Origin of the sequence: Halorubrum miltondacostae, from assembly GCF_041379815.1 — an archaeon.
Taxonomy (GTDB): Archaea; Halobacteriota; Halobacteria; order Halobacteriales; family Haloferacaceae; genus Halorubrum; species Halorubrum miltondacostae.
In genome coordinates this window covers 57,159-113,539 of sequence record NZ_JBEDNY010000004.1, presented here as the reverse complement: position 1 = coordinate 113,539, position 56,381 = coordinate 57,159, and the positions used below count along the sequence as shown (strand labels likewise).

53 protein-coding genes and 1 other RNA gene (2 of these 54 cut by a window edge) are annotated in these 56,381 nt (G+C 69.8%); 36 read left to right on the top strand and 18 right to left on the bottom strand.

Annotated features, from left to right (window positions below; translation table 11 throughout):
• From ABNG04_RS12670 to ABNG04_RS12620, 11 genes are all read left to right on the top strand, one after another.
• Window positions 1-334: the 3' end of an NADH-quinone oxidoreductase subunit B gene (locus tag ABNG04_RS12670; protein ID WP_371162772.1), read on the top strand. The gene continues 365 nt to the left of window position 1, outside the view; the window shows 334 of its 699 coding nt (coding positions 366-699); its start codon lies beyond the left edge, outside the window; the stop codon is at window positions 332-334.
• The gene (locus ABNG04_RS12665) at window positions 331-1,992 is read left to right on the top strand and encodes an NADH-quinone oxidoreductase subunit D (RefSeq protein WP_371162771.1); all 1,662 of its coding nucleotides are present in this window, start codon (window positions 331-333) and stop codon (window positions 1,990-1,992) included. The genes ABNG04_RS12670 and ABNG04_RS12665 overlap by 4 nt, the downstream gene beginning before the upstream one ends.
• Window positions 1,992-3,065, top strand: coding sequence for a complex I subunit 1/NuoH family protein (locus tag ABNG04_RS12660; protein WP_371162770.1), 1,074 nt, complete (start codon window positions 1,992-1,994; stop codon window positions 3,063-3,065). Before ABNG04_RS12665 ends, ABNG04_RS12660 begins: the two co-directional genes overlap by 1 nt.
• Window position 3,066: 1 nt before the next feature.
• Window positions 3,067-3,528: a NuoI/complex I 23 kDa subunit family protein gene (locus tag ABNG04_RS12655; RefSeq protein WP_049931224.1), complete on the top strand. Its 462-nt coding sequence runs from the start codon at window positions 3,067-3,069 to the stop codon at window positions 3,526-3,528.
• A gap of 49 nt (window positions 3,529-3,577) precedes the next feature.
• On the top strand, window positions 3,578-3,844 hold the full coding sequence (locus tag ABNG04_RS12650) for an NADH-quinone oxidoreductase subunit J (RefSeq protein ID WP_297887648.1): 267 nt from the start codon (window positions 3,578-3,580) through the stop codon (window positions 3,842-3,844).
• Window positions 3,841-4,200, top strand: coding sequence for a hypothetical protein (locus ABNG04_RS12645; protein ID WP_371162769.1), 360 nt, complete (start codon window positions 3,841-3,843; stop codon window positions 4,198-4,200). The genes ABNG04_RS12650 and ABNG04_RS12645 overlap by 4 nt, the downstream gene beginning before the upstream one ends.
• Window positions 4,197-4,517: an NADH-quinone oxidoreductase subunit NuoK gene (gene nuoK / locus ABNG04_RS12640; RefSeq protein WP_006113013.1), complete on the top strand. Its 321-nt coding sequence runs from the start codon at window positions 4,197-4,199 to the stop codon at window positions 4,515-4,517. The genes ABNG04_RS12645 and nuoK overlap by 4 nt, the downstream gene beginning before the upstream one ends.
• 1 nt (window position 4,518) lies before the next feature.
• Entirely contained in the window at window positions 4,519-6,567 is a 2,049-nt protein-coding gene (nuoL, locus tag ABNG04_RS12635) for an NADH-quinone oxidoreductase subunit L (RefSeq protein ID WP_371162768.1), read from the top strand.
• 14 nt (window positions 6,568-6,581) lie between these two features.
• Window positions 6,582-8,096: a complex I subunit 4 family protein gene (locus ABNG04_RS12630; protein WP_371162908.1), complete on the top strand. Its 1,515-nt coding sequence runs from the start codon at window positions 6,582-6,584 to the stop codon at window positions 8,094-8,096.
• On the top strand, window positions 8,089-9,591 hold the full coding sequence (locus ABNG04_RS12625; protein ID WP_371162767.1) for an NADH-quinone oxidoreductase subunit N: 1,503 nt from the start codon (window positions 8,089-8,091) through the stop codon (window positions 9,589-9,591). Before ABNG04_RS12630 ends, ABNG04_RS12625 begins: the two co-directional genes overlap by 8 nt.
• 91 nt (window positions 9,592-9,682) lie before the next feature.
• Window positions 9,683-10,012 (top strand): hypothetical protein, encoded by a 330-nt coding sequence (locus ABNG04_RS12620; RefSeq protein ID WP_371162766.1) that lies wholly within the window; start codon window positions 9,683-9,685, stop codon window positions 10,010-10,012.
• Here ABNG04_RS12620 and ABNG04_RS12615 read toward each other — a convergent pair whose 3' ends face one another.
• From ABNG04_RS12615 to ABNG04_RS12605, 3 genes are read right to left on the bottom strand one after another with little or no spacing between them, the layout of a single operon-like run.
• Entirely contained in the window at window positions 10,013-10,243 is a 231-nt protein-coding gene (locus tag ABNG04_RS12615) for an H/ACA ribonucleoprotein complex subunit GAR1 (RefSeq protein ID WP_371162765.1), read from the bottom strand. It abuts the gene before it with no gap.
• A 2-nt stretch (window positions 10,244-10,245) separates the two neighbouring features.
• Window positions 10,246-10,524 carry a signal recognition particle subunit SRP19 gene (srp19, locus tag ABNG04_RS12610; RefSeq protein ID WP_297887630.1) on the bottom strand — a complete coding sequence of 93 codons (279 nt, stop codon included), beginning with the start codon at window positions 10,522-10,524 and terminating at the stop codon, window positions 10,246-10,248.
• A gap of 60 nt (window positions 10,525-10,584) precedes the next feature.
• Window positions 10,585-12,444: a PAS domain-containing sensor histidine kinase gene (locus ABNG04_RS12605; RefSeq protein ID WP_371162764.1), complete on the bottom strand. Its 1,860-nt coding sequence runs from the start codon at window positions 12,442-12,444 to the stop codon at window positions 10,585-10,587.
• Window positions 12,445-12,667: 223 nt separating this feature from the next.
• Here ABNG04_RS12605 and alaS point away from each other — a divergent pair, with 223 nt between their 5' ends.
• The 5 genes from alaS to citZ all read left to right on the top strand — a co-directional run bounded on the left by alaS (window position 12,668) and on the right by citZ (window position 20,342).
• Window positions 12,668-15,448: an alanine--tRNA ligase gene (alaS, locus tag ABNG04_RS12600; RefSeq protein ID WP_371162763.1), complete on the top strand. Its 2,781-nt coding sequence runs from the start codon at window positions 12,668-12,670 to the stop codon at window positions 15,446-15,448.
• 19 nt (window positions 15,449-15,467) lie between these two features.
• On the top strand, window positions 15,468-16,271 hold the full coding sequence (locus tag ABNG04_RS12595; protein WP_371162762.1) for an alpha/beta fold hydrolase: 804 nt from the start codon (window positions 15,468-15,470) through the stop codon (window positions 16,269-16,271).
• 97 nt (window positions 16,272-16,368) lie between these two features.
• Window positions 16,369-17,082: a type 1 glutamine amidotransferase gene (locus ABNG04_RS12590; RefSeq protein WP_371162761.1), complete on the top strand. Its 714-nt coding sequence runs from the start codon at window positions 16,369-16,371 to the stop codon at window positions 17,080-17,082.
• Window positions 17,083-17,160: 78 nt separating this feature from the next.
• On the top strand, window positions 17,161-19,050 hold the full coding sequence (locus ABNG04_RS12585) for a PINc/VapC family ATPase (RefSeq protein WP_371162760.1): 1,890 nt from the start codon (window positions 17,161-17,163) through the stop codon (window positions 19,048-19,050).
• Window positions 19,051-19,196: 146 nt separating this feature from the next.
• On the top strand, window positions 19,197-20,342 hold the full coding sequence (gene citZ, locus ABNG04_RS12580; RefSeq protein ID WP_371162759.1) for a citrate synthase: 1,146 nt from the start codon (window positions 19,197-19,199) through the stop codon (window positions 20,340-20,342).
• A 39-nt stretch (window positions 20,343-20,381) separates the two neighbouring features.
• On the opposite strand, the gene ABNG04_RS12575 is transcribed toward citZ, so the two are convergent.
• From ABNG04_RS12575 to ABNG04_RS12560, 4 genes are all read right to left on the bottom strand, one after another.
• Window positions 20,382-21,545: an acyl-CoA dehydrogenase family protein gene (locus tag ABNG04_RS12575; RefSeq protein WP_371162758.1), complete on the bottom strand. Its 1,164-nt coding sequence runs from the start codon at window positions 21,543-21,545 to the stop codon at window positions 20,382-20,384.
• Between the two features lie 66 nt (window positions 21,546-21,611).
• The gene (locus tag ABNG04_RS12570; RefSeq protein ID WP_371162757.1) at window positions 21,612-22,847 is read right to left on the bottom strand and encodes a digeranylgeranylglycerophospholipid reductase; all 1,236 of its coding nucleotides are present in this window, start codon (window positions 22,845-22,847) and stop codon (window positions 21,612-21,614) included.
• Window positions 22,848-23,040: 193 nt separating this feature from the next.
• Window positions 23,041-23,904 (bottom strand): 2-oxoacid:ferredoxin oxidoreductase subunit beta, encoded by an 864-nt coding sequence (locus tag ABNG04_RS12565; RefSeq protein ID WP_371162756.1) that lies wholly within the window; start codon window positions 23,902-23,904, stop codon window positions 23,041-23,043.
• Window positions 23,905-23,907: 3 nt separating this feature from the next.
• A complete protein-coding gene (locus tag ABNG04_RS12560; protein WP_371162755.1) occupies window positions 23,908-25,665 on the bottom strand; it encodes a 2-oxoacid:acceptor oxidoreductase subunit alpha in 1,758 nt (585 codons plus the stop codon).
• 349 nt (window positions 25,666-26,014) lie between these two features.
• Here ABNG04_RS12560 and ABNG04_RS12555 point away from each other — a divergent pair, with 349 nt between their 5' ends.
• The gene (locus ABNG04_RS12555; RefSeq protein ID WP_371162754.1) at window positions 26,015-26,659 is read left to right on the top strand and encodes an FAD-dependent oxidoreductase; all 645 of its coding nucleotides are present in this window, start codon (window positions 26,015-26,017) and stop codon (window positions 26,657-26,659) included.
• Window positions 26,660-26,779: 120 nt separating this feature from the next.
• Window positions 26,780-27,805, top strand: coding sequence for an aldo/keto reductase (locus ABNG04_RS12550; protein WP_371162753.1), 1,026 nt, complete (start codon window positions 26,780-26,782; stop codon window positions 27,803-27,805).
• 27 nt (window positions 27,806-27,832) lie between these two features.
• On the opposite strand, the gene ABNG04_RS12545 is transcribed toward ABNG04_RS12550, so the two are convergent.
• On the bottom strand, window positions 27,833-28,291 hold the full coding sequence (locus ABNG04_RS12545) for a DUF7992 family protein (RefSeq protein ID WP_371162752.1): 459 nt from the start codon (window positions 28,289-28,291) through the stop codon (window positions 27,833-27,835).
• Window positions 28,292-28,416: 125 nt separating this feature from the next.
• Between ABNG04_RS12545 and ABNG04_RS12540 the strand changes: the two genes are divergently transcribed.
• Window positions 28,417-28,830 (top strand): DUF7548 family protein, encoded by a 414-nt coding sequence (locus ABNG04_RS12540; protein WP_371162751.1) that lies wholly within the window; start codon window positions 28,417-28,419, stop codon window positions 28,828-28,830.
• Window positions 28,831-28,913: 83 nt separating this feature from the next.
• An RNA gene (ffs, locus tag ABNG04_RS12535) (signal recognition particle sRNA) lies at window positions 28,914-29,225 on the top strand.
• A gap of 199 nt (window positions 29,226-29,424) precedes the next feature.
• Here ffs and ABNG04_RS12530 read toward each other — a convergent pair.
• The gene (locus tag ABNG04_RS12530) at window positions 29,425-30,009 is read right to left on the bottom strand and encodes a GNAT family N-acetyltransferase (RefSeq protein ID WP_371162750.1); all 585 of its coding nucleotides are present in this window, start codon (window positions 30,007-30,009) and stop codon (window positions 29,425-29,427) included.
• 128 nt (window positions 30,010-30,137) lie between these two features.
• Here ABNG04_RS12530 and ligA point away from each other — a divergent pair, with 128 nt between their 5' ends.
• The 8 genes from ligA to ABNG04_RS12490 all read left to right on the top strand — a co-directional run bounded on the left by ligA (window position 30,138) and on the right by ABNG04_RS12490 (window position 39,579).
• A complete protein-coding gene (gene ligA / locus ABNG04_RS12525) occupies window positions 30,138-32,030 on the top strand; it encodes an ATP-dependent DNA ligase LigA (RefSeq protein WP_371162749.1) in 1,893 nt (630 codons plus the stop codon).
• A 48-nt stretch (window positions 32,031-32,078) separates the two neighbouring features.
• Window positions 32,079-32,930: a hypothetical protein gene (locus ABNG04_RS12520; protein WP_371162748.1), complete on the top strand. Its 852-nt coding sequence runs from the start codon at window positions 32,079-32,081 to the stop codon at window positions 32,928-32,930.
• Window positions 32,931-32,965: 35 nt separating this feature from the next.
• Window positions 32,966-33,700 (top strand): MBL fold metallo-hydrolase, encoded by a 735-nt coding sequence (locus tag ABNG04_RS12515; RefSeq protein ID WP_371162747.1) that lies wholly within the window; start codon window positions 32,966-32,968, stop codon window positions 33,698-33,700.
• Window positions 33,701-33,784: 84 nt separating this feature from the next.
• Window positions 33,785-35,383 carry a glutamate-cysteine ligase family protein gene (locus tag ABNG04_RS12510; RefSeq protein WP_371162746.1) on the top strand — a complete coding sequence of 533 codons (1,599 nt, stop codon included), beginning with the start codon at window positions 33,785-33,787 and terminating at the stop codon, window positions 35,381-35,383.
• A gap of 88 nt (window positions 35,384-35,471) precedes the next feature.
• Window positions 35,472-35,876, top strand: coding sequence for a cytidine deaminase (cdd, locus tag ABNG04_RS12505; RefSeq protein WP_371162745.1), 405 nt, complete (start codon window positions 35,472-35,474; stop codon window positions 35,874-35,876).
• Between the two features lie 68 nt (window positions 35,877-35,944).
• Complete coding sequence (locus tag ABNG04_RS12500) at window positions 35,945-36,763, top strand: nucleoside phosphorylase (protein ID WP_371162744.1); 819 nt, start codon at window positions 35,945-35,947, stop codon at window positions 36,761-36,763.
• Between the two features lie 84 nt (window positions 36,764-36,847).
• Window positions 36,848-38,029, top strand: a complete 1,182-nt coding sequence (locus tag ABNG04_RS12495) for an NAD(P)/FAD-dependent oxidoreductase (protein ID WP_371162743.1) — start codon at window positions 36,848-36,850, stop codon at window positions 38,027-38,029.
• A gap of 221 nt (window positions 38,030-38,250) precedes the next feature.
• Complete coding sequence (locus ABNG04_RS12490) at window positions 38,251-39,579, top strand: erythromycin esterase family protein (RefSeq protein ID WP_371162742.1); 1,329 nt, start codon at window positions 38,251-38,253, stop codon at window positions 39,577-39,579.
• 34 nt (window positions 39,580-39,613) lie between these two features.
• Here ABNG04_RS12490 and ABNG04_RS12485 read toward each other — a convergent pair whose 3' ends face one another.
• Window positions 39,614-40,147: an Rrf2 family transcriptional regulator gene (locus ABNG04_RS12485; RefSeq protein ID WP_006113045.1), complete on the bottom strand. Its 534-nt coding sequence runs from the start codon at window positions 40,145-40,147 to the stop codon at window positions 39,614-39,616.
• 107 nt (window positions 40,148-40,254) lie between these two features.
• Window positions 40,255-40,473, bottom strand: coding sequence for a hypothetical protein (locus ABNG04_RS12480; RefSeq protein ID WP_371162741.1), 219 nt, complete (start codon window positions 40,471-40,473; stop codon window positions 40,255-40,257).
• 143 nt (window positions 40,474-40,616) lie between these two features.
• Here ABNG04_RS12480 and rocF point away from each other — a divergent pair, with 143 nt between their 5' ends.
• Window positions 40,617-41,522 carry an arginase gene (gene rocF, locus ABNG04_RS12475; protein ID WP_297886893.1) on the top strand — a complete coding sequence of 302 codons (906 nt, stop codon included), beginning with the start codon at window positions 40,617-40,619 and terminating at the stop codon, window positions 41,520-41,522.
• A gap of 17 nt (window positions 41,523-41,539) precedes the next feature.
• Here rocF and ABNG04_RS12470 read toward each other — a convergent pair whose 3' ends face one another.
• Complete coding sequence (locus ABNG04_RS12470; protein WP_371162740.1) at window positions 41,540-41,839, bottom strand: DUF7565 family protein; 300 nt, start codon at window positions 41,837-41,839, stop codon at window positions 41,540-41,542.
• Between the two features lie 153 nt (window positions 41,840-41,992).
• On the opposite strand from ABNG04_RS12470, the gene ABNG04_RS12465 reads away from it, so the two are divergent.
• Window positions 41,993-42,784: a PHP-associated domain-containing protein gene (locus ABNG04_RS12465; RefSeq protein ID WP_371162739.1), complete on the top strand. Its 792-nt coding sequence runs from the start codon at window positions 41,993-41,995 to the stop codon at window positions 42,782-42,784.
• Window positions 42,785-42,834: 50 nt separating this feature from the next.
• Here ABNG04_RS12465 and ABNG04_RS12460 read toward each other — a convergent pair whose 3' ends face one another.
• Complete coding sequence (locus ABNG04_RS12460; RefSeq protein WP_371162738.1) at window positions 42,835-43,335, bottom strand: metal-dependent hydrolase; 501 nt, start codon at window positions 43,333-43,335, stop codon at window positions 42,835-42,837.
• Between the two features lie 193 nt (window positions 43,336-43,528).
• Here ABNG04_RS12460 and ABNG04_RS12455 point away from each other — a divergent pair, with 193 nt between their 5' ends.
• A complete protein-coding gene (locus ABNG04_RS12455; RefSeq protein WP_371162737.1) occupies window positions 43,529-44,647 on the top strand; it encodes a pyridoxal phosphate-dependent aminotransferase in 1,119 nt (372 codons plus the stop codon).
• 51 nt (window positions 44,648-44,698) lie between these two features.
• On the opposite strand, the gene ABNG04_RS12450 is transcribed toward ABNG04_RS12455, so the two are convergent.
• The gene (locus tag ABNG04_RS12450; protein ID WP_371162736.1) at window positions 44,699-45,961 is read right to left on the bottom strand and encodes a carboxypeptidase-like regulatory domain-containing protein; all 1,263 of its coding nucleotides are present in this window, start codon (window positions 45,959-45,961) and stop codon (window positions 44,699-44,701) included.
• A 197-nt stretch (window positions 45,962-46,158) separates the two neighbouring features.
• Between ABNG04_RS12450 and ileS the strand changes: the two genes are divergently transcribed.
• A complete protein-coding gene (gene ileS / locus ABNG04_RS12445; RefSeq protein WP_371162735.1) occupies window positions 46,159-49,311 on the top strand; it encodes an isoleucine--tRNA ligase in 3,153 nt (1,050 codons plus the stop codon).
• Between the two features lie 115 nt (window positions 49,312-49,426).
• Window positions 49,427-49,900 carry a GNAT family N-acetyltransferase gene (locus ABNG04_RS12440; RefSeq protein WP_371162734.1) on the top strand — a complete coding sequence of 158 codons (474 nt, stop codon included), beginning with the start codon at window positions 49,427-49,429 and terminating at the stop codon, window positions 49,898-49,900.
• A 42-nt stretch (window positions 49,901-49,942) separates the two neighbouring features.
• On the opposite strand, the gene lrpA1 is transcribed toward ABNG04_RS12440, so the two are convergent.
• From lrpA1 to ABNG04_RS12425, 3 genes are all read right to left on the bottom strand, one after another.
• The gene (gene lrpA1 / locus ABNG04_RS12435) at window positions 49,943-50,371 is read right to left on the bottom strand and encodes an HTH-type transcriptional regulator LrpA1 (protein WP_297886905.1); all 429 of its coding nucleotides are present in this window, start codon (window positions 50,369-50,371) and stop codon (window positions 49,943-49,945) included.
• An 84-nt stretch (window positions 50,372-50,455) separates the two neighbouring features.
• Window positions 50,456-51,394, bottom strand: a complete 939-nt coding sequence (locus ABNG04_RS12430; protein WP_371162733.1) for a thiamine pyrophosphate-dependent enzyme — start codon at window positions 51,392-51,394, stop codon at window positions 50,456-50,458.
• Window positions 51,395-51,397: 3 nt separating this feature from the next.
• Entirely contained in the window at window positions 51,398-53,293 is a 1,896-nt protein-coding gene (locus ABNG04_RS12425; RefSeq protein ID WP_371162732.1) for a 2-oxoacid:acceptor oxidoreductase subunit alpha, read from the bottom strand.
• A gap of 174 nt (window positions 53,294-53,467) precedes the next feature.
• Here ABNG04_RS12425 and dph5 point away from each other — a divergent pair, with 174 nt between their 5' ends.
• From dph5 to ABNG04_RS12410, 3 genes are all read left to right on the top strand, one after another.
• Window positions 53,468-54,265 carry a diphthine synthase gene (dph5, locus tag ABNG04_RS12420; RefSeq protein ID WP_371162731.1) on the top strand — a complete coding sequence of 266 codons (798 nt, stop codon included), beginning with the start codon at window positions 53,468-53,470 and terminating at the stop codon, window positions 54,263-54,265.
• A gap of 76 nt (window positions 54,266-54,341) precedes the next feature.
• On the top strand, window positions 54,342-54,728 hold the full coding sequence (locus tag ABNG04_RS12415) for a CBS domain-containing protein (protein ID WP_371162730.1): 387 nt from the start codon (window positions 54,342-54,344) through the stop codon (window positions 54,726-54,728).
• Between the two features lie 111 nt (window positions 54,729-54,839).
• The gene (locus ABNG04_RS12410) at window positions 54,840-55,214 is read left to right on the top strand and encodes a CBS domain-containing protein (protein WP_371162729.1); all 375 of its coding nucleotides are present in this window, start codon (window positions 54,840-54,842) and stop codon (window positions 55,212-55,214) included.
• 42 nt (window positions 55,215-55,256) lie between these two features.
• On the opposite strand, the gene ABNG04_RS12405 is transcribed toward ABNG04_RS12410, so the two are convergent.
• Window positions 55,257-56,381, bottom strand: partial view of an MgtC/SapB family protein gene (locus ABNG04_RS12405; protein ID WP_371162728.1) — the 3' portion only. The gene runs 123 nt beyond the window's last position; 1,125 of the gene's 1,248 nt are visible here — the last part of the coding sequence; the start codon falls outside the window, past its right edge — the gene reads right to left on this strand; it ends in the stop codon at window positions 55,257-55,259.

The window sequence follows — 56,381 nt, the reverse complement described above, 5'->3', positions numbered from 1 at the left end:
GATGCCCGAGCCGAAGTTCGTCGTCGGCATGGGCTCGTGTACCATCTCCGGCGGCCCGTTCCAGGAGGGGTACAACGTGATCAAGGGCGCCGAGGAGGTCATCCCGATCGACATCCACGTCCCCGGCTGCCCGCCCCGTCCCGAGGCGCTCGTGTACGGCGTCGTGAAGCTCCAGGAGCGCGTCGCCAACGGCGAGGCCGCGCCCGTCACCGTCAAGCCGTACGAGCTGGAAGAGTTCTCCGACCTCGAACGCGACGAGCTCGTCGACAAGCTGGCCGACGAGATCGACGACGACGAGCTCGTCATGCGGTACAACTTCGCTGATTCGCCATGAGCCTCGAACGACCAGACAGCGTCGACGACGACGTCGAGCGCACGCCCGACGAGATCGAGGCGCTGCTCGGCGACCTCGTCGTCGACCGCGACGACCACCTGAACGCGCCCGGGTTCGTCATCCGCCCGGACACCGTACAAGAGACGCTCCGGACCCTGAAACAGCAGGCGGGGTACGACCACCTCTCCGTCGTCTCCGCACAGGAGTACGAGAACCGCTACGAGTCGATCTACCACCTGAAGAAGTACGACGACCCGACCCAAGAGGTCAGCATCGTCGTCCCGGCCGACAAGGACGACCCGGTCTCCGAGTCGGCCGAGCCCGTCTTCCGCACGGCCGACTGGCACGAGCGGGAGGCGTACGACCTGATCGGGATCGAGTACGACGACCACCCCGACCTCCGCCGGATCCTGCTCCCCGAGACGTGGCAGGGCCACCCCCTGTCGATGGACTACGACAAGGACCGGCCGCAGATCGCCACGCTGCCGGCGCACGCGAACCCGCTCGAGGACCACCACAAGGACGCCGAGTCCGACACGATGTTCCTCAACATCGGGCCGCACCACCCGGCGACCCACGGCGTCCTCCACCTGAAGACCGTCCTCGACGGCGAGCAGGTCGCCGACGTCGAGCCCGACATCGGCTACCTCCACCGCAGCGAGGAGCAGATGGCGCAGTCCGGCACGTACCGTCACCAGATCATGCCGTACCCCGACCGCTGGGACTACATCTCGGCGGGGCTGCTCAACGAGTGGGCGTACGCCCGCGCGGCAGAGGACCTCGCGGACATCGAGGTCCCGGAGTACGCGCAGGTCATCCGGACGATGGGCGCGGAGATGTGCCGGATCGCCGCGCACATGCTCGCGCTCGCGACGTTCGCGCTCGACATCAACGGCGACTTCACGGCGACGTTCATGTACGCCATCAACGACCGCGAGCGCGTCCAGAACCTCTTGGAGGACCTGACGGGCCAGCGGCTGATGTTCAACTACTTCCGGCTCGGCGGGGTCGTCTGGGACCTGCCCGAACCCCGTGAGGAGTTCTTCTCGAAGACCCGGGACTTCCTCGACCAGCTCCCGGAGTCCGTCGAGGAGTACCACAACCTGATCACCTCGAACGAGGTGTTCCAGATGCGGACGATCGACACCGGCATCCTGCCGCCGGAGGTCGCGAAGAACTACGGCGCGACCGGCCCCGTCGCTCGCGGCTCGGGCGTCGACTACGACCTGCGCCGCGACGACCCGTACGGCTACTACGACGAGCTCGACTGGGACGTCGTCACCGAGGACGGCGGCGACAACTTCAGCCGCCTCCTCGTCCGGATGCGCGAGGTCGAGGAGTCCGCGAAGATCATCGAACAGTGCGTCGACCTGCTCGAGGACTGGCCCGAAGACGAGCGCAACATCCAGGCGAACGTGCCGCGCACGCTGCGCCCGGACGACGACGCGGAGATCTACCGCGCCGTCGAGGGCGCGAAGGGCGAACTCGGCATCTACATCCGCGCGGACGGCACGGACAAGCCGGCCCGGTTCAAGATCCGCTCGCCGTGCTTCTCGAACCTCCAGACGCTCCCGGAGATGGCGAACGGGGAGTACATCCCCGACGTCATCGCGGCCCTCGGTAGCCTCGACGTCGTTCTCGGGGAGGTGGACCGCTGATGGGCACGGCCCCCGCACAGCTGTTCCCCGAGTTCATCGTCGACACGCTCGGCCTCGACAGCGTCATCGGCGAGGTCGCGGCCTCGCTCGTCGCCGCCTTCGTCGTCGGGAACATCATCCTCGCGTTCACGGGCGTCGCGGGCCCGTGGGCGAAACGGAAGATCACGGCCGCGTTCACCGACCGGATCGCGGTCGACCGGATCGGGCCTTACGGCCTGCTCATCATCCCGGCGGCCGCGATCCAGCTCCTCGCGAAGGAGCTCATCATCCCCGAGGGCGTCGACCGTCCCTCGTGGGACATCGCGCCGATCATCCTGCCGTCGTCGGCGCTGCTCGGCTTCTCCGTGATCCCGATGGGCCAGCTCGGCCCGATCAACCTCCACCTCGCGGACCCCGAGGTCGGGTTCGCGCTGGTGTTCGCGTTCGCGTCCATCGCGTCCGTCTCGCTGGTGATGGCCGGGTACGCGTCGAACAACAAGTACTCGCTCCTCGGCGGCCTCCGCGCCGTCGCGCAGAATCTCGCGTACGAGATCCCGCTCATCGTCACGGCGATGTCGGTCGTGATCTTCTCCGGCACGCTCCAGATGAGCGGCATCGTCGGCGCGCAGACCGAGACGCTCGTGACGATCGCCGGCGTCTCGATCCCGTCGTGGTACGCCCTCGTGAACCCGTTCGCGTTCGTGCTGTTCCTCACGGCCAACATGGCGGAGATCGGGCGGAACCCGTTCGACATCCCCGAGGCGCCGACCGAGATCGTCGGCGGGTACCAGACGGAGTACTCCTCGGCGTACTTCGTCCTCTTCTACCTCGGCGAGTTCGTCCACATCTTCCTCGGCGGGGCGATCCTCGCCGTGACGTTCCTCGGCGGGGCCTCCGGGCCCGGTCCGGAGAGTATCAGCTTCATCTGGTTCGTGGTGAAGATCTGGGGCTTCTTCCTGTTCACGCAGTGGGCCCGCGCGGCGCTGCCCCGCGTCCGTATCGACCAGCTGATCGAGATCGGCTGGAAGGGAATGCTGGTGCTGTCGTTCGCGAACCTGGTGCTCACGGCCGTAATCGTGGGGGTGATCGCGTAACATGATTGGACTCATGAAATCCATGGCGACGACGATGAAGCACGCGCTGGACGGGAACACGTTCACGGTGGAATACCCGGAGGACGCGCCCGAAGTGAGCCCGCGGTTCCGCGGGGTCCACAAGTTCAGCCAGGAGCGGTGTATCTGGTGTCGGCAGTGCGAGAACGTCTGCCCGAACGATACGATCCAGATCGTTCAGGACGACCAGCGTAACGGCGAGCAGTACAACCTCCACATCGGGCAGTGTATCTACTGCCGGCTCTGCGAGGAAGTCTGCCCCGTCGACGCCATCCTGCTGACCCAGAACTTCGAGTTCACCGCGGACACGAAGGACGACTTCGTGTTCAACAAAGAGCAGCTCAAGAACGTCCCGTGGTACAAGGGGATCGACCCGCTGGAGTCCCGCAATCCCGATCGCGGCGCGTGGATCGGGGAGGGCGACGGCGAGGTCGACTACCAGTAGCGGGCTCGTCTCGAAATCTTCAAAGGGGTTCTCATAGGAGACAAACACAATGGTTTATCCTACCATCGCGTTCGGGCTGTTCGCCGCGGTCACGCTGGCGTTCGCCCTCGGGGTCGTCCTGGCGCGCGACGTGTTCCACGCCGCGCTGCTTCTGGGCGGAGCCCTCACGAGCGTCGCGGTGCACTACGTGATGCTGCGGGCGGAGTTCATCGCCGCCATGCAGATCCTCGTCTACGTGGGCGGGGTCCTCATCCTGGTCACGTTCGCCGTGATGCTCACGCGATCTGAGACGGACACGGAGGTGAGTAGCGCGTGAGCGACGACGAGAGCCGCGGGTCGCGGATCCTGCCCGCGATAGCCGTGGGCGCACTGTTCGCCGTCTTCGTCGCGACGATCAACGCGGCGACGTTCGACGCCGCGCCAGCCGGGTTCCCGGCCGACGCTTCCATCGTCCACAACATCGGGTACGCCCTCTTCGACCTCGGCGCGTACGACGTCGCGACGGTCCCCGCCGAGGGGTTCCTCGCGGCGTTCCTGATCGCCGCGGTCGCGCTCGACGTGGCGGTCGACGGCGCCGTCTACCTCGCGAAACGCGAGGAGGACGGGTCCGTCGTCTCCGCGGTCGGCGGGGCGTTCACCGACGGCGGCCGCGACGGAGGTGACCGGAAGTGACCGCCGTCGCGTCTTCGATCCCGCCGACGTGGTACCTACTGCTGGCGTCGGCGGTGTTCTGTATCGGGCTGTTCGGCGTGCTGACGCGGCGGAACGTGCTGTACTTCCTCATGAGCGTCGAGCTCATGATGAACGCGGCCAACATCAACTTCGTCGCGTTCGCGCTGTACTACGGCGACCTCACCGGGCAGGTGTTCGCGCTGTTCGTCATCGCGCTCGCCGCCGCGGAGGTCGCGATCGGCATCGGCATCATACTCGTGTTATACCGCAACTTCGGCACGACTGACGTGACTGTTCCCGCGGAGATGAGGTGGTAAGATGGTGAACGCATTCGCATACGTTCCGGCGATCGTACTCCTCCCGTTCTTCTCGTTCCTAGTCGCGCTCGGCGCGGGGAGGTACCTCCCGAAGGGCGGCGCCTTCGGCGGCATCGCGGCGACTGCGGGCTCGTTCCTGCTGTCGATCTGGGTCGCCGTCACCGTCGCGGGCGGACAGGCGTACAACGAGACGCTGTACCACTGGGCCGGCGAGGGCGGCGCGGGGATCGGGCCGACCGAGATCGAGCTCACGTTCGGCGTCCTGATCGACCCGCTGTCGGCGCTGATGCTCGTCATCGTGACGCTCGTGGCACTCTTAGTCCACGTGTTCTCGCTCGGTTACATGAACGACGAGGGCGAGACCGGCCTCCCGCGCTACTACGCCGGCCTCGGCCTGTTCACGGCCTCGATGCTCGGCTTCGTCGTCGCCGACAACCTGCTGATGGCGTTCATGTTCTTCGAGCTGGTCGGGCTCTGCTCGTACCTGCTCATCGGCTTCAACTTCCGGGAGCCGGGCCCGCCGTCGGCGGCGAAGAAGGCGTTCCTCGTCACCCGCTTCGGTGACTACTTCTTCCTCGTCGGCGTCGTCGCGGTGCTCGCCACCTTCGGGACGGCGCAGTTCGCCGGCCCCGAATCGTTCCCGCACCTCGCCGAGGCGGCACTCGGCGGTGAGGGATCGGTCGCGTGGACGCCCGGCGGACTCGACCTCGGGACGTGGCTGACGGTCGTCGGCCTGCTCGTGCTGGGCGGCGTCGTCGGGAAGTCCGCGCAGTTCCCGCTTCACACGTGGCTCCCCGACGCGATGGAGGGCCCGACGCCCGTCTCCGCGCTCATCCACGCCGCGACGATGGTCGCGGCCGGCGTCTACCTCGTCGCGCGGATGTACGGCTTCTACGTGTTGACCCCGACGACGCTGGCGGTCATCGCCTTCATCGGCGGCTTCACGGCGCTGTTCGCGGCGACGATGGGGCTCGTGAAAGACGAGCTGAAGCAGGTGCTCGCGTACTCCACCATCTCGCAGTACGGGTACATGATGCTCGCGCTCGGCTCGGGCGGGTACGTGGCCGCGGTCTTCCACCTGACCACCCACGCGTTCTTCAAAGCGCTGCTGTTCCTCGGGGCCGGTGCGGTCATCATCGCGATGCACCACAACGAGGACATGTGGGACATGGGCGGGCTGAAGTCGAAGATGCCCGTCACCTACTACACCTTCCTCGCCGGGTCGCTGGCGCTCGCGGGCATCTTCCCGTTCGCCGGCTTCTGGTCGAAAGACGAGATCCTCTACGAGGCGCTCGTCCACGGCCTCAACGACCCGCTGCTGCTCGGCGGGTACGTCATGGGGCTGCTCGCGGTGCCGGTCACCGCGTTCTACACCTTCCGCATGGTGTTCCTCACCTTCCACGGCGAGCCGCGGAGCGACACCGCGCGCGACCCCGTCCCTGTCCGCTGGAACGTGAAGGGACCGCTGACGGTCCTCGGCTCGCTCGCGGTCGTCACCGGCTTCATCAACATGGTGCCGGTCCAGAAGGTGCTCGGCCTCGAAGGGATCGACCTGCTCCACCTGTGGCTCGACAACCACTGGGGCGGTATCGACGGCCTCTCCTCGCACCACTACGCCGACCTGAGCCCGTACAGCAGCGGGTACCTCGTCGGCGGTGAGGTCGGGACCGTCCTCGTCGGCGCGGCCGTCTCGCTCGGCCTCGCGCTGCTCGGACTCGGACTCGCCTGGCGGCTCTACAACGTGGCGTCGCCGACGGAACACACCGCCAAGCTCGGCGGCATCAAAGACGTGCTGTACAATAACTACTACCTCGACGAACTGCAGGTCTGGCTCGCGTATCGGACGGAAGACATCGCGGGCGGCGCGAACACCTTCGACCAGGGGATCATCGACGGCGTCGTGAACGCCGTCTCCTCGGTGAGCCTCACCGGCGGCGGGCGGATCCGCCAGCTCCAGTCGGGGATCGTCTCGCAGTACGCCGCCCTGCTCACCTTCGGCCTCGTCGCGCTGCTGCTCGTGCTCGGCGCGACCGGGGGGTGGTTCCTGTGATACTCGAAGCGCTCATGGCGGCCGCCTTCGTCGGCGCGCTGACCGTGTTCCTCGCCCCCGACGAGTGGGCGGGGCGGCTGGCGTTCGCGATCAGCCTGATCCCGTTCGCCGGGAGCCTCTACCTGTGGTCTGGCTTTGAGGCCGGCGGCAACGCGCTGCTCGGCGGCGAGGTCGCGTACGCAACCCAGATTGAGTGGCTCGAGGTCGGCGGTCGCAGCGTCTCGTGGTTCGTCGGGCTCGACGGGATCAGCCTCCCGCTGTTCGTGCTTACGACGTTCCTCGTCCCGCTGGCGATCGTCAGCGCGTGGACGCCCGTTGACTCGCGGCAGAGCCAGTTCTACGGGCTCATGCTGTTCATGGAGGCGAACCTGCTCGGCGTCTTCGCCGCGCTCGACTTCTTCCTGTGGTTCGTCTTCTGGGAGGCCGTGCTGGTCCCGATGTACTTCCTCATCGGGATCTGGGGCGGCCCGCGCCGCAAGTACGCCGCGATCAAGTTCTTCGTCTACACGAACGCGGCGTCGCTGCTGATGTTCATCGGGTTCATGAGCCTCGTGTTCGCGCTCGGCGACTCGGTGTCGTCGTTCGCCTTACCCGAGATCGCGCAGGCGATCGCCGCGGGTGGCCTGGGTGAGTGGTTCGGCATCCCGCCGGACACGGTCGCCCTGTTCGCGTTCCTCGCGATGTTCCTCGGGTTCGCGGTGAAGGTCCCGATCGTGCCGTTCCACACGTGGCTGCCGGACGCCCACGTTCAGGCGCCGACCCCGGCGTCGGTGCTCCTGGCGGGCGTCCTCCTGAAGATGGGGACGTACGCGCTGCTGCGGTTCAACTTCACGATGCTGCCGGACCAGGCGTCGATGCTCGCGGTCCCGATCGCGGCGATCGCCGTCATCAGCGTCATCTACGGCGCGATGCTCGCGCTCGCACAGAAGGACCTCAAGCGGATCGTCGCGTACTCCTCCGTCTCGTCGATGGGGTACGTCATCCTCGGGCTCATCGTCTTCACCGAATACGGGGTCGGCGGCGCGACGTTCCAGATGGTCGCGCACGGGCTCATCTCAGGGCTGATGTTCATGGCGGTCGGCGTCATCTACAACACCACCCACACCCGGATGGTCGGTGACATGGCCGGCATGGCAGACCGGATGCCGGTCACCGTGGGGATCCTCGTCGCCGGCGCGTTCGGTTACATGGGGCTCCCGCTGATGGCCGGCTTCGCCGGCGAGTTCTTCATCTTCGTGGGCTCGCTGTCCGCGCCGGCGCTCCCATACGCGCCGGTGTTCACGGCGCTCGCGATGTTCGGCATCGTCATCGTCGCCGGCTACCTGCTGTCGGCGATGCAGAGCACGCTGTTCGGTCCGTTCGAACTGGAGACCGACTACGAGGTCGGCCCCGCGGCGTTCCACGACGTCGCCCCGCTCGCGGTGCTTCTGGTGGCGATCATCGTGCTCGGCGTCGCACCCGACATCTTCTTCGAGATGATCCGTGACGCTGCCCTGCCCGTGGTCGAGGGGGTGACGATCGATGGTTAACGGTTTCCCCGGCGTGACGGCGCTGCTGCCGGCGCTCCTCCTCGCCGCCACCGGCCTCGCGCTGCTGCTGGTCGACACGCTCCGCCCCGACGCGCGCTCGAACACGTCGATGGCGATCGTCGGCGCGGTCGGGTCGCTCGCCGCGCTCGCGGCCACCGTCTGGCTCACCGCGAGCGGCGGCGTCAGCCCGGACGGCGGCGCGGTCTCGCTGTTCTCGGACGCGGTGAAGGTCGACACGCTGGGGCTGTTCTTCACAGCCATCTTCGCGTCGGTGACCGCGCTGGTGCTGGTCGCCGGCCACGACTACTTCGACGACGGCGTCAACCCGGCCGCGTTCTACTCGCTCGTGACGTTCGCCGCGACCGGCATGGCGCTGCTCGCGGTCGCGAACTCGCTTGCGGTCGTGTTCGTTGCCCTGGAGATGGTGTCGCTGCCGTCGTACGTGCTCGTCGCGTACCTCAAGCAGAACCGCGGGAGCGTGGAGGCGGGGCTGAAGTACTTCCTCGTCGGCGCGCTCTCGTCGGCCATCTTCCTGTTTGGCATCTCGCTCGTGTACGCGGCCACGGGATCGCTCATCCTCGCCGACATCGCCTCGGCGTCCATCGAGGGGCTCACGGGCGTCCTCGGCGTCGGCATCGTGATGATGATTGGCGGCGTCGCCTTCAAGACGGCCTCCGTCCCGTTCCACTTCTGGGCGCCGGAGGCGTACGAAGGCGCGCCCGCGCCGGTCAGCGCGTTCCTCTCGTCGGCCTCGAAGGCCGCCGGGTTCGTCGTCGCGTTCCGCGTGTTCACCGAGGCGTTCCCGCTGGAGATGGCCGTGTCGGCGAACGTCGACTGGATGCTCGCGTTCGCGATCCTCGCGGCCGTCACGATGACGCTCGGGAACTTCGCGGCCGCCGTCCAGGAGGAGGTCAAGCGGATGTTGGCCTACTCCTCGATCGGCCACGCCGGGTACGCGCTCATCGGCGTCGCCGCGCTCACGGTCGACGGGCCGGCTAACGGCACCGTCATGGGCGCCGCGATGGCGCACCTGCTCGTCTACGGGTTCATGAACACCGGCGCGTTCCTCTTCGTCGCGATGGCGGAGCGGTGGGGCGTCGGTCGCACCTTCGCCGACTACGCGGGCCTCTGGCGGCGCGCGCCGGTCGCCTCCGTGGCGATGGCCGTGTTCATGTTCTCGCTGGCGGGGCTGCCGCCGTTCGCCGGCTTCTTCTCGAAGTACTTCCTGTTCCAGGCGGCCATCGACAACGGCTTCGTCTGGCTCGCCGGGCTCGGCGCGATAAACAGCGTCGTCTCGCTGTACTACTACAGCCGGGTCGTGAAGGCGCTGTTCTTAGACGACCCCGCGTCGTCGACCGCGCTCGACGCCGTCGACGTGCGGCCGACGGCGCTGTACGCCGCGGTCGTCTTCGCGGCGGTCGCGACGGTGCTGCTCCTCCCCGGCTTCGGCCCCGTCATCGAGACGGCCGAGGCGGCGGCGTCCGCGCTGTTCTGACCGCCGCGGCCGACTCTCGGCCGGCGTTTCGATTCCCAACGTCCAGCCCGGTAGCCACAGATACTCATTCGTTCGGACCGTTATCTTCGATGTGTCTCGTACGCGCAGCTACCGGTGTCTGAACTGTCTCAATCACGCCGTCACCCGGTCGTTCGACACCTCGCACCTCTCGATGACGTGCCCGAACTGCGGGTCGTTCGAGCGGTTCGCCAACGAGGCGGTGATCGAGCGGTTCGAGTCGCTCGAGGCGTCGCCGCCGTCGGACTTCGACTGGGAGCGGCTGGAACGGCGAGAGAAACTGCTCGTCGCCGAGCGCCTCGCTCGCACGGACAAGACGCTCGCCGACTTCGACGTGGCCGTCGATAAAGAAGCGGCGGACGGGCCGGCGGAGGGGGCCGACCCCGAGCCCGGCGACGCGTAGCTACCGGGCGTACAGCTTGCCGCCGACGAGGGCGGCGAGCCCGACGCCGTCGCCGGGCGTGACCGCCACGTAGGGCCGCTGAACCGGGCCGAACACGTCGACGACGCGGCCAACCGTCGAGAGCGACTCGTCGACGACGCTCGCGCCGATCCGCGGCGGATCGGCGTCCGGGTCGCCGCGGGCGATCGCGAGTCCGCCCGCGGTGCGGACGACGGTGCCGACGCGCCGCACGGTTACTCCCGGAGGACGCCGAGGTACGCGGCGATCGCCTGTACCAGGTCGTTCTTCGCGGTGTCTTCGGTTCCCTTGACGACGACGGAGCCGCGGGCCTCGAACTCCCGCGAGTAGGTGGCGTCGCGCTCGACGACGGCGTCGTAGCCAACCTGCTGGACGGCCTTCGCGATCTCGTCGACGGTGGGCGCTTCGACCGCCAGATCCGTCGGGACGCGGCGTCCCTCCGAGCGCGACAGCTCGGCGTCGAAGTAGGCGGGGTAGACGACGTTCTCGACCATATCGGATCCCCTCGCGCGCGGCGTAAGGTCGTTTCGGACCGGCGCGCAGTCGGCCGCCGGTCAGGCGGTGCGGAACTCGAAGCGGGCCCCGCCCCGCTCGCCGGTGAGCGCGTGGGCGGTCCAGCCGTGCGCCTCGGCGATCTGCTCGCTGATCGCCAGCCCGAGCCCGGTCCCCGACTCGTCGGTCGTGAACCCGCTCTCGAACACGCGGTCGGCGTCGTCGGGGAGCCCGGTCCCGTCGTCCTCGACGTAGAACCCAGTGGGCTCCCCGCGCTCGTCGGCCGCCATCGACCCCACCCGGACCGAGAGCGGGTCGTCGGGGGCGTCGCGCCCGTGTTCGGCGCTATTCCGAAAGACGTTCTCAAACAGCTCGCGCAGCCGTGTTCGGTTTGCCTCCAGCGTCTCGTCGTCCTCGACGGTCAGGGTCGCGTTGCCGGTGTCGACGCCGCTCCACGCCTCGCGGGCCGCGTCCGCCAGCGAGACGGCCTCCGTCTCGCCGACCGACCGTCCCTCCCGCGCCAGCGAGAGGAGGTCGCCGACGAGCTCGTCCATCCGGTCGAGCGCGTCCGCGACCCGGTCGAGGTGGTCGACGTCGCCGGTCTCGCGGGCGAGGTCGACGTACCCCTCCGCGACAGACAGCGGGTTGCGGAGGTCGTGCGAGACGATCGAGGCGAACTCGTCGAGCCGCTCGTTCTGTCGCCGCAGCGTCTCCTCGCGCTCTCGGCGGTCGGTGACGTCGGTGTAGATGGCGTAGCCGGCCGCGTTCGACGCGTCGAGGTGGATCGGGATGACGTGGAGGATAAAGTGGCGCGGGCCGTCGGCCGTGACCCGCGTCACCTCCCGGCGGACGTTCTCGCCGCGCTGAAGCTGCTCGTTGAGATCTTCGGCTTCCGGCCCGGCGTCGGCCGGGACGATGTAGTCGTCGATTGACTCACCGAGCACCGTCTCCGCCTCGTAGCCGAACGTCGACTCGAAGGCGTCGTTCACCTGCCGGACGACGGGCTCGCCGTCGACGTAGTCGTAGGCGATCGCGGGGTCCGGGACGTTCGTGAACAGCGCGAGCAGGCGGTCGCGCTCGGCTCGGAGCGTCTCGGTGACGGCCAGTCGGTCGAGCGTCTCCTCGAGGTGCGAGGCGAGCAGCTCCGCCAGCCGACGGTCGGCGTCGTCGAACTCCTCGTTGCCGTCGGCGGTCGCGAGCTGGAAGACGACGTCGTCACCCACCGGCACGGTGAGGAGCGTGTCGAACCGGCTCTCGGCGTTCTGGCTCGGCGCGATGGAGACCTTCCCGGTCTGGACGGCCGTGCCCGCCACGTCGGTGCCGACGCGGACCCGATTACAGTCGTCGACGGGCGTCCCGCTGGAGGCGACCACCGGTTCGACCCACTCCCCGTCGCGGACCGCGACGACGCTCTGGTACTCGGGAAACACCTGCTCGGCGACCACGATGGCGGCCCGGTACGCCTCGTCCACCGACCTGACGGCGGCGAGCTCCGCCATGCCGGCGTTGAGCTGTTCCACCCTCGACGGGGTCCGGGTCGGCTCCGACCGGACGACGGACCGCTCGTCGCGGGCGATCAGCCACGAGACCGTCTCGGAGAGCGCGTCCGGCGTGCCCGCCACCGCGTCCACGAGCGGGTCGGTCGCGACCCGCCCGGCCGGGTCGTCGACGAACGCCACCACGGACCCGGTGCGCTCGACCGACCGAACCTGCTCGAGGCCGGCCTCGTCGACGACGACCGTCACGTCGGTCTCGGCGAGGCGCCGCTCGTCGACGCCGCCGGGCGAGGCGGCGTGCGTCTCGACCTCGGCGTTCGCGGAGTCGCGACTCTCGGGGCCGAGGGACCGCTCGACGCTGTCCGCGAGCTCGGAGCCGGCGGCGAGCACGAGGACCGACCCGCGCTCGCCTAACGCAGAAGTCACGTTGGTAGATGATACCTTACGGCGAGAACATAAGTCTTCTTACCGGTCACCGCGAGCGGCCGATCCGTCGGGTTTCGTAAGGGTCTCCGTTGGCTTTCATCTGGGTCGTTCCCTTGAGTCGCGGCCGTCTCGCCCGCGGTCACGGGCGCCTCGCTCGCGGTCGCGGCGGTGGCGACGAACGACCCCGGAACCCTTTTGGAGCAACACGGGCCACGTTCGTGTAATGAGCGATCTCGAAGCGGAGTACCGGCTCGACTACTTCGAGGAGGAGGGGTTCGAGCGCAAGGAGTGTCCCTCCTGTGGCGCGCACTTCTGGACCCGCGACGCCGACCGCGAACTGTGCGGCGAGCCGCCCTGCGAAGACTACAGCTTCATCGACGACCCGGGCTTTCCGGAGGAACACTCGCTGTCGGAGATGCGCGAGGCGTTCCTCTCTTTCTTCGAGGCCAACGAGCACGAGCGGATCGACCCGTACCCGGTCGCCGCGAACCGGTGGCGGGACGACGTCCTCCTGACGCAGGCGTCGATCTACGACTTCCAACCGCTCGTCACCTCGGGGCAGACGCCGCCGCCGGCGAACCCGCTGACCATCTCACAGCCCTGTATCCGGATGCAGGACATCGACAACGTCGGCAAGACGGGTCGGCACACGATGGCGTTCGAGATGATGGCCCACCACGCGTTCAACACGCGCGAGGCGGTCGACGAGGACGAGTACGCCTACCACGGCGAGGTGTACTGGAAAGACGAGACGGTCCGGTACTGCGACGAGCTGTTCGAGAGCCTCGGCGCCGACTTGGAGGAGATCACCTACATCGAGGACCCCTGGGTCGGCGGCGGTAACGCCGGCCCCGCCATCGAGGTCATCTACAAGGGCGCCGAGCTGGCGACGCTCGTCTTCATGTGTATGGAGCGGGACCCCGACGGCGACTACGAGATGAAAGACGGGAACTCGTACTCGTTCATGGACACGTACATCGTCGACACCGGGTACGGGTTAGAGCGGTGGACGTGGATGAGCCAAGGGACCGCGACCGTATACGAGGCGGTCTATCCCGACGCGATCGACTTCCTGAAGGAGAACGCCGGCGTCGAACACACGGAGGCCGAACGCGAGATCGTCCACCGCGCCGCTAAGCTCTCCGGCCGGCTCGACATCGACGACGTCGACGACGTGGAGGCCGCCCGCGGCGAGATCGCCGACCGGCTCGACGTCGACGTCGACCGGCTGCGCGAGCTGGTCGAACCGCTCGAAGCGATCTACGCCATCGCCGACCACTCCCGGACGCTCGCGTACATGTTCGGCGACGAGATCGTCCCGTCGAATGTCGGCACGGGCTACCTCGCGCGGATGGTGCTCCGCCGGATGAAGCGCCTCGTCGACGAGGTGGGGGTCGATGCCCCCCTCGACGAGCTGGTGGACATACAGGCCGAGCGGCTCGGCTACGAGAACCGGGACACGATCCGCGAGATCGTCCGCAGCGAGGAGCGGAAGTACGAGCAGACGCTGGAGCGCGGCGCGCGGAAGGTCGAACAGCTCGCCGACGAGTACGCCGGCACCGGCGAACCGATCCCGACGGGGGAGCTGCTCGAACTGTACGACTCCCACGGGATCCAGCCCGACATGGTCGCCGACATCGCTGACGAGCGCGGCGCGACCGTCGACGTCCCCGACGACTTCTACGCGCTCGTCGCCGACCGCCACGAGGAGGGCGACGGCGCGACCGGGACCGACGAGCGGGACGAGCGACTCGCCGACCTCCCCGAGACGGAGAAGCTGTTCTACGACGACCAGGGGCGAACGGAGTTCGAGGCGGTCGTCCTCGACGTGTTGGAGGCCGAGGAGGGGTACGACGTCGTCTTGGACCAGACGATGTTCTACCCCGAGGGCGGCGGTCAGCCGGCCGACCGGGGGCAGCTCACGGTCGGCGAGACCACCGTCGACGTCGACGATGTCCAGGAGGTCGACGGGGTCGTGCTCCACCGGACGGACGCGGACCCGGGCAAAGGCGAGTTCGTCCGCGGACAGGTGGATGGCGACCGTCGCGACCGACTGCGCGCGCACCACACCGCGACGCACCTCATCGGGCACGCCGCCCGGGAGGTGCTCGGCGACCACGTCCGCCAGGCGGGCGCCCAGAAGGGGATCGACTCCTCGCGGCTCGACGTGCGCCACTTCGAGCGGATCACGCGCGAGGACGTGAAGGCGATCGAGCGCGTGGCGAACGACCTCGTCCGCGACGACGTGCCGGTCCGGCAGGAGTGGCCCGACCGCAACGAGGCGGAGGCCGAACACGGCTTTGACCTCTATCAGGGCGGCGTGCCGCCGGGAACGAACGTCCGGCTGATCCACGTTGGCGACGCCGACGTCCAAGCCTGCGCGGGGACCCACGTCGACCGGACCGGCGAGATCGGGGCGGTGAAGCTGCTGAAGACGGAGCCGGTCCAAGACGGCGTCGAGCGTATCGTCTTCGCGGCCGGGGCCGCGGCGGTCGAGGCGACCCAGCGCACCGAGGACGCGCTGTACGACGCGGCCGACGTCTTGGACGTCGACCCGCTCGACGTCCCCGACACCGCGGAGCGCTTCTTCGAGGAGTGGAAGGCGCGCGGCAAGGAGATCGAGTCGCTCAAAGAGAAGCTCGCGGCCGCGCGCGCCTCCGGCGGCGGCGACGCCGAGGAGGTCGAGGTCGCCGGGGCGACCGCAGTGATCCAGCGGCTCGACGGCGACGCCGACGAGCTGCGCGCGACCGCGAACGCCCAGGTTGACGATGGGAAGCTCGCCGTGATCGGCAGCGGCGCGGACGGCTCCGCGAGCTTCGTCGTCGGCGTCCCCGACGGCGTCGACGTGAACGCCGGGCAGGTCGTCTCGGAGCTCGCCGGCCGGGTCGGCGGCGGCGGCGGCGGGCCGCCCGACTTCGCGCAGGGCGGCGGCCCGGACACAGACGCCTTGGACGACGCGCTTGACGCGGCGCCGGACGTCCTGCGCAGCCTCCAGGAGGCCTGAACGCTCCCCGTCAGCCACCATGCCGCACGCGACCAACGCCGGAACCGAGATCCGATACGAGGTGGACGCCCCCGACGCCGGCGAGGGCGACGAGGCGGTCGTGTTCTGCGGCGACGTCGGGCTCGGCGCCTGGCAGTTCGGCTGGCAGCACGCCGCGCTCGCCGGCCCGCACACGGTGATCACGCCGGAGACGCGCGGCGTCGGCCGATCCGACGCCCCGCCCGGCCCATACGGGGTCGCGGACCTCGCCGCCGACGTCGACGCGGTGTGCGCCGCCGAGGGGATCCGGAACGCCCACCTCGTCGGCTACGGGCTCGGCGGGATGGTCGCGCTGACGGCCGCGGCGAATTCCTCGCGGCCGGCGAGTCTCGCCTTGGTAGGGACGCCGCCCGCGGGGGACGCCTACAACCCCGCCGGCGTCTGGGCCGACCCCGCTGATCCGGCCGCGGTCGAGGGGTCGCTGAACGGGCTCCTCTCGGTCGATTTCAGGGAGGCGCACCCGGACGCGCTCTCGCGGATCGCGGAGTGGCGCCTCGCGGAGGACGCCGACCGCGAGGCGTACGCGGCGCACCGCGCCGCGGTCGAGTCGTTCGACCTCACCGGCGCTCTCTTCGAGGTCACCACGCCGGCGCTCGTCGTCCACGGTACGGACGACACCGTCTGCCCCGTCACGGCCGGCGAGACGCTCGCGGAAGGGCTCCCGCGTGGCGAGTTCCACGGCGTCGAGGGGGCCCGCCATCTCGCCGGGATCGAGGCGTCGGTCGCGGTCAACGACCTGCTCGCCGGGTGGCTCGCGGAACACGCGAGCGCTGCGTTCGAGTAGGCGCGGCGTCCGGGGCCCGCGACGCCCGTGTCAGCGTCCTCGGCCGCCGCGACCGGCGCCGCAACCGTTTTGTGACTCTCGCCGAACTATACAGTCGATGACTCGTCTCCGGTTCGCCCTGTTGAACGCCGCCCACGACGGCGCGAACACCCGTCGGAACTTCCGCAGAGAGCTCGACGCCGACCTCGTCGAGTTCGACGCCGTCGGGGGGGACCTCCCCGACCACACCGGGTTCGACGGCGTCGTGGTGACGGGGTCGCGCTCGTCGGTGTACTGGGACGAGGCGTGGATCCCGCCGCTCGTCGACTACGTCGCGGAGGCCGCCGAGGCCGGGGTGCCGGTCCTCGGCGTCTGTTATGGCCACCAGGTGCTCGCGGAGGCGCTCGGCGGCCGCGTCGCCGGGATGGACGGGTTCGAGATCGGCTACAACGAGATCCGCCGGCCGCGCGACGACCCGCTGTTCGAGGGGGTCGACGAGTCGTTCACCGCCTTCACGACCCACGGCGACGCGGTCGTCGAACTGCCGCCGTCCGCGACGCTGCTCGCGGAGAATGACCGCGGCGTCCACGCCTTCCGCGACGGCCACTGCTGGGGCGTCCAGTTCCACCCCGAGTACGACATCGACACCGCCCGCGAGGTGACCGACGGCAAGCGGGACCAGATCGGCGACGCCCGCGTGGACGCGGTCCTCAACTCGATCACGCCCGCCGCGTACGACGCCGCTTGTGAGGCGAAGAAGCTGTTCGAGAACTTCACCGCCTACGCCGCGCGGCTCGCCGACGGGGCGGAGCCGACCGCCGCGGACGACTGAGCGGCGTCGGCCGCCGAGGTCGTGCGCGCACGGCCCCCGGTCGAACACGCTTATACGGTTCCCGTCCCCAATTCGGGTATGAACGTAGTACCGGACACGAGCGCGGTCGTCGACGGCCGCGTGTCCGAACGCGTCGCGGACGGGACCTACGAGTCGGTCACCGTGTTCGTCCCCGAGGCGGTCGTCGGCGAACTGGAGTCGCAGGCGAACGACGGGCTCGAATCCGGCTGGGACGGGCTCAGCGAACTCAAGCGGCTCGCGGACCACGCCGACGACGGGGCGATCGAACTTCGGTACGTCGGCGAGCGCGCCAGCGGCGACGCCCGCTCGAACGCCCACGAGGGCGACGTGGACGCGCTGATCCGCGACCTGGCCGCCGACCACGACGCGACGCTGCTGTCCAGCGACGTGGTCCAGGCCGAGGTGGCCCGCGCGAAGGGACTGGACGTCGAGTACGTCGAGCCAGTCGCCCGCGGCGTCGTCGACGAGCTGCCGATACAGGATTTCTTCACCGAGGAGACGATGTCGGTCCACCTCAAGACGGGGACCGTCCCGAAGGCGAAGCGCGGCGCGCTCGGCGAGATGCGCTACGTCGAGATCGCTGACGAGCCCACCGGCGAGGCGCAGCTGCGCGAGTGGGCCAACTCGATCGTCGACCTGGCGCGCCAGTCGAACGAGGGGTTCATCGAGCTCTCCAACGACGGGATGGACATCGTCCAGTTCCGCAACTACCGGATCGCGGTGGCGCGTCCCCCGTTCGCCGACGGCATCGAGATCACCGCCGTCCGCCCCATCGCGAAGACGGACCTCGACGACTACGAGTTCGCCGACGAACTGCGCGACCGGTTCGCGGAGCGGAAGCGCGGCGTGCTCATCTCCGGGTCGCCCGGGGCCGGAAAGTCGACGTTCGCGCAGGCGGTCGCGGAGTTCCTGAACGACAGCGACTACGCGGTGAAGACGATGGAGAAGCCGCGCGACCTCCAGGTCGGCCCGGAGATCACGCAGTACGGCGCGCTCGGCGGCGAGATGGAGAACACCGCCGACTCGCTGCTCCTCGTTCGGCCCGACTACACGATCTACGACGAGGTCCGGAAGACGAACGACTTCGAGGTGTTCTCCGACATGCGGATGGCCGGCGTCGGGATGGTCGGCGTCGTCCACGCCTCCCGCGCCATCGACGCGCTCCAGCGGCTTGTCGGCCGCGTCGAGCTCGGGATGATCCCGCAGATCGTCGACACCGTCGTCTACATCGAGGCCGGCGAGGTCCACACCGTCTACGACGTGACCACCGAGGTGAAGGTCCCCGCCGGACTCACCGCCGAGGACCTCGCCCGCCCGGTCATCCAAGTGTCGAACTTCGAGACCGGTCGGCCGGAGTACGAGATATACACGTTCAACCGGCAGGTTGTCACCGTCCCGCTGGACGAGGAGGGCGGCGAGGCGGACCGCGACTCCGGCGTCGGCCGTATCGCGAAAAAGGAGATCGAACGCGAGATCCGCTCGGTCGCGCACGGCCACGTCGACGTGGAGCTGAACGGCGACGACGAGGCGGTCGTCTACGTCACCGAGGGGGACATCGGCACGGTGATCGGGAAGGGCGGCGGTCGCATCGCCGACATCGAGAACCGCCTCGGGATCGACATCGACGTCCGCACGCACGACGAGAAGCCCGGCGGTTCGGGAGGCGGCCCCGCCGGCGGCGCCGCCGGGAACGGCAGCGGCGACGGGCAGGTCGGCGCCGAGCGCGGCACGGTGGTCGCCCCGGAGATCACCTCGCGGCACGTCGTCATCGACGTCGACGACGGGGTCGGCGAGACGGTCGAGGTGCGCGCCGACGGCGAGTACCTCTTCACCGCCACCGTCGGTCGCGGCGGCGAGGTCCAGGTCTCCCGGGGCTCCGCCATCGCCGAGGAGCTGGAGGACGCGATCGACCGAAACCGGACGGTGACGGTCGTCCCGGCCCGCTGAACCGGCGTCCGGCGTCGCCGCCTCCCGAGGCCAGACGTATCCGAACGCTGTCACGTCGTCGTTCGACGCGGTGACGTACCACGATCGTCGTACCGTATCCCTCCTGAAAGATAACGCTTTTTTGATGGTGGTCGGAACGACGTGGTATGACAGATGAGTTAAAACGCGGGCTCGAGGGCGTCCTCGTCGCGGAGTCGGATCTGAGCTACGTCGACGGCGAGGTCGGGAAGCTCGTCTACCGCGGGTACGACATCGAGGACCTCGCGCGCGGCGCGAGCTACGAGGAGGTCCTGTACCTCCTGTGGCACGGCTCGCTCCCCACCGCCGCGGAGCTCGACGCGTTCGCCGCCGACCTCGCGGCGGAGCGCGAGGTGGACGACGACGTCGTCGAGACCGTCCGCGCGCTCGCGGACGCCGGCGAGCGCCCGATGGCCGCGCTCCGGACCGCGACGTCGATGCTGTCGGCGTACGACGACGAGGCGGACGAGGCCGACGACGGCGAGGCCACGCTCCGCCAGGGCCGACGGATCACGGCGAAGATCCCGACGGTCCTCGCCGCGTTCGAGCGCGTCCGACAGGGGGAGGAGCCGGTCGCGCCCGCCCCCGGGCTATCCCACGCTGGGAACTTCCTCTACATGCTCACGGGAACCGAGCCGGACGCGGTGAGCGAGGAGACGTTCGACATGGCGCTCACCCTCCACGCCGACCACGGGCTCAACGCCTCCACGTTCACCGCCATGGTGATCGGCTCGACGATGGCCGACGTCTACTCGGGCGTCACCGGGGGGATCGGCGCGCTCTCCGGCCCCCTCCACGGCGGGGCCAACCAGGACGTGATGGAGGTGCTCCACGAGGTGGACGCCTCCTCGAAGGACCCCGTTCAGTGGGTGAAAGACGCCCGCGACGAGGGGCGGCGCATCCCCGGCTTCGGCCACCGCGTCTACAAGGTGAAAGACCCCCGCGCGAACATCCTCGAAGAGAAGCTCCGCGACCTCGCCGACTCGTCGGGCGACACCAAGTGGCTGGACTACACCACCGCCATCGAGGAGTACCTCACCGATCAAGGGCTCGTCGAGAAGGGGATCGCGCCGAACGTCGACTTCTACTCCGGCTCCGTCTACGACTCGCTCGGGATCCCGGTCGACATGTACACGCCCATCTTCGCGATGAGCCGCGCCGGCGGCTGGATCGCCCACGTCGCCGAGTACCAGGAGGACAACCGCCTCATCCGTCCGCGCGCCCGGTACACCGGCCCCGAAGACGCCGAGTTCGTCCCCGTCGACGAGCGATAAGCGGCGACGCGCTCGGTACCGCTCGCGGCGGCGACTTCTTTACTCGAACGCCGCGATCCCAGTTAGGTCCTCGCCGAGCACCAGCGTGTGGATGTCGTGGGTGCCCTCGTAGGTGTAGACGGTCTCGAAGTTCGCCATGTGGCGCATCGGGGAGTAGTCGGTCGTGATCCCGTTGCCGCCGAGCATCTCGCGGGCGACGCGGGACTGGTTGCGCGCCATCCGGACGTTGTTTCGCTTCGCCATCGAGACGTGCTGAGGCGTGAGGTCGCCGCGCTCTTTCAGCTCGGCGAGCCGGTGGGCGAGTAACTGGCTGGTCGTGATCTCCGTCGCCATCTCCGCGAGCTTCTCCTGTTGGAGCTGGAACCGCGCGATCGGGCCGCCGAACTGGTCGCGGTCGAGCGCGTACTCGCGGGCCTGCTCGAAGCAGTCGCGGGCCGCGCCGACCGCGCCCCACGCGATCCCGTAGCGCGCCTGCGTGAGACACGACAGCGGCCCCTTCATACCGCTCACCCCGGGGAGGACGTTCTCCGCCGGGACGCGGACGTTCTGGAGGCTGATCTCGCCGGTTATCGACGCCCGCAGCGAGAGCTTGTCGTCGATCTCGTTGGTGGTGACGCCGTCGCGGTCGGTCTCGACGAGGAACCCGCGGACCGGCCGTCCCTCGGCGGAGGTGTCGCGCGCCCAGACGACCGCCACGTCCGCGATGGGCGCGTTCGTGATCCATGTCTTCGAGCCATCGAGCACGTATTCGTCGCCGTCGCGTTCCGCCCGCGTCTCCATCGCCGACGGGTCCGAGCCGTGGTCGGGCTCCGTCAGCCCGAAGCAGCCCACCGCCTCCCCGGTCCCGAGGTCAGGCAGCCAGCGCTCCTTCTGCTCGTCGCTCCCGTACGCGTGGATTGGGTACATCACGAGCGCGCCCTGGACGCTGGCCATCGACCGGAGACCGGAGTCGCACGCCTCTAGCTCTTGCATCAACAGCCCGTAGGCGGTCTCGGAGACATCGGGCAGGCCGTACCCGTCGAGGTTCGACCCGTAGAAGCCGAGCTCCCCCATCTCCGGTATCAGGTCCATCGGGAACGTCCCCGCCTGAAAGTGGTCGCCGATGTCCGGCCGGACCTGTTCGTCGACGAATCGGCGGGCCGTGTCGCGGATCAGCCGCGCCTCCTCGTCGAGGTCGGCCTCTAATCCGACATAATCGAGCATGAACAACGCTCCGGCACGCGCCGTCAAAAACCGTTCGGCCGGCGTCGACCGCCGGCTCCGATCGCCTCAGACGTCGATCCGCTCGCGCGCGTACTTCGCGAGCAGCGGTACGTCGTCGAGGTGAAGCAGCCGCGCCATCCCCGCCTTCTCGCCGCGGTTCGCCTTCGCGAGGATGTCGTCGTCGGTCTCCTGGAGGTCGCGCATTAGTCGGTCGTACCGCTCGTTGGGCGCGAGGTACAGCAGCTCGGTGAGCGCCAACCGCGACGTCGCGCGCGGCGCGACGTCGCGGTGCCAGAGCGTCTCGTACACCGCGAGGCTCTCCGCGTCGGTGCGCCGCTCCGAGTCGGTGAGACAGCGGTCGACGGTCGCCGCGGCGGCCCGGGCGGACTTCATCCCCTTGTGGATCCCCTCGCCCCACAGCGGATCGATCGTCGGCACGGTGTCGCCGATGGCGATGAAGCTGTCCGTGTGCATCTGCCCGGGCCGCTGGATGTGCGCGGAGCCGCGGTGGACCGTCTCGTCGATCTGTTCCGCCTCGGCGAACCGCGGGTCGCGGTCGATCCAGTCGTCGAGGTAGCCGTCGACCGTCTTGCCCGCCTCGGCGAACTCGCGGTGGCGGTCGTTCTGGATGTAACAGATGCCGACCTTGGCGGTGTCCTCGCCGGTCGCGAAGATCCACGAGTAGCCGCCGGGGGCGATGTTGTGGTCCAGCCGGAGCATCATCGCCCGGCGGAGGTCGGCGTAGTCGGGGTGGTTCATCTCCACGCCAGACATCTCGTACTCGATCCCGATCGCCTGGTTCTCGCGTTCGAGGTCGACGACGTCGAGCGCGCTCGCGAGCGGCGCCGCGGGGCCGGTGGCGTCGATCACCACGTCGGCGTACACCTCCTCGTCGCCGTCGTACCGGACCCCCTCGATGACCCCGTCGTCGTCTACGATCGGCCGCGACACCCGTGCGTCGAAGCGGTACTCCGCGCCGTTCTCGCGGCCGTCGGCGACGAGGAACCGCTTGAAGTCGGCGAACTCCAACACCGCCCCCGGCTGGTAGCTCTCGTAGTACTCATTGGGCGACTCCAGCACGACGTCGTCGGTGTACGACATCACGACGTCGTCGGGGATCCCGAACGAGGACATCATCGACGGGAACGTGCCCGCGGTCGACTTGTTGCTCTGTCGGGGGAACTCGTCTTCGGACTCCGTCTCAAGGACGACGACGTCGTAGTCGCGCGTCGCCAGATCGCGGGCGCACTGCGCGCCCGCCGGACCCGCGCCGGCGATGGCGACGTCGTAGCGATCTACCATACACGACGCTTACGGACCCACCTAATTAGGCTTGCTGAAACCCGTCGAAAACTCCGCGCGAACGCCCTCTTTCCCTCGGTTTTGGCCGTCGAGAGAGGTCGGAATTAGCGGCCCAGCGAGCGGCGACCCAGGCCGCCGTTCGCCCCCGGGCTCGGGGCGCTCCGATTCCGCTCGATCGGTCGCGCGACGCGGCTCAGTAGAATTCGCGGACGAGGTCCGTCGCGCCCTCGGGGGCGCCGTCCGGGAGGACCGACATGTCCTCGTCGACGCCGTGCTGCTCGTGGTACGGCACCGACGACTCGTCCTTGTAGAAGACCCCCTGGTGCTCCTTCTCGTTGTCGAGGATGACGTCCTTCGCGTCCTCGCGCGAGGTCGGGTCGTGGTCGCTCTCCTTCAGGTCGACCAGCGAGTCGCGGAAGTAGTCGTACGTGTCGACGTCGTTGAATGTGACGCACGGCGAGTAGACGTTGACGAAGCCGAACCCGTCGTGCTCGATGGCCTCCTGGATGATCTCTTGGTGGCGGAGCGCGTCGGAGGAGAACGACTGCGCGATGAACGTCGCGCCGGAGGCGAGTGCCAGCGCGTGCGGGTTCACCGGCGGCTGCTTGGGTCCGTCGGGGCTCGTCGACGTCTCGAAGTCCTCGCGGGAGGTCGGCGACGCCTGGCCCTTCGTCAGCCCGTAGATGCGGTTGTCCATCACGACGTACGTCATGTCGACGTTGCGCCGGACGGCGTGGACGAAGTGGCCTGCGCCGATGGAGTAGCCGTCGCCGTCGCCGCCGGCGACCATCACTTCGATGTCGGGCCGGGCCATCTTGACGCCGGTACCGACGGGGAGCGCGCGCCCGTGAACGCCGTGGAGCGCGTAGCTGTGCATGTACGTGCCGATCTTCCCGGAACAGCCGATGCCGGCGACGACGAAGGTGTTGTCGGGATCGTTGCCCGTCTCGGCGAGGGCTTTCATCATCCCGTTCATCGTGCCGAAGTCGCCGCATCCCGGGCACCACGTCGGCTGCTTGTCGGACTTGAAGTCAGTGAATCGAATGTCTGAGCTCATTGGTTACGCCTCCACCCCCTCCGCGAGGGTCGACTTGATCTCCGCTGCGAGTTCGTCGGCCTTGAACCGCACGCCGTTGTACTTGTTCACGCGGTCGACCCGTTCGAGCACGTCGTGCTCGACGAGGTCCGCGAACTGTCCCTGCTCATTACACTCGACGACGACGGTCGTCTCGGCGGCCGCGACGTCCTCCGAGAGGTCCGGCCGCGGGAAGATGTACGGGACCGAGAGGACCCGCACGTCCTGTCCCTCGTCGTCGAGGATGTCGACCGCCTCGGCGAGCGCGCCCTCGTTCGACCCCCACGTGATCACGAGGGAGTCGGCGTCCGCGTCGCCGAACTCGCGCGGGCTCCAGTCCTCGCGCTCGCGGGCCGTCTCCACCTTCCGGTTGCGCTTGTCGACCTGCGCGACGCGCATCTCGGTGTCCTCCGTCCGGCGGCCCTGCTCGTCGTGTTCGAGGCCGGTGGACATGTGCGCGCCGTCGGCGGTGCCGGGGAACGCCCGCGGCGAGACGCCGTCGTCGGTGATCTCGTGCGGCTGGAAGCCACCAGACTCGCTCATGTGGTCGTCGATCGTCGTCTCGTCGACGACGTTGCCGCGCTCGACGTCCACCGCGTCCATGTCGAAGGTGTCCGGGGAGAACGTCTGCTCCGTGACCGCCATCGACAGGTCGGCGGTGAGATAGACGGGGACCTGGTACTTCTCGGCGAGGTTGAACGCCTCGACCGTCTTCCAGAAGCACTCGTCGATGGTCGTGGGGGCGAGGACGAACCGCGGCACCTCGCCGTGGCCGCCGTACAGCATCTGGTTCAGGTCGCCCTGCTCCTGTTTCGTCGGCATCCCCGTCGAGGGGCCCGAGCGCATCACGTTACAGATGACGAGCGGGGTCTCCGAGGTGGCGATGAGCCCGAACGTCTCGGTCATCAGATCGATCCCCGGTCCGGAGGTGGCCGTCATGGCGCGGGCGCCGCCCCGGGCCGCGCCCAGCGCCATATTGATCGCGGAGAGCTCGTCTTCAGCCTGGACCACGTGACCGCCGTACCGGTCGATGCGGCCCGTGAGGTACGTCATCACGTCGGTCGCGGGCGTGATCGGGTAGCCGGCGTAGAAGCGGCAGCCGGCCGCGATGGCGCCCATCCCGATCGCCTCGTCGCCGTTGAGGAGGACGTAGTCCTCGTCGGTGGTCTCAAGAGAGTAGTCGAACTCGTGGTCGTACTCGTCGGCGACGTACGACTGCCCTGCCCGCGCCGCCTCCTTGTTGTTGTCGACCAACTTCTGGCCTTTGTCCTTGAACCGCTTCTCGAGGGCCGAGTCCAGGTTCTCGATGGGGAACTCCGCCACCTCGCAGGCCGCGCCGAGCGCGACGACGTTCCGCATGATCGCGCCGCCGGCGTCCTCGGCCAGGCTCTTGAGCGGGACGTCGAGGCCGATCATCCCTTCGGGGATCTCGACGTCCTGCATCGTCGTCCGTTCGCCGTCGTAGATGATGACGGACCCCTCGTGGAGCTCGTCGAGGTTCTCCTCGATCGTTCGGGGGGTCAACGCGATCAGCACGTCGAGTCGGTCGACGACGCTCTGTACCTTGTCGACGGAGGTCCGCACCTTGTAGGCGGTGTAGCCGCCTCGGATCCGCGATGCGAAGTCCTTCGACGTGAACACGTGCCGACCCGCGCGGGAAAGCGCCTGTGCGAAGATCTTCCCCGTCGAGTCGATGCCGTCGCCGGCCTCTCCGCCGACAGCCCAGTTGAAATCCGCAGCCATGTGCTATGGACAAGGTTCCGGCGGACTCATCAAAAGGCTTCTGGAAGGAGCCACCGAGGTGTTTTTGGACGAACGTACCGGTCCTCGCGAATATTGCGGCATCTAGTCTCTATAATCGGATTTTATTCGGGTATAATTGAACACTCATACACCACATTCCTCACGATCGACCCCTCGCGTCGGACCGGTTTTCGACGGCCGTCGAAATCTTCCGGTCGGCGGCCGGGCGCCTCGGCGCGTCTGCGAGGGCGGGTGCGTTGAGTCGCGGTCGCCCGGGCGAGCGGGTTTCGACACGGGCAGGACCGACGCCGACGGGAACACGTTTGTGTCTCCCTCGCTGATCCGTGGTATGGACACGACAGCGACGGTCGAGTCGGTCGAGCCGGTCGGCCCCGACACGTACGCCCTCCGATTCCGCGCCCCCGAGGGATTCGCCGCCGAACCCGGGCAGTTCGTGAAGCTCGGCACCGAGATCGACAGCGAGTCAGTCGCGCGCTTCTACACCCTCTCGTCGCCCCGCGTCGGTGACAGCTTCGAGGTCACGGTGGGCATCGACCCCGACGAGGGCGGCGAGTTCTCCGCGTTCCTCTCCGACGCGGAGGCGGGCACCGAGATGACACTGGCCGGTCCCTTCGGCGACCAGCACTACGACGGCGAGGCCCGTGCGGTCGTGATCGCCGGCGGTCCCGGGGTCGGCCCCGCGGTCGCCATCGGCGAGCGCGCGCTAGACGAGGACGCCGAGGCCGCCGTCGTCTATCGCGACGACGACGTGGCCCACGCCGACCGGATCGACGCCCTGCGCGACCGGGGGGCCGCGATCCGGCTCCTCGGGTCGGACGACGACCTGGCCGACGCCGTCGCCGATGTCCTCACGGGCGCGGACGGCGAGACGGTGTTCGTCTACGGCTTCGCCGACCTCGTCGCCGACGCCGAGGCAGCGGTCGACGCTGCGGGCGGCGACCCGGACGCGGCGAAGGTCGAGAACTTCGGATAGGCGCGACTGCGGCGGGGCCCCTCCGCGTCGCGGCCTCGTCACACCGTGAGTCCCTCCTCACACCGCGGTCGCGTCCGCCGGTGCCGTCACGCTTTACGCACTCTCCCGACAGGGCGGAGTATGGACTACCGACGACTCGGGGACACCGGCCTCAGCGTCTCGGAGCTCTGCCTCGGGACGTGGCGGTTCGGACGGGAGACGAACGGCGTCGTAGAGACCGGTCGCGAGGAGGCGCACGAACTCCTCGACGCGGCCGCGGATCGCGGCATCAACTTCATCGACACGGCCAACGTGTACGGGACACCGAACGGCAAGAGCGAGACGTACATCGGCGAGTGGCTCGCGGACCGCGACCGCGAGGACTACGTGATCGCCTCGAAGGTGTACTTCCCGTTCGACGGGCGCGGCGAGCCCGGCCCCAACGACTCCGGGCTCGGCCGGAAGCACATCCGCGCGCAGATCGAGGGGACCCTCGACCGGCTCGGCACGGACTACCTCGACGTGTACTACATCCACCGGTGGGACGAGGACACTCCCATCGAGGAGACGATGCGCGCGCTCGACGAGCTGGTCGCCGAGGGGAAGGTCCACCACCTCGGCGCGTCGACGATGGCGGCGTGGCGGCTGACGAAGGCGCAGTGGACCGCCGACGTCAACGGCTACGCGGGCTTCGACGTGGTCCAGCCGCTCCACCACGCGGGCTACTACGAGGACGTGAAGGAGTACCTCGACGTCTGTATCGACCAGAAGCTCGCGGTCTGCCCGTACTCCCCGCTCGCGGGCGGGTTCCTCACCGGGAAGTACGAGCGCGCGGACCCGGACGATCCCGAGCAGGTGATCGCGCCGGACGGCTCCCGCGCGAGCTTCGACGACCGCTTCGAGCGCTTCTACCTCTCCGAGCGCGGCTGGAAGGTGCTCGACGCGGTCCGCGACGTCGCCGACGAACTCGGCGCGACGCCCGCGCAGGTCGCGCTCGCGTGGCTCAGCGGGTGGGACGAGTTTACCTGCGTCCCCATCGTCGGCGCGCGGACGGTGGACCAGCTCGACGAGAACGTCGCGGCGACCGAGGTAGACCTCTCCGACGAGCAGTGGGACCGGATCATGGACGCGCGCTACGACCCGGACGGGAACCGCTGGGGGCACTGAGGGGACGCCCCGAATTCGGAGCGCCCGCTACGTCTCGAAGTCGGGGAGGTCGTCGGGGGCGTCGAAGTCAGCCTCCCAGTCGATGTACTCCTCCTTGAGCGTCTCGCAGACGATCTGCCCGAGCTCCGTGAGCCCCGCGTTGATCGCGGAGACGGTCCCCCACGAGTCGAGGTCGGGGTGGAGGTCGCGCTCCTTCCAGTCCTCGGGCAGCCCCGGCGCGTGGTAGCCGACGCGGTCGGCGAAGTCGTCCCAGAAGAAGTCGAAGCGGGAGACTAACTCGAGGTCGAGCGCGATCTCCCAGTCCGGCGCGTCCATGTCGCTGCCCGCGGCCCATTGGTCGAACGCCTCCTCCCACGCGCCCTCGCGGAGGAACGCCTCGAGCTCGTCGCGGCGGTACTCGCCGCCCGCCACCTCGGCGTCCTCGTACTCGTTCGGGTCGACGGCGGCGAGTTCGGGGGGCTCCGGCGGGTCGACATCGAGAGACATACCCGGTGGTGGGGACCGACGGGGCAAAACCCTACGGGAACGGACCACGCCAACGCGGCGGGTCGCGGGCTCGTCCCCCGCGGGCGATCCGGTCCTTTTACCGCGGTTCCGTCCCGAGGTCGGGTATGGACCTCCGCGCCGTCTCGCGCCGGGTCGGGATCGCCGCCGCCGTCGTCACCGTGGTCGCGCTCGTCGCGCCGTACGCGCTCATTTCGGGGGCCGAGTACGCGGACCAGCTCGCGGCCTACTACGCCTCCGGGGTCGTCGGCTGGGGCGGGATCGCGCTGTTCTCGCTGCTCGCCGCGGTCGTCATCGCGTCCGTCGAGCGCGGGAACGTCGAGCCGGGGACGCTCGCGGGCGTGGCGGTCGTCCTCGGGCTCGCGACGACCGCGAGCGCGGCGACGTGGGCGCTCGCGGTGGAGCCGAGCGCGGTGTTCCGCGACCACCTCTGGCTGGTGTGGCACGCGCCCGCCGTCGTCGCGCTCACCGTTCCCGTGCCCCTCGCCGCCGGAGTGTACGCCCGCGAGCTGTTGACGTAGCCCGGTCGTCGGACGCGCGCCCACCCGCCGGGCCGCCGTCGGCCGGCGAACGAAAGGCCCTTATGCGGCACCCGAGTATCGCCAGACGGACTAGGTCGGGCGGTTAGGCCCCGCTCGTTACCCGTGAGGCAGTCTTCAGCGGGGACCGAACAGCGGGCACGTCCGGTCAGACCGGCACGGGCCCCGAGAGCCAACGTGGAAGCCTCGTCCGCCGGGGACAGCGGTCCGCGTCGCCCGCTCGCAGGAGCGGTCCGTCGCGGTTCGTCGGCGATATCGGGTCAGGCGCGGAAGCGAGCAGCCCATCGCCGGACGCCAGTCGCTCGTCGGGTCGCGGGGTGGAGGAGGCAATCGGGATACCCCGTGGCGGAACGCCGGGCTACCCCGCCTGTCCGTCATTCATACCGATTCTCGTCTCGTGAGCGGACGCGCCGTCGCGTCGTGGTCGGTGGCGTGACTCTCAAAATCGCAGACGCGACCGTCGCTCCCACGCCGATTCCCCAGCCGGGTGGTCGTCTCTTCGAGTCCCGCCCGACCGCGACCGCAGCTCGTCTCTCCCCAGACTCACCGCGACCGAGAGTACGCGTTCCGGTCGCCTCAGCGACCGGTGTCGTACTTGTACGTCGCCGAGTCCGGGTCGATCCCGAAGTCCTCGGCCGACTCCTCCGGCTCCTTGTCGCCCGTCGGCTCCGCGTTCTTGAACGCCCGCCGGAACCGGTCCGACATCTCGAACGCGTCGACGGTGAGCTCGAGGCCGACGACCCCGCCGCCGAGGAACTCCCGCTTCTCCGTCAGCCGGTCCGAGAGCGCGGGCGGCAGGTCGCCGGTGTCGACGCGTTCGAAGCCGAACTGCGTCAGGTACTCCGGCTGGTCCGTGAGCACGTACACCGTCTCGAACCCGTCCGCGGCCGCGGTGTCGACGAGGCGCTCGACGACGTGCGCCCCGACCCCGTGGTCGCGCCACTCGGGGAGGACGCCGATGCCGGTGAGTTCGATCCGGTTCTCTTCGTCCTCGTCGCCGCGGTGGAGCCGGAGCCGACCGAAACCGGCCCGGTCGCCCGACTCCTCGTCGACCGCGATCACGTAGTCCCGCGACCGGAAGGCGACGTCGTCGAGCCCGAGCTGCTCGATCGCGTCCAGCAACCACGCCTCGTCACGGTTTTTTGCGTCGCGGACGTACATGGACGTTCGTACGAGGTCGGAGGTGAAAAGCGGTTCCCCGGCGATCCTTCCGCGTTCTCCGATCGCGGCGCTGACGCTTCCGCGCGTCATCGCGTCGCTTTTGCCCGCCGACCGCCGACCGGACGCGTATGGAGTTCGCCGCGCTGGCTGAACGGGCGGAACGGGTGGCCGCGCACGACGGCGACATCGAGACGACCCTCGAGGTCGCCGACCTGCTCGCGAACGCCGGCGACGGCGGCGCGGACCGCGGGGCGGGCGACGACCTCCCGGTCGTCGTCCGGTTCCTCCTCGGGCGCGTCTTCCCGGCCCACGACACCCGCACGCTTGACGTCGGCCCCGCGCTCTGCCGCGAGGCCGTCGCCCGCGCCGCGGGCCCGAACGTCGACGCCGCCGACGTCGAGGACCGCCTCGCGGAGCGAGGGGAGATCGGCGCGGTCGCGGCCGCGTACGACCTCGGCGGCCAGCAGGGACTCGCCGCGTTCGGGTCCGGTCGCGACGCGCTCACCGTGGCGGCGGTCGACGAGGAACTGCGCGACCTCGCGGCCGTGAGCGGCGACGGCAGCGAGTCGCGCAAGCGCGACGCCCTGTTCGGGCTGTTCACTCGTTGTTCGCCGAGCGAGGCCGCGTTCCTCGCCCGACTGGTCCTCGGTGAGATGCGGCTCGGCGTCGGCGAAGGGACGGTCCGGGACGGGATCGCGGAGGCGTTCCTGTCCCCCGAACCGACGCCTGCCGACGGCGATGACTCCGAGGGCGACGATGACGGTCCCGCCGACGGCGACGATCCCGAACTCGCCGCGCCAGACGACGCGGTCGCGGCCGTCGAACGCGCGCTTCAGGTGACGAACGACTACGGGCGCGTCGCGGTCCGGGCCCGCGACGAGGGACCGGCGGGGCTCCGCGCGGAGTCGCTGCGCGTCGGCCGCCCGGTCCAGGCGATGCTCGCGCAGGCGGGCAACGCGACCGACGCGGTCGACGCGTTCGGCGAGGTCGCGGTCGAGACGAAGTTCGACGGGGCCCGCGTTCAGATCCACTACGCGCCGGACGGAGTCGAGGCGGACGACGGCGCGCCGGACAGCGACGCCCTCGGCGGCGAAGACGCGGCGCTCGGCCCGCGACTCTACTCGCGGAACATGGACGACGTGACGGAAGCGCTCCCCGAGATCGACGAGTACGTCGCCGACCGCGTCGACGTCCCCGTCATCCTCGACGGCGAGGTCGTCGCGGTCGACGACGACGGCGACCCGCTTCCGTTTCAGGAGGTGCTGCGGCGGTTCCGGCGGAAGCACGACATCGACCGGATGCGCGAGGCGGTCTCGCTGCGGCTCCACGCGTTCGACTGCCTCCACGCCGACGGCGACGACCTGCTCGACGAGCCACTCCGCGTCCGCCACGACCGGCTCCGCGAAGTCCTCCCGGACGCGGCCGCTGACCTCACCCTCGCCGCGGACGCGGACGCGATCGCGGCCGAAGAGCGGGCCGCGCTCGACGCGGGCCACGAGGGAGTCATGCTGAAGAACCCCGAGTCGGCGTACACCCCCGGCGACCGCGGGCGCGACTGGCTGAAGCGAAAGCCCGACGTGGAGACGCTCGACGCGGTCGTCGTCGGCGCCGAGTGGGGCGAGGGGCGGCGCGCGGAGCTGTTCGGCACGTTCCTGCTCGCGGTCCGCGACGAGGACGGCGCGAGCGACCCAGCCGGTCGTGACGCCGACGACCGCGACGCCGACGACCTCGCGCCACCGGGGTACGTCACGGTCGGGAAGGTGGCGACCGGGATCACCGACGAGGCGCTCGCCGATCTGACGGACCGGCTGGAGCCGCTCGTGGTCGAGGAGACGGGGACGACGGTCGCGTTCGACCCCGAACTGGTGGTCGAGGTCGGCTACGAGGAGATCCAGACGTCGCCGACGTACTCCGCGGGCTACGCGCTCCGATTCCCCCGGTTCGTCGGCGTCCGCGAGGACAAGGACGTCGACGACGCCGACTCGCTCGCCCGCATCCGTCGGTTCGCCGGCGACGACTGACGTTCCGCCACGCGAAACTCCTTCACGCTCCGGCTCGTAGCCGTTCGCATGCCAGGCCCGCTCGGCGACGCGACGCGGCGCGACCTCACCGACGCGGCCGCCGATCGGCTCGCCGCCGAGGGGTTCGAGGTCGCCCGCCCCGAGAGCGCCGCCGAGCCCCCGGCCGTCGCGACGCGCGGCGACGATCGGGTCGCGGTCGAACCGCTCGCCGCGGACGACGCCACGCCCACGGTGATCGTCTCGCGACTCGGCCACGCGCTCGACCGCGACCGGCGCGCCCTGTTCGTCGCCCCCAACGCCGACACCGCGGCCGCCGTGCGCGACCTCCTCGCCGACCCACCGCTCCTCGTCGCGCGGACCGACGGCCGGCGGACGTTCCACCTTGGTCCGGACCGAGTCCCCGTCTCGGGCGGCGGCTACGCCTGCGTCCACTACGAGGGGCTCGGCGACCCGACGCTCTCGTGGCGGGAGACGGACACCCCAGCCGGTCCGGTCGCCGCCCACGCCGACGTCGACGCCGCCGCGATGGGCGACGACGGACGGCCGGCCGTCCCACGGCTCGTCTGCGAGGTCGACGGCGACCCGATCGCCGTCCTCGGCGGGGTCGCCAGTCTTCAGACGCCGCCCGACGAGGCGTTCCCGTTCGCCTACCGCCGCGACCCGGACGACAAGCGGTTCCGGGTCCGGCGCGGCGACGACGGCACCGTGGTCGAGACGGTCGGCGGGTTCGGTGCGATGCGCGAGGCGGGCTACGTCCCGGTTCCGATGCCGCTCGTGCCCGAACACGCGCTGGGTCGGGCGCTCGACGACGACGCGCTCGCTGCGGCGTGGGACCTCTCGGTGATCGGCGACGCCGAGCCGGTGGACGACGCCGCCGGCGACACCGACCGCGACCGATAGCCACCCTCAAGACGACCGCGGCCGCAGGCAGTGACATGACGGTCCGCTACGAGGAACTCTCGGTGGAGTGGCTCGGCTACGCGACGGCGCGGCTGGAGACGGACGGGGGCCCGGTCGTCTACACCGACCCCGGGCGGTACGGCGTCCTCGATGACTACTGGGCGCGCGATGGCGACCTTGTCCTCGTCACCCATGACCACCACTACGACAGCGACGGAATCCGGTCGGTCGCGAGCGAGGACGCGACGGTCGTGATCTACGAGGCGGTCGACCCCGCCGGCATCGACCGCGACGTGGAACCGATCGACGCGCTCGCGGCCGACTACGAGGTCGTTCGCGTCGGCGAGGAGGACCGCGTCGACGTCGGGACGCCCGCCGGCGAGGTCCGAGTGTGGTCGATCCCGGCCCACAACGACCCGGAGGGGCCGAACGCGGACGCCGACGGCTCGGTCGCGCACCCGCCCGGGTTCGGCTGCGGCTACCTCCTGTCGCTCGGCGGCCGCACCGTCTTCTGGCCCGGCGACTCCGACGCGCTCGACGGGTTCGCCGAGCTCGACGTCTCCGTCTTCCTCGCCAACATCGGCGGGGGCGGCATCGTCTCGGACCGGCGCGAGGCGGCCGACCTGGCCGAGGCGATGGGGCCCGACCTCGTCGTGCCGATCCACTACGACACGTTCGACCTGCTTGAGGCAGACGACGAGGCGTTCGCGGGCGACGTGGCGAGCCGGTCGATCCCGGTCGCGCTCGACGCGCGCTCGGCGAACCAGTAGACGAACCGGGCGGACGGTCGAACCGGACGGAACGGCCCTCGCGGCCGGAGGCCTTTTTACCTCGCCGACACCTCTCCCGGTCGCATGACCACCGAGTCCGCGCTGGCCGACGGGGTCCGGGAGGCGCTTTCGGTCGACGCCGAGGCGTTCGCCGAGCGCGCGGCCGAGGAGGCCGAGATCGTCAAACAGGCGCTGCGCGACGGCGCCTTCGACAACCACCAGTCGATCGTCGGCTTCGAGTACGAGTTCTACGCGGTCGGCGACGGGCGGTGGAGCGAGGAGTCGCGGGCGGGCGAGTACGCGCTGATGCGCGTGCCGCGCCGCCTGCTGGAGTTGATGGGCTTCGAGAAGGAGCTTGGGCTCCACAACGCCGAGATGTGTACGAGCCCGCAGCCGCTCTCGGACCACGGGCTCCGCGCCCAGCTCGCCGAGGTCCGCGCGCGGCTGGAGGCCGCCGAGAACACCGCGGGCGTCGAGGGGATGCGGCTCGTCTCCGACGGGCTCTGGACCATCCCGCCCGCGGGCGAGACCGCCGAGGGGTACCTCACGGACAGCGTCGCGGTCGACGGCGTCGTCGTCGCGGTCAACATGAGCGACGCGGTCCGGTACCACGCGATGGCGAACTCGCGCCGGGACGACCTCGCCGACGGGGACGGAGCCGCGGCCGACGCCGAATCGGACCCGGTTGTCACCCTCGACGCGCCGGGCGTGTCACTGGCGGCGGAGACGGTGATGCCCGAGAGCCTCATCACGTCGATCCAGCCGCACTACCAGGTGGCCCACGCCGAGACGCTGCCGCGGCACTTCCGGTACGCGCTCCGGATCGCCGGCCCGCTGCTGGCGCTCGGGGTCAACTCGCCGTTCTTCCCGCCCGAGCTGTACGACGACGGCTGGGACGGCGAGCGCGTCCTCGCCGAGGGGGCGACGGAGAACCGCGTCCACGTGTTCGAGTCCGTCCTCAACGCCCGGACCGACGCGGACAAGGTCCGGTTCCCGCGCGACTTCCGCGACGTCGAGACCGCTGTCGACCGCATCGCGGCCGACGAGACGCTGATCCCGATGCCGGACCCGGGCGGCAGCGACCGGTTCGACGACGCGTTCGCCACGTTCCGAACGAAACACGGCAGCTACTGGCGCTGGGTCCGCCCGGTGTTCGAGGGCGCGGGCCGCTCGGCGGCGAACGCCCGGATCGAGTTCCGGCCGATCCCCGGCCAGCCGACGGTCCGGGACTCAATCGCGTTTCAGGCGGCGTTCGCGGGGCTGATGCAGGCGCTCGCGCAGCGGGACCACCCCGTGATCGGCCTCGACTGGGAGACCGCCCGCGACAATTTCTACGCCGCCGTCGCGGACGGCCTCGACGCCGACATGACGTGGATCGGGCTCGACGGGGAGCGCACGACGGACACGGACGCGCTGTACGCGGACCTCCTCGACCACGCGGAGGCGGGGCTCCGGACCGCCGGCTGCGCGGACGATGAGGCCGCGGAGTGGATCGCGCCGCTCCGCTGGCGCGTCGCGAACCGCACGACGCCGGCGAGCTGGAAGCGTGACCGGGTCCGCGCCCGCCTCGACGACGGCGCCGACTTCGCGACCGCGGTGGTCGACACGCAGCGCGAGTACATCCGCCAGCAGGCCGACACGCTCATCGACGGCGGCTTCTCGGCCTGGACCGACGCGGAGTGATCGGTAGCCGGGTCACCCAGCCGCCCGGGAGCCGGGCGACGCGCCCGCGACACAGTACAGTTATCGGCCCGCCGGCTCACCCGTCAGTATGGACGAGCTGATCGCCGCGGCGCGCGACGCCTTAGAGGCCGCCCACGTCCCGTACTCCGAGTACCGCGTCGGCGCCGCGCTCCGGACCGCCGACGGCACCGTCTACACGGGCTGTAACATCGAGAACGCGAACTACTCCAACAGCCTCCACGCCGAGGAGGTCGCGATCGCGGAGGCGGTGAAGCACGGCCACCGCGAGTTCGACCGGATCGCAGTCTCCTCGGGCGTCCACGACGGGGTCACCCCCTGCGGGATGTGCCGCCAGACGCTCGCCGAGTTCGCGGCCGACGACCTTGTCGTCGCCTGCGACGAGGGCGACGACGCGGTGACGGAGTACACCCTCGGCGAACTGCTCCCGAACACGATCAACGAGGGGACGCTCGACGACGCCAGGCAGGACTGACTCCCGGGGAACGGCTCCGGGCGACCGAGACGGAACTCCTTTTATACGCCTCGCCGAAGGACGGAGACATGACCGACGACAGCGAGGACCCCAACGACGGTGCCGGATACCACGTCGAGGCCGCGCCGGAGGACGTCGCCGACGCCGTCCTCCTCCCGGGCAACCCCGAGCGCGTCGACAAGGTCACGGCGCTGTGGGACGACCACGAGGAGGTCGCGAGCCACCGAGAGTACCGCACCGCGACCGGCAGCTACGACGGCGCGCCGATCTCGGTGACCTCGACCGGGATCGGTTCGCCCTCGGCGGCCATCGCCGTGGAGGAGCTGGCGCGCGTCGGCGTCGAGACGTTCATCCGCGTCGGCTCCTGCGGCGCGATCCAGCCGGAGATGGACGTCGGCGACCTCGTGATCACGACCGGGGCCGTCCGGCAGGAGGGGACGAGCGACGAGTACGTCCGCGAGGACTACCCGGCGGCCGCCGACGGCGAGGTCGTCTCCGCGTTAGTCGCCGCCGCCGAGCGGCTCGGCCACGACTACCACACCGGCGTGACGATGAGCGCCGACTCGTTCTACGCCGGCCAGGGTCGCCCCGGGTTCGAGGGGTTCGAGGCCGCCGGCTCCGACGAGCTCGTCGCGGAGCTCCGGGACGTGAACGTGAAGAACATCGAGATGGAGGCGTCGGCGATCCTCACGATCGCGAACGTATACGGGCTCCGCGCCGGCGCGGTCTGCTCGGTGTACGCCAACCGCGTGACCGGCGAGTTCCGCACGGAGGGCGAGTCGCGCGCGGCCGAGACTGCGAGCCTCGCGGTGAAGCTCCTCGCGCGGATGGACGAGGTCAAACGGGAGGCGGGCGCGGATCGCTGGCACGCCGGGCTCTCGCTGTAACGACTCCCCGAGGCCGCCGCGGTGGCGATATTTGCCTGCGAGCGTTCCAAAGCGACTTTATCTGCGCACCGCGGACCTACACGCATGAGTACACAGGTCGTCGTCGTCGGCTCCGGGTACGCCGGCGCAGGGGCGGTGAAGGCGTTCGAAGACGAGGTCGGCGAAGGCGAAGCCGAGCTCACGTGGATCTCGGAACACGACTACCACCTCGTTCTCCACGAGGTCCACCGCGCGATCCGCAACCCGGCGGTCGAAGACAAGATCACGATCCCCGTCGACGAGATCAAGTCGCCCGAGTCCGACTTCGTGAAGGGCCGGGTCGTCGACGTCGACACCGAGGATCGGGTCGTCGAGACCGACGACGGGACGACCGTCGACTACGACTACCTCCTTCTCGGCGTCGGCTCGACGACGGCCTTCTTCGGCATCGAGGGGCTGAAGGAGAACGCTCACCAGCTGAAGGGGCTCGACGACGCGAAGGCGATCCACGAGGACGTCCGCGAGGCGGCCGCCGACGCGACCCGCTCTGACCCGGCCGAGGTCATCGTCGGCGGCGCCGGCCTCTCCGGCATCCAGACGGCCGGCGAGATCGCCGAGTACCGCGACAAGCACCGCGCGCCGATCGAGATCACGCTGGTCGAGGGGCTCGACGAGGTCTTCCCCGGCAACGACCCGCAGATCCAGGACGCGCTCCGCCAGCGGCTGGAGGACGCGGACGTCGAGATCCTCACCGGCGACTTCATATCGGAGGCCGACGAGGAGGCGGTCTACCTCGGCGGCGGCGAGGACGAGGAGCCGGAGGAGCTCGCGTACGACGTGCTGGTCTGGACCGGCGGCATCACGGGCCAGCCCGAGATCGAGGGCGTCGAGGTCGAGCAGGACGAGCGGTCGCACCGCGTCCACGCCGGCTCTGACTTCTCCACCAGCGACGACCGCGTGTTCGCCATCGGCGACACCGCGCTGGTCGAGCAGGGCGAGGACGACGTGGCCCCGCCGACCGCGCAGGCCGCTTGGCAGGCCGCGGAGGTCGCCGGCGCAAACCTCGCTCGCGCCGCCCGCGGTGCGCCGCTCCGCTCGTGGACCCACGAGGACAAGGGGACGGTCATCTCCGTCGGGGAGGAGGCGGTCGCCCACGACGTGATAGGCATGCCCATCCAGACGTTCGGCGGCACGCCCGCGAAGCTGCTGAAGAAGGCCATCGCCACGCGCTGGATCGCCAAGGTCTCTTCCGCGGGCCGCGGCGTCAGCGCGTTCGGCGACATGTAAGCGTCGACGGTTCGCGTCACCCAACGGTTATTTTTCTCGCTCGCATGGACAAACGCGTGCTTCGTATCCCCCGCTGAGGCAGCTCCTGAACGCGTTGCGGCGACCAGCGACGTTCGCGTAGTCACTGCCCTCCGAGCCGCCGTCGTTCTCTTCGCTCGGTCGCGGGAGCCGCTGGGCTGCCGCAGGTCTCGATCGAAACCAGCAGCCGCCACCGAACGCACATGTCACACGACTCACCCCCGACGGAATCGCTCACCGATCACACCGTGTCGCTAGGGACCGCCGATCCCGCCGCCTCGCTCCCCGAGCGCGGCCCGCTTCGCGATCGACTCGCCGACGCGGCCGTTGTCGGCCTCGGAGAGGCCACCCACGGAACGCGGGAGTTCTTCGAACTGAAGGGCCAGTTCATCCGCCACATGGTCGCGGAACTCGACTGTCGGCTCGTCGCGCTCGAAGCCAACTTCCCCGAGACGCTCGCCGTCAACGAGTACATCGTCCACGGGGAAGGAGACCCGGAGGCAGCACTCGACGGGATCTACTTCTGGACGTGGAACGTCGAAGCCGTCCGCGACCTGATCGAGTGGCTTCGGGCGTTCAATGCGGAACGCCCGCCCGACGACCGCGTGCGGTTCCACGGCGTAGACGTCCAGTACACGACGGGCGCCGTCGACCGGCTTCGCGATTTCCTCCGCGAGGCCGACCCCGCCTTGCTCGACCGGGTCGACCCCGACCTCGCCACGGTCGACGGCCGCGGCGTTCCCGCGCATCAGGACGAGGACGCCTCCGACGCGGCCGCGGCCGCGACCGAACTCGTTCCGCGCCTTCGCGACCGGATCCGCGAGAACCGCGAGGCGTACGTCCGGGCCACGAGCGAGCGCGACGCGGCGTTCGCGGAGCGGTTCGTCACCGTCATCGACAGAGCGACGGACTACCGTGTGGCCGTTCGCGAGTGGGACGCCGCCGGGGCGCCGGAGGACGACCTCCCGTCCCGTGCGCTGTACATTCGTGACAAGGCGATGGCGGAAAACGCCGCGTGGCTCCTGGAACGCACACCCACCGAGCGGATCGCGCTGTGGGCTCACGACAGTCACCTCAACCGCGTCGGCCGGCGCCGCCGGACGGAGATCGCGGGGCCGTCCGCCGGGACTCGCCTCGCCGAGCGGTACGGCGAGGAGTACCTCGCGGTCGGGTTCTCGTTCGGCGGCGGCGAGTTCCAGGCGATCGCACCGACCGAAGACGCCGACGACGAACGGACGCTGCGACGCGTTTCGGTTCCGCGGTCGGAGACCGGCGCGTTCGACGACGCGCTGGGAGCGACCGGCCACGCCGTCGCGTTCCTCGATGTCCGCGGGGCGCTCGCGGACGGCGAGCGGGAACTCGCCGACTGGCTCGGCCACCCGTGCCGCACCTTCGAGACGGGTGTAACGTACGACCCGTCCACACCGGAAGACGCGCTGACCGAGTACCGCTACGCCGAGGCTTTCGACGCGGTCTACTACGTTGACTCGACGACGCGGGCGCGGCCGCTGTCGAGCGATTCGAACGAATAACGATCCGGTGAAAACCGAGTAGATCGCGGCCGGGTCAGTGCTCGGCCGGCTCGTCGGGCGCCCGCATGTCGTCGATCCGCAGGATGAGAATGTTCGCGGTGTCGTCTTTGCCGTCGACCGTGCCGTCGACGACGAGCTTCGAGAGCGGCGTCGGGCCGACGGTGACGCTGTCGCCCTCGTGGAAGTCGCGGACCGACCCCTGGACGTGGATCTCGGCGCGGCACAGCTCCGGGTGGTGGACGCTGGAGAGGTCGATCCCGTCGACGTTGACCCCCTCGACCTGATCGCCCTCGTGGAAGATCGGGACGTCGGCGGGCTCGTCCATGCGCTGGATGTCGAGCGCCTCGTACGCGTTCGAGGTGGGCTTGTAGCCGCCCTTCGGGCCCGGGACGCCCTCGACGAGCTGGAGGGCCTTGAGGCTCTGCATCTGGTTGCGGATCGTCCCCGGGTTGCGGTCGACTTCCTCGGCGATGGCCTCGCCCTTCACGGCATCCTCCTGCTCCCCGTAGAGGTTGATCAGGGCCGTGAGGATGCTCTTCTGGCTCGACGTGAGCTCGATCGATGACATGGTCGTAAATACACCGTGCCCCCGCTTAAATGCGATGGAATTCACTTATAAATGATCGTGTGGAATACCGTCGATGGCCAGACCCTGCGGTGACGCGCACTCCCGGCTCACTCCCCGCGTAGCCGCTTCATCCGGACGTACGCGATCGGGCTAGAGAGCGCGACGACGACGCCGACGCCGATCAGCGCGACGCCGAAGTCGACGGCGACGAACGACACCGCGGCGCCCGCGAGCCCGATCGCCGCGCCGGTGAACGCGACCGCGATGACCGCGCCGATCGGCTCGATGTCGCTCGGGTCGACCGACCGGGGGTCGGAACTGCTCATATCTGCTCCGAGGGGGCGCGGCCGCAAAACGGTGTCCGATCCGGCCGGTCGCTCGCCGACGACCCCGCCGACACCGACGAGGCGACCATGGGCCGCGGCGACCGATCCCCACCATTGAAGCGGCGGCGCGTCGCGTGACCGGTATGACCACGGTCAGGATTATCGGCGCGCCGACCGACTACGGAGCGAACCGACGCGGGGTCGACATGGGACCCTCGGCGATCCGCTACGGCGGGCTCGCCGACCAACTCGCCGGAGCCGGCGTCGAGACCGTCGACGCGGGCGACCTCCTCGTTCCGCGGGCGGAGGAGCGCGACCCGGACGCGGACGCGCCGAGCGAGGGGAAAGCGAAGTTTCTCCGCGAGACCGAAGAGGTCTGTCGCCAGCTCGGTGACGAGGTCGCGGCGACGCTCGCCGACGGCGAGGTGCCGCTCGCGCTCGGCGGTGACCACTCCATCGCCATCGGGAGCCTCTCGGGGTCCGCCCGCGACGCGGACATCGGGGCCGTGTGGTTCGACGCGCACGCCGACCTCAACACGCCCGCGACGACGCCTTCTGGGAACGTCCACGGCATGCCGCTGGCGGCCGCGCTCGGCATCGACGAGTTCGCGGACACCGAGTGGGCGAACGCGCCGGGGCTCTCGCCGGAGAACGTCGCCTTGGTCGGGCTCCGATCGGTCGACGAGGCGGAGGTAGAGCTGATCCGCGACCGCGGGTTCGCGGCGTACACGATGTCCGACATCGACGAGCGGGGGATCACGGAGGTCACCGAGGAGGCGCTGACCGTCGCCTCGACCGGCGTCGACGGGATCCACGTTAGCCTCGATCTCGACTGGCTCGACCCGAACGCCGCGCCCGGCGTCGGGACGCCGGTCCGGGGCGGGGTCACCTACCGGGAGGCCCACAGCGCGATGGAGATCGTCGACGAGACCGACGCGCTCCGCTCGATGGAGATCGTCGAGGTGAATCCGACGCTGGACCAGCACAACGAGACCGCGGAGCTGGCGACGGAGCTAGCGGCGAGCGCGCTCGGCAAGCGGGTCCTCTAACTCAGGGCGGGGGCGGATCAGACGCCGCGGTCGAGCTGTTCGACGACCCGCTGGAGGTCCGCCTCCGACTCGACCTCGCCTTTGATCTCCTCGCGGCGGCGCACCGCCGCCGAGTCGGCGTCGTACGCGCGGACGAACTCGGCGCGGGTGTGCTCGTCGAACGCGTGGCGGATCGCGAAGTAGCCGTCGGGGACGATGGTGCCGCACACCTTACACTCGTGGCGCTGGTGGTCGTTCGTCTGGTGGACGATCGCCGCCTCCACGTCGTCGAAGGCGGCGTCGCAGTCGCCGATGCCGCACGTCCAGCGAGGAGCCATACCCAGACTCTCGCCCGAGGGGGATTAACGGTTTCCCAACTCGGCGCGGGTCAGCCGGGCGGCCGCCGCGCGCGACGCCGGGGCGCCCGGCGCCGTCCGCGCCGCGGCGTCGGACCCGCGGTCGCGGCACCGTCGTCGTCGAACGATACCCCTTTGCGCGGGCGCGACGACCCTCCGGCCGTGACCCGATCGCAAACGCGCGTCGACGCCCACGTCAAGGTGCTCGACGACGAGGTCGTCGCCCGGGCGAAGGCCCGCGACATCGACGCGCTCGTGTACGCGCCGCACTTTACGCGCCTCCCGACGATCCGCGAGCGTGCGGCCCGGTACACCGACGACGAGCTTCAGGTCATCCCCGCCCGCGAGGTGTTCACCGGCGACTGGGGGAACCGCCGCCACCTCCTCGTCTTGGGCCTCTCCGACCCCGTCCCCGACTACATCACCTTCGAGGGCGCGATGGCCGAGTTCGAGCGCCAGGACGCGGCCGTCCTCGTTCCCCACCCCGGATTCGCTACCATCTCGCTCACGCGGCCCGAGGTCGACGCTCACGCCGAGCGGATCGACGCGGTCGAGACGTACAACACCAAGCTCCTGCCGCACCAGAACGCGCGCGCCCGCCGGACCGCGGCGGAGACCGGCTGCGCCGGGTTCGGCTCCTCGTACGCCCACCTCTCCGGCACGGTCGGCGAGGCGTGGACGGCCTTCGACGACGACCTCGCAGACGAGGCGGCAGTCGTCGAGGCCTTCCGGGAGCGCCGCCCCCGAACCGTCATCCACCGCGGCGGCGCCGGCCACCAGCTCCGCGGCCTCGTCGAGTTCGCGCACCTCGGCTACGAGAACACGTGGGCGAAGCTCGACCGGATGTTCCTCTCCGGCAACGAGCCGACGCTGCCGTCGAACGTCGCCTACGAGGGGCGGTTCGACGACGTGAGCGTCTACGAGTGAGCGGTCGGACGAGCGTCGCGGAACGGTGCGGTTCCCGGCCGCGGCCTCGGTCAGAGTCCGAACCCAGCCGCGGCCTCGGAGGCGACCGAGAGGTCCAAGTCTAGGTTCACGACGTACGTGTGGATCGCCCAGAAGGCCGCCAGCTCGATCGCGGTGATGATCACGGTGACGAGGTCGGCGTACTTGCTGCTCGTCGTCACGCCGCTCGGGAACCCGAACTCCCTGTCCGAGAGCGGGTGGAACAGCGCGATGCCGCGCTTGCTCCCGACCACGTCGAGGACGTAGTGGGTCAACACACCGATCCACACGTACTGGAGGTTGCCGAAGACGATCGGATACGCGAGGAAGATCGCCAGCACGGGGAGGCTGTGGAGGGTCTTCCGATGGCGGCCGAAGGCGGTGTCGACGTCGGGAAACAGTGCCCCCAGCACGACGGGGGCGGTGATCTCGGCGACCGTCGTCGCGGTCGCGGCGTCGAGGCTCGGCTCAAGGATGAAGCCGAGCCCCAGGGCGAGCAGCAGGCCGTTGAGAACGTGACCGCGTTTGTTCATGCTCTCGGAGTGCGTCCGTCGATAGGTCAAACCACCGGATCGCGGCGGCGGTCGCCGCGCCGAGGCGGTCCCTCGCAGCAGCGGTCGACACACCGAGGCGGCCCTCCGTAGTAACGGTCGCCGCGCCGAGGCGGTCCAACGCGGCGCGCGTTCCGGGCGAAAGAGCCACGGCGGGCGCGCCCGACCCGCCCGTATGGAGTACGAGGAGCCGAAGTTCTTCCACGTGATGCAGTACGCCGCGGCCGCCGCCGGCGACGTCATCGACATGGTGAGCGGCAACCCCGACTGGGAGCCGCCCGCCGCGCTCCGCGAGGCGCTCCGCGAGTACGCCGACCGCCCGCCCGCCGACTTCCAGTACCCGCCGAGCGAGGGGCTCCGCGAGCTCCGGGAGGTGATCGCCGAGCGCCGCGGCGTCGACCCCGGGCGCGTGGTCGTCACCAACGGGACGGGCGAGGCGAACTACCTCGCGATGGCCCGCGCGCTGGACCGCGACGCGGGCGACGAGGCGCTGCTCATGGACCCGGTGTACCCGTACTACCCCGGGAAGACCCACCTGCTCGACGGGACTCCGACGCTCGTGCCGACGACGCGAGACGGCGGGCTCGACGTCGACGCGATCCGCGAGGCGGCGAGCGAGGACACGGCCCTGATCGTCCTCAACACGCCGAACAACCCCACCGGGGCCGTCTACGACCTCGACGCGGTCCGCGAGGTCGCCGACGTCGCGGCGGCGGTCGACGCGCTTGTCGTCGTCGACGAGGTGTACGGCCGGTTCGACCTCTCCGGCTCGTTCGAGTCGGCGCTGACCCTAGACGACGACCGCGTGATCGTCACCAGCGGCTTCTCGAAGTCGATGGCGATCACGGGGTTCCGCGTCGGCTACGGGATCTTCCCCGAGTCGCACGTCGACGACGCCAAGACGCGGCACATGCTGGTGAACGTCGCCGGCGCGCGCCCCTCGCAGTACGCGGTGTACCACGCGCTCGCTGAGACGCCGCCGGAGTACTACGCCGAGTCGCGGGAGCTGCTCGCGGACCGCGTCGCGGCGTTCACCGACGCCCTCGATGCGGCCGGCGCGGAGTACAGCCGCCCTGAGGGGGCGTTCTACGTCCTCGCGCGCTTCGACAGCTTCCCCGGCACGATGGCGAACGTCAAGCGACTGGTCGACGAGGCGGGCGTCGCGGGGATGCCCGGCGAGGCGTTCGGCACCGCCCGCAGCGACTGGATCCGGTTCGCTTTGGTGACGCCGCGCGCGGCCGAGGCCGCGGAGCGGCTCGCCGACTACTTCGCCGAGGAACCAGCGCCCCGCTAAGCGACCGCCTCCGCGCCGCCCGCTGCCCGAGCCGACCACCGTGCTAGCCCCTCACCGACCGCGGACGCGGCTCGCGGCGGCCACGGTCAAGACGGCGAGGAGCGCCGCGACGACGCCGAACCCGGGGATTCGGTCGTCGGTGTCCCCGTCGCCGCCGTCGGAGCCGTCTCCGGCGCTCCCCGCCCCCTCGTCGCCGGAGTCGTTCCCGGCGGGCTCCTCCGACTGCTCGACCCCCGTCACGGTTATCAGGTCGGCCGTCGCGTCGTTGTTCCGGGCGACGACTGTCCGGTCGCCGGCGGTCCGTATCGGCACTTCGATCTCGCCGCGGTCGTCGGTCTCCCCGACGACCTCGCCGTCCACCTCGACGGCCGCGCCCGCGACCGGCTCGTCGTAGGCGTTCCGCACGGTCACGCGCGTCGTCTCCCCGACGATGACGGCCTCGTTCGCCGCGGAGACCGAGAGGGCGGCGCTCCGCTGCGCGGTGGCGTTCGCGCTCACCGGCGACTCCCGCACCCTGACCCGTTCAACGGACGACTCGTACCCCTCTTTGACGACCTCGACCGTGTACAGCGCGTTCACGGGCACGGTGAGCGAGGCCGTCCCCTCAGTCACGCTCACCCGTCCGTCGAACACCGACGAGGAGGCCCGCACCGCTCCCGTCTCGATCGGCATCGGCGGGTCGAAGTGATCGTCGAACGTGCGGACGTCGAGGGTCGTGGTGCCGCGTTCGATCGCGATCTCGGTCTCGTTGTCTCCCGCCACCGTCACGGTGCGAGACGCCTCGAAGTACCCCGGCTTCACGGCCACGACCTCGTAGTCGCCGCGCTCGAGGCGCGCCGTCTCGTAGGTGCCGTCCGAGCCGGTCTCCCCGCGGTCGACCGTGCGGCCGTCTTCGCGGACGGTCACCCTCGCGTCGGCCTGCGACCGATTCTGGCCGTCGACGACCGACACGGTCGCGGTCCCGCTCCGCGTGACGCCGAGATTGACGTCCCTCGCGGTCGCTTCGTCGATCTGAAGCGGCCGGTTCCGGACGTAGGTGTCGTCGTCGACGTCGAGTTCGACGCTCGCTCCCTCGGGGACGTCGAGGAACACCTTCCCGTTACTCGCCGTCGCGCCCGAGACGGTCCCGGTCTCCCCCGACTCGGTCTCCCACGCCGCGTCGACGGTCACGCCGCCGAGCGCGTCGCCGTCCTGATCGGTGACGGCGACGGTGAGCGTCACCGGGTCGGCCTGCTGACCGGCCACGCCGCCGGCCGCGACGGCGGCGACCAACAGGGCTACCGCGACGACGAGGGCCGGGCGTGAGACGTTCATACACGGGGAGCTAGACGGGCTGGTCATGTATTGGTATGGGGCTGCTACCGGTCTCGGTCCGGACGCCGCGGCCGTCTCGAAGCGGCCGCAGTCCCTCCGGGTGCGAGGCGACCGCGCGGGCCCCGGTCGGGCCGGCTTGATCTGAACTCTTCCCACGACTCCGCCGTATTCAAATACGCGCGCGCAGACCAACGCATATGGAGCAGATCGACGACCAGTACGCGCCCGCGGACGTCGAGGCCGCGGTCGACGAGTACTGGGACGACCACGACGCCTACGAGGCGGCGAAGGAGGCGCACGCCGACGACCCGCCGTTCTTTTTCGTGGACGGCCCGCCGTACACCTCTGGGCAGATGCACCTCGGGACGGCCTGGAACAAGACGCTGAAAGACGCCGTCATCCGGTACAAGCGGATGACCGGCCACCGCGTCACCGACCGCCCCGGCTACGACATGCACGGGCTCCCGATCGAGGTGAAAGTCGAGGAGGAGCTCGGCTTCGAGAACAAGCGGGACATCGAGGAGTACGGGATGGAGTCGTTCATCGAGAAGTGTAAGGAGTTCGCCCTGGAGAACCGGGCGGCGATGGACGAGGACTTCAAGTCGATCGGCGCGTGGATGGACTGGGACAACCCGTACGAGACCATCTCGCCGGAGTACATGGAGGCCGCCTGGTGGGCGTTCTCCGAGGTCGCCGACAACGGGCTCGTCGAGCAGGGGAAGCGGTCCATCTCGCAGTGTCCGCGCTGCGAAACCGGCCTCGCCAACAACGAGGTCGAGTACGAGGACGTCGAAGACCCCTCGATCTACGTGAAGTTCCCGCTCGCCGACCGCGAGGGGAGCCTCGTCATCTGGACGACGACGCCGTGGACCATCCCCGCGAACACCTTCGTCGCCGTCGACGAGGAGCTCACCTACAACGCGGTCCGCGCGGAGAAGGACGGCGAGGCGGAGCTCCTCTACGTCGCCGCGGAGTGCGTCGAGGACGTGCTCGGCGAGGGGCGCTACGAGGACTACGAGATCGAGGCCGAGCTGACCGGCGACGAGCTCGTCGGCTGGGCGTACGACCACCCCCTCGCCGACCACGTCGCCGAGTACCCCGACTTCGAGGGGGCCGGTCAGGTGTACGCCGCCGACTACGTCGAGGCCGACCGCACCGGACTGGTCCACTCCGCGCCGGGCCACGGGGAGGAGGACTTCCACCGCGGCACCGAACTCGGGCTCGACGTCCACTGCCCGGTCGGCCCGAACGGTGAGTTCGAGGCGGCCGCCGGCGAGTACGCCGGCCAGTTCGTGCGCGACGCCAACGACGACATCATCGATGACCTCGTCGCGGACGGACACATGCTCTCGCACGGCACCGTCGACCACAGCTACGGCCACTGCTGGCGCTGTGACACCGGGATCATTCAGCTGGTCACCGACCAGTGGTTCATCTCGATCACGGACGTGAAAGACGACCTCCTCGACAACATGGAGGACTCGGAGTGGCACCCCGACTGGGCGCGGGACAACCGCTTCCGCGACTTCATCCAAGACGCGCCCGACTGGAACGTCTCCCGCCAGCGCTACTGGGGCGTCCCGATCCCGATCTGGGTCCCCGAGGACGCCGAGGCGGGGAACCTCGACGAGGACATGATCGTGGTCGGTACCCGCGAGGAGCTCGCCGAGCGCGTCGAGGAGGACATCGACCCCGAGTCGATCGACCTCCACCGCCCCGCCGTCGACGACCTCACGATCGTCGAGGACGGGACGACCTACCGCCGCGTCGAGGACGTGTTCGACGTGTGGCTCGACTCCTCGGTCGCCTCGTGGGGCACGCTCGGCTACCCGAGCGACGAGGCCGCGCACGACGAGCTGTGGCCCGCCGACCTCATCATCGAGGCGCACGACCAGACCCGGGGCTGGTTCTGGTCGCAGCTCGGTATGGGGACCGCCGCGGTCGGCGAGATCCCCTACGAGGAGGTGCTGATGCACGGCTTCGCCAACGACGAGGACGGCCGGAAGATGTCGAAGTCGGTCGGCAACATCGTCACGCCGGAGGAGGCGATCGAGCGCGCCGGCCGCGACCCGCTCCGGACCTACCTGCTCAGCCACGACCAGCAGGGCGTCGACCTCGCGTTCGAGTGGGACGGGCTCGGCGAGATCCAGGGCAAGCTCAACATCCTCTGGAACGTGTTCCGGTTCCCGTTGGAGTACATGGACCTCGACGGCTACGACCCGGCCGACGCCGACCTCTCGGACGGCGAGCTCGAACTCGTCGACGAGTGGGTGCTCTCGCGGCTCCAGTCCGTGGAGGCCGAGGTCGCCGACGCCTGGGACGACTACCGGGTCAGCGACGCGGTCAACGCCGTGATCGAGTTCGTCACGCAGGACGTCTCGCGGTTCTACGTGAAGGCCGTCCGCGACCGCATGTGGGAGGAGGCCGACTCCGCCTCGAAGCGCGGCGCGTACGCCACGCTCGCGACGGTCCTCGACGAGGTGATCCGGCTGCTCGCCCCAATCGCGCCGTACCTCACCGAGCGGATGTACCAGCGACTCGACGGCGGGGCGACGACGGTCCACGCGCTGTCGTACCCCGAGCCGGACGCGAGCCTGCGCGACGACGACCTCGAACGCGACGTGGCGGCCTTCCGGGACATCGAGGAGGCGGCCGCGAACGCGCGCCAGCAGGCCGGCCGCAAGCTCCGCTGGCCCGTGCCGCGCGTCGTCGTCGAGACGGACGACGAGACGGTCGCGGCCGCGGTCGACCGCCTCGAACCGCTGATCGCCGACCGGGTCAACGCCCGCGACGTGGTCGTCACCGAGGCCTTCGACGAGCTGATCGAGACGGCCGAGCCGCAGATGGCCGCCATCGGGCCGGCGTTCGGCGGCGACGCCCAGAAGGTGATGGAGGCGGTCCAGGGCGCGACCCGCGCCGAGGTCGAGGGCGGCGCGGTCGCCGTCGACGGCGAACCGGTCGACCTCGACGACGAGATGGTCGAGTACGTCGCGGAGCCGCCGGAGCACGTCTCCGGGGCCGACTTCGAGGGCGGCACGGTCTACGTCGACACCTCGCTGACCGCCGACATCGAGTCCGAGGGGTACGCCCGCGACGTGATCCGCCGGATCCAGGAGATGCGGAAAGAGCTCGACCTGGACGTGGAGGCGCGGATCCGCGTCGGCGTCGCGGCCGATGACGACCGCGTCGCCGGCTTCGTCGACGACCACGCCGACCTGATCGCCGGCGAGGTGCGCGCCGACGCGTGGCTCGACGACGCGAACGACGCCGCCGACGCCGCTGGCGGCCTCGTCGAGGAGTGGGAGGTCGAGGGCGTCGCGGTCACGATCGGCGTCGAGCCCGTCGCGTAGCGCCCCAACGCGTCGCGTTTTCTGTCTCGGCGAAGCGCGGCTCTCGCCCGGGCGATACTGTGACAACGATCCGCATCCCGAAACGTATAGGTGTGTTCTTTACTCATGGTTAAATATGGATGTCCGGGCGGCTCGGCCCGACGACGCGGAGGACCTTCGAACGGCGGTCTCGCGAGCCCGCGAGGAGACGGTGTTCGACGACATCGGCGCGCCCTTACTGGACGTGTCCGCCGCCGGCGTCCGCGAGGCCGCCGCCGAGGCGGAGTGGTCGTTCCTGATGGAACACGACGAGGAGGGACCCGTCGGCCTAGCGATCGCACACCCCGACCCCGACGGGACGGAGGCGGAGCTGCTGGCGCTGTGGGTCCACCCGAACCGCGCCGGCGAGGGCGTGGCGGACGAACTGCTCGCCCGGGTCGGCAGCGCGCTCGCCAGGCAGGGGATCGAGGTGCTCCGCGCGACGGTCCCCGCGGACCGGCCCAGCGCGGAGGAGTTCTTCAGCGCGCACGGGTTCGCGCCACGCGGGACCCGCCGCAGCCCGGCGGGCGACGAATCGGTCGTCGTTGCCGATCCACGCACGCTCACCTGAGCGCGGACACGACGGTCGAAAAGGAGAACTTCCGCGCGCCGATTACTTCAGCCGCTCTTGGAGGAACGAGGGGTGAGCCGCGGTGACGCCGTCGACGCCGAGCAGCTGTTCGGAGATGACGTCGCCGAGCTCGTCGCCGTCGCCGGCACGGACTTCGGCCATCAGCATGTGGTCGCCGGAGGAGGTGTACAGCGCCTGGACCTCGTCGAGCGACTTCAGCTCCCGAGTGGCCTCCACGTACTGGCCGGAGTCGACGTCCATCCCCACCATGGCGATCGACTGCGACGAGAGCTTCTTCGGGTCGACCTCCGCCGAGTAGCCGACGATCACGCCCCGCTCCTCGAGGCGGTCGATGTACTTCCGCACCGTCGGCTTCGAGACGTCGGCCCGTTCGGCGATCTCCCCGCAGGACGCCTGTGCGTCCTCTTCTAACACAGAGAGAATCCGTTCCTCCGTCGATACGGTACTCATATGAGTCTGTTTGTCACCAACGAAAAAATACCTTGCGAATCAAAAAAACGAACCGACTGTGCCGTGAACGGCCGCCGGGCCCGCTCAGGCGTGCTTGTCGAGGAACATGTCGTGGGAGCGCTCCCACTCGTAGTCGTCGTCCCAGTAGCGCTCGGCGAGCGGCTCCTCGGGCATTTCGCCGATCATCTGCTTCTCCTGGCCGTACGACGGGCGCTCCTCGTCGACGTAGAAGCGGCCGGTGAGGACCTCGCCCTCGTACAGCGACTCCTCGGTCTCGCGCATCATCTCCGCGGCCTCGACGCGATCCGTTTTGTCGAACTCGTAGTCGTCGGAGTCGTTGACGTCGATGTACGGGACGTACTGACGCGCGTCCTTGTTCCAGGTCGGACACTGGGTGAGGAAGTCGACGTGCGCGAACCCGTCGTGTTCGATCGCCTCGGTGATGATCTCCTTCGCCTGGTTCGGGTTCACCGCGGCGGTGCGGGCGACGTACGAGGCCCCGGCGTTGAGCGACATCGAGAGCGGCTTGATCGGCTCCTTGGCGCTGCCGGAGGGCTGCGTCTTCGACTTGTGGCCCTTCGGGCTGGTCGGGGAGGTCTGCCCCTTCGTGAGCCCGAAGATCTCGTTGTTGAAGACGATGTACGTCATGTCGTGGTTCTCCCGGGCCGTGTGGATGAAGTGGTTGCCACCGATCCCGTAGCCGTCGCCGTCGCCGCCGGCGGCGATCACTTCGAGGTCGGGGTTCGCCAGCTTCGCGGCGCGGGCCACGGGCAGCGAGCGCCCGTGGATCGTGTGGAACCCGTACGTGTCGAGGTAGCTGTTCAGCTTGCCCGAACAGCCGATCCCGGTACACAGCAGGGTCTCCTCGGGCGTGCGCCCGACTTCCGGAAGCGCCTGCTTGAGCGCCTTCAGGACGCTGAAGTCACCGCAGCCAGGACACCAGGTCGGCTGCGGCTCCACGCCGGGGGTGTACTCGTCGCGGTCGATCTCTCGCTCCTCTCCGATCGCTGAAAACGTGCTCATTGGTTAGTCACCTGCGGCTGGGACGAAGGTGGTCTGGTGGCCGGACGCGTCGCCGTCGCCCTCGATGATCGCGGCCTCGAACCCGTCGACGACCTCCGCCGGCTCGAACGGGTTCCCGTTGTACTTCAGCAGGCTCGACAGCCGCTCGCCGTAGCGGCCGAGGTTCTTCTGGACGAGCCCGCGGAACTGTCCGGACGCCGTCATCTCGACGACGAGGACCTCGTCGACGCTCTCGACGAACGCCTCAACCTGCTCGGTCGGGAACGGCAGCATGTCGGAGACGCCGTACGACTTCACCGAGACGCCGGCGTCGTTGAGGCGACCGACCGCCTCCTCGACGGTTCCCTGTTGGCTGCCGAACGTGAGGATGCCGTACTCGGCGTCCTCGGGGCCGGCGTACGACCCCGTGTCCTCCGTGTCGAGGTCCTCGCGGATCGCGGCCAGCTTCTCGGCCCGCCGGTCGATCTGCGCGACCCGGTTCTCCGGGGACTCGCTGATGTGGCCGGTCGGGTCGTGCTCGTTGCCCGTCGCGAGGAAGCGCCCGCCCTTCTGGCCGGGGATCGACCGCGGCGAGACGCCGTCGTCGACGTCGTGCTGGAAGCGGTGGAACTTCCCGTCCCCGCTGTGCGGCTGCTCGGACAGCGCGTCCTCCGAGAGCGTCTTCCCGAGCGCCGGGTTCGGCTCGCGGTCGAAGTGGTCCTTCGGGACGTTCTTCAGCTCGCCGCCGAGCTTCTGGTCGTACAGCAGGATCGTCGGGATCTGGTACTCGTAGGCGAGCCGGAAGGCGAGCCGCGACTGCTCGTACGCCTCCTCGACGGTGCCCGGGGCCAGCACGACGCGCTGGGAGTCACCCTGGGACGTGTAGAGGACGTGTTCGAGGTCGGACTGCTCCGGCTTCGTCGGCATCCCGGTCGAGGGGCCGGCGCGCATGGCCTCGACGAGGACGACGGGCGTCTCCGTCATCTCGGCGAGCCCGAGCGGCTCGGACATCAGCGCGAACCCGCCGCCGGAGGAGCCGGACATCGCTTTGACGCCGGCGTGCGAGGCCCCGACCGCGAGCGCGGCCGCGGCGATCTCGTCTTCCACCTGCTCGGAGATCCCGCCGAGCTTGGGCAGGTTCTGCGACATGATAGTGAACACCTCGGTCCACGGGGTCATCGGGTAGCCGGAGATGAACCGGCACCCCTCGTCGATGGCCCCGTAGGCGATGGCGTCCGACCCGGACATGAGCAGCTGGGTCTCGTCGTGTTCGCCCGTCGGGACGGAGACGTCGGGTGCGTCGACGTCGTACTCCTCTTGGACCTGCTCGTAGGCGGTCTCGAGGATCTCGAGGTTCGGGTCGAGGATCTTCTCCGGCATCGCGTCGCGCATCAGGTCCTCGACGTGGTCGAGTTCCATGCCGGTCAGCGCGCAGGTCGCGCCGACGCCGGCTGTGTTGCGCATGACCTCGCGACCCATGTCGCGGGCGAGCCCGCGGAGGTCGAGGGGGTATACGTGCCAGTCGTTCTCCTCGGCACGCTCCTCGAAGTTCGGGATCTCCGAGGCGTCGAGCAGCCCCTCGTCGTAGACGATGACGCCGCCTTCGCGGAGCTCGTCTAAGTTCTCCGAGAGCGGTTTGATCTCCTCGTTCCCGTAGACGGCTTCCTCCTGCGGGTTGCGGGCGAACGAGTCGCCGAGCGCGAGCAGGAAGTTGTAGCCGTCGCCGCGGGATTCGACGGGGCCCGCCGACGCGCGGACCTCGGTGTAGGTGTGACCGCCGCGGATCCGCGACGGGTAGTGGCGATGCGTGAAGACGTTGAGCCCCGATCGCATCAAGGCCTTCGCGAAGTTCTGGCTGGTCGAAGCGATCCCGTCACCGGATCCCCCCGATATCCGCCAGATGAGTTCGTCGTCAGTCATAGTGGTATGTGAGCCCGAGTGGGCCTCGTGGCCGGAAGTTATGCTGGTTCCCTCTTAGGGCTTGCTATGGAATCCCAAGGGACAATCATGAAGGTCTATTAGGGTGCCAAACATTCCCACACCGTCGGCCCGAGGTTCCGCGCCCTTTTACTCCGCCGCCCGCCGAGCACCCGCATGCTCACGTTCATCGGACTCGGCCTCTACGACGAGCGCTCCGTCACCGTCGAGGGGCGCGAGGCGCTCCGCGAGGCCGACCGCGTCTTCGCGGAGTTCTACACCAGCCGACTGGTCGGCGCCGACGTCGCCGACCTCGAGACGCACCACGGCGTCAACGTCGAGGTGCGCGACCGCGCCGGCGTCGAGCGGGACCCGGAGCCGATACTCGCGGCGGCCGAGTCCGGCGACGCCGCGTTCCTCACGGCCGGCGACACGATGATCTCAACCACCCACACCGACCTCCGTCTCCGCGCCGAGGAGCGCGGGATCGACACGCGGGTGATCCACGGCGTGACCGCCCAGTCGGCGGCGTCGAGCCTGACCGGCCTCCAGAACTACCGGTTCGGTAAGGCGACGACGCTCCCGTTCCCGTACGCGCACGGCGGCGACGGCGTCCCCGCGAGCGTGGTCGAGACGATCGAGGCGAACCGGGAGCGCGGGCTCCACACCGTCGTCTACCTCGACATCAAGGTGGGGACGGGCCCGACCGGGCCGGACCCCGACCACGAGGAGTACATGACGGCGGACGTCGCCGCGGACCTACTCGCCGAGGGCTGGCGCGACGAGCTCGCGGTCGTCGTCGCCCGCGCCGGCTCGCCCGACGCCGTCGTCGCGGCCGACCGGCTGAGCGCGCTCGCCGACCGCGAGTTCGGCGACCCGCTCCACCTGCTCGTGATCCCCGGCGACCTCCACCACGTCGAGGCGGACGCCCTCGTCGGCCTCGCCGGCGCTCCCGAGTCGCTCGTCGACGAGTGAAGCGCCCACGGTCGCGGGAGGGGCGGCCCCGAACCGACCGTACGCTTGATTATCTCGCTCCGCGTTACCACGCGCCATGGAAGACGTGCCTGTGGAGCGACTCATGTCGACCGACCTGACAACCATCGAACGAGGGGCCGACGCGGCCGACGCGGCGAAGCGGATGCGCGACACCGGCGTCGGCTCGATCCTCGTCGTCGAGCCCGACGGAACGCTGGCCGGACTGATCACCGCCACGGACTTCGTCGCCCTCGTCCGCGACAACGATCCGAAAGACCGGACGGCGGTCGAGGCGTTCATGACGACCGACGTCGTCACCGTCGGCCGCGACGACACGGTCGCGGAGTTGGCCGAGCCGACCGCCCACGGGTACACCCACCTCCCCGTGACCGACGGCGACGGGAGACCTGTCGGGATGGTGTCGACGACCGACCTCACGGCGTACCTCTCGCGGGTCGGGTGACACGTCTCCGGCGCCCGCCGGTCCGCCCGATCCTTCCGGCCAGACGACTGGTCCGCTCCGCCCGTTGTGCGTTCCGGAAGAGTAATGCCATACGATAACACACTCCGGGGCATGGATCTCGACGACAGGACCCGCGTCGCGGACGTGATGTCGACGCCGCTGGAGACGATCGGCGGGGACGCCCCGATCCGGAACGCCGCCCGGCGGATGCGGGACGAGAACATCAGCGCGCTCGTCGTGACGACGGGCGGCGGCTGTATCGTCACGCAGAGCGACGTCGTCGCCGCGGTCGCCGAGGGGCGCGACCCGGAGGCGACGACGGTCCGCGACGTGATGACCCAGGACGTCGAAACGGTGACGCCCGACCTCATGCTGGAGGAGGTCGCCGCCATGATGACGATGTACGGCGTGAAACACCTCCCGGTCGTCGACGGCGACTACGTCGGGATGATGTCGTCGACGGACATCGCGGAACACATCTCCTGACGCGACCCGGCCGGCCCGGCGGCGCGCCGCGGCCGACGCCGTTTACGCTAGCAACAGCGGGAGCCCGACTGCCGCGCCGACGGCGATCAACAGGAGGTTCCAGAGGAACACCGGCCGGACCAGCTCCCGCGCGATGCTCGCCGCGAACGCGGTCTTCACGAGGATGCTGGCGGCCGTCCCGGCGACCACGCCCGCCACCGCGGTGTCGACGCCGATCTGTCCGGTCCCGAGCAGCGAGATCGCCGTGGTGGTTGCGGTCCCCGACGACACCAGCCCCGCGAGGAAGGCGGTGGCGACGAACCCGCCCGCGCCGAACGCCCGCTCGGCGACCGCGGAGACGAGCAACACGACCAGGAAGAGCGCGCCGAAGGTGAGCGCGTTCCGGAGGCTGAACGGCGAGGTGAGCTCCGCCTCCATCGTCGTCCGCCAGTCGCTGCGCCACACCGCGATCCCGATCCCCGCGACGGTGATCGCGCCGAGCGGCGCGCCGACGACGAGCGCCGCCTCGGGGACGAAGACCGCCACGACGGCGGCGTTCCGGAGGGCCATGGCGGCGTTCGCGAGCAGGATCGACCCCACCGCGATCTCCCCGAGATCTGCCCGCCCCTTCGCGCGGTCGGCCATCTCGGCGACGACCGCCGTCGAGTTGACGAGTCCGCCGAAGAAGCCCGTGACCGCGTAGCCGCGGCCCTGATACCGCTTCACCAGCACGTAGTTGACGAAGCCGATGGCGCTGACCGCGACCACGAGCGACCAGACGAGCCGGGGCTGGACCGCATTCCACGGATCGACCGTCTCCGCGGGCAGCAGGGGGAAGACGACGAACGCGAGGATGGTGAACTCCACCGCACTGCGGACCTCCTCCCGCGAGAGGCCCCACGCGAACTGGTGGAGCTCCCGCTTCAACACGAGCAGCAGCGACGAGAGGACGGCCACCGTCACCGACTCGATGAACAGCCCCTCGGCGACGAGCACGCCGACCCCGTACGCGACGAGCATGGACGCCGACGTCGTCAGCGAGAGCCCGTCGACCTCAGGCTCCACGAAGCTTCGGACCGCGAGCAGCACCGCGCTGGCGACCACCAGCACCCCGCCGACGACGAGCAGCCCAGACTCGCCGAGCAGCGAGAACACCGCGGCTGCGAGGCTGACGAGCGCGAACGTCCG

Coding starts and splice junctions, on each gene's coding strand:
- ABNG04_RS12665 (WP_371162771.1), top strand. CDS start 331: ATGAGCCTCGAACGACCAGACAGCGTCGACGACGACGTCGAGCGCACG.
- ABNG04_RS12660 (WP_371162770.1), top strand. CDS start 1,992: ATGGGCACGGCCCCCGCACAGCTGTTCCCCGAGTTCATCGTCGACACG.
- ABNG04_RS12655 (WP_049931224.1), top strand. CDS start 3,067: ATGATTGGACTCATGAAATCCATGGCGACGACGATGAAGCACGCGCTG.
- ABNG04_RS12650 (WP_297887648.1), top strand. CDS start 3,578: ATGGTTTATCCTACCATCGCGTTCGGGCTGTTCGCCGCGGTCACGCTG.
- nuoL (WP_371162768.1), top strand. CDS start 4,519: ATGGTGAACGCATTCGCATACGTTCCGGCGATCGTACTCCTCCCGTTC.
- ABNG04_RS12630 (WP_371162908.1), top strand. CDS start 6,582: ATGGCGGCCGCCTTCGTCGGCGCGCTGACCGTGTTCCTCGCCCCCGAC.
- ABNG04_RS12625 (WP_371162767.1), top strand. CDS start 8,089: ATGGTTAACGGTTTCCCCGGCGTGACGGCGCTGCTGCCGGCGCTCCTC.
- srp19 (WP_297887630.1), bottom strand. CDS start 10,524: ATGGTCGAGAACGTCGTCTACCCCGCCTACTTCGACGCCGAGCTGTCG.
- alaS (WP_371162763.1), top strand. CDS start 12,668: ATGAGCGATCTCGAAGCGGAGTACCGGCTCGACTACTTCGAGGAGGAG.
- ABNG04_RS12595 (WP_371162762.1), top strand. CDS start 15,468: ATGCCGCACGCGACCAACGCCGGAACCGAGATCCGATACGAGGTGGAC.
- ABNG04_RS12590 (WP_371162761.1), top strand. CDS start 16,369: ATGACTCGTCTCCGGTTCGCCCTGTTGAACGCCGCCCACGACGGCGCG.
- ABNG04_RS12585 (WP_371162760.1), top strand. CDS start 17,161: ATGAACGTAGTACCGGACACGAGCGCGGTCGTCGACGGCCGCGTGTCC.
- citZ (WP_371162759.1), top strand. CDS start 19,197: ATGACAGATGAGTTAAAACGCGGGCTCGAGGGCGTCCTCGTCGCGGAG.
- ABNG04_RS12575 (WP_371162758.1), bottom strand. CDS start 21,545: ATGCTCGATTATGTCGGATTAGAGGCCGACCTCGACGAGGAGGCGCGG.
- ABNG04_RS12570 (WP_371162757.1), bottom strand. CDS start 22,847: ATGGTAGATCGCTACGACGTCGCCATCGCCGGCGCGGGTCCGGCGGGC.
- ABNG04_RS12565 (WP_371162756.1), bottom strand. CDS start 23,904: ATGAGCTCAGACATTCGATTCACTGACTTCAAGTCCGACAAGCAGCCG.
- ABNG04_RS12560 (WP_371162755.1), bottom strand. CDS start 25,665: ATGGCTGCGGATTTCAACTGGGCTGTCGGCGGAGAGGCCGGCGACGGC.
- ABNG04_RS12555 (WP_371162754.1), top strand. CDS start 26,015: ATGGACACGACAGCGACGGTCGAGTCGGTCGAGCCGGTCGGCCCCGAC.
- ABNG04_RS12550 (WP_371162753.1), top strand. CDS start 26,780: ATGGACTACCGACGACTCGGGGACACCGGCCTCAGCGTCTCGGAGCTC.
- ABNG04_RS12545 (WP_371162752.1), bottom strand. CDS start 28,291: ATGTCTCTCGATGTCGACCCGCCGGAGCCCCCCGAACTCGCCGCCGTC.
- ABNG04_RS12540 (WP_371162751.1), top strand. CDS start 28,417: ATGGACCTCCGCGCCGTCTCGCGCCGGGTCGGGATCGCCGCCGCCGTC.
- ABNG04_RS12530 (WP_371162750.1), bottom strand. CDS start 30,009: ATGTACGTCCGCGACGCAAAAAACCGTGACGAGGCGTGGTTGCTGGAC.
- ligA (WP_371162749.1), top strand. CDS start 30,138: ATGGAGTTCGCCGCGCTGGCTGAACGGGCGGAACGGGTGGCCGCGCAC.
- ABNG04_RS12520 (WP_371162748.1), top strand. CDS start 32,079: ATGCCAGGCCCGCTCGGCGACGCGACGCGGCGCGACCTCACCGACGCG.
- ABNG04_RS12515 (WP_371162747.1), top strand. CDS start 32,966: ATGACGGTCCGCTACGAGGAACTCTCGGTGGAGTGGCTCGGCTACGCG.
- ABNG04_RS12510 (WP_371162746.1), top strand. CDS start 33,785: ATGACCACCGAGTCCGCGCTGGCCGACGGGGTCCGGGAGGCGCTTTCG.
- cdd (WP_371162745.1), top strand. CDS start 35,472: ATGGACGAGCTGATCGCCGCGGCGCGCGACGCCTTAGAGGCCGCCCAC.
- ABNG04_RS12500 (WP_371162744.1), top strand. CDS start 35,945: ATGACCGACGACAGCGAGGACCCCAACGACGGTGCCGGATACCACGTC.
- ABNG04_RS12495 (WP_371162743.1), top strand. CDS start 36,848: ATGAGTACACAGGTCGTCGTCGTCGGCTCCGGGTACGCCGGCGCAGGG.
- ABNG04_RS12490 (WP_371162742.1), top strand. CDS start 38,251: ATGTCACACGACTCACCCCCGACGGAATCGCTCACCGATCACACCGTG.
- ABNG04_RS12485 (WP_006113045.1), bottom strand. CDS start 40,147: ATGTCATCGATCGAGCTCACGTCGAGCCAGAAGAGCATCCTCACGGCC.
- ABNG04_RS12480 (WP_371162741.1), bottom strand. CDS start 40,473: ATGAGCAGTTCCGACCCCCGGTCGGTCGACCCGAGCGACATCGAGCCG.
- rocF (WP_297886893.1), top strand. CDS start 40,617: ATGACCACGGTCAGGATTATCGGCGCGCCGACCGACTACGGAGCGAAC.
- ABNG04_RS12470 (WP_371162740.1), bottom strand. CDS start 41,839: ATGGCTCCTCGCTGGACGTGCGGCATCGGCGACTGCGACGCCGCCTTC.
- ABNG04_RS12460 (WP_371162738.1), bottom strand. CDS start 43,335: ATGAACAAACGCGGTCACGTTCTCAACGGCCTGCTGCTCGCCCTGGGG.
- ABNG04_RS12455 (WP_371162737.1), top strand. CDS start 43,529: ATGGAGTACGAGGAGCCGAAGTTCTTCCACGTGATGCAGTACGCCGCG.
- ABNG04_RS12450 (WP_371162736.1), bottom strand. CDS start 45,961: ATGAACGTCTCACGCCCGGCCCTCGTCGTCGCGGTAGCCCTGTTGGTC.
- ileS (WP_371162735.1), top strand. CDS start 46,159: ATGGAGCAGATCGACGACCAGTACGCGCCCGCGGACGTCGAGGCCGCG.
- ABNG04_RS12440 (WP_371162734.1), top strand. CDS start 49,427: ATGGATGTCCGGGCGGCTCGGCCCGACGACGCGGAGGACCTTCGAACG.
- lrpA1 (WP_297886905.1), bottom strand. CDS start 50,371: ATGAGTACCGTATCGACGGAGGAACGGATTCTCTCTGTGTTAGAAGAG.
- ABNG04_RS12430 (WP_371162733.1), bottom strand. CDS start 51,394: ATGAGCACGTTTTCAGCGATCGGAGAGGAGCGAGAGATCGACCGCGAC.
- ABNG04_RS12425 (WP_371162732.1), bottom strand. CDS start 53,293: ATGACTGACGACGAACTCATCTGGCGGATATCGGGGGGATCCGGTGAC.
- dph5 (WP_371162731.1), top strand. CDS start 53,468: ATGCTCACGTTCATCGGACTCGGCCTCTACGACGAGCGCTCCGTCACC.
- ABNG04_RS12415 (WP_371162730.1), top strand. CDS start 54,342: ATGGAAGACGTGCCTGTGGAGCGACTCATGTCGACCGACCTGACAACC.
- ABNG04_RS12410 (WP_371162729.1), top strand. CDS start 54,840: ATGGATCTCGACGACAGGACCCGCGTCGCGGACGTGATGTCGACGCCG.